General features: G+C 36.2%; 68 protein-coding genes. 41 read left to right on the top strand and 27 right to left on the bottom strand.

The features are described from left to right. Positions 1-39: 39 nt before the first annotated feature. From BAU23_RS12860 to BAU23_RS12850, 3 genes are all read left to right on the top strand, one after another. Complete coding sequence (locus tag BAU23_RS12860; protein WP_071734585.1) at positions 40-672, top strand: helix-turn-helix transcriptional regulator; 633 nt, start codon at positions 40-42, stop codon at positions 670-672. Between the two features lie 107 nt (positions 673-779). Next, positions 780-1544 (top strand): TIGR01457 family HAD-type hydrolase, encoded by a 765-nt coding sequence (locus BAU23_RS12855; protein WP_000276470.1) that lies wholly within the window; start codon positions 780-782, stop codon positions 1542-1544. Between the two features lie 112 nt (positions 1545-1656). Then, a complete protein-coding gene (locus BAU23_RS12850; RefSeq protein ID WP_071734584.1) occupies positions 1657-2187 on the top strand; it encodes an iron ABC transporter substrate-binding protein in 531 nt (176 codons plus the stop codon). Between the two features lie 34 nt (positions 2188-2221). Here the strand turns inward: BAU23_RS12850 and BAU23_RS12845 are convergent, their stop codons facing one another. Then, positions 2222-2803, bottom strand: a complete 582-nt coding sequence (locus BAU23_RS12845) for an NAD(P)H-dependent oxidoreductase (RefSeq protein WP_000683456.1) — start codon at positions 2801-2803, stop codon at positions 2222-2224. A gap of 231 nt (positions 2804-3034) precedes the next feature. Here BAU23_RS12845 and BAU23_RS12840 point away from each other — a divergent pair, with 231 nt between their 5' ends. From BAU23_RS12840 to BAU23_RS12830, 3 genes are all read left to right on the top strand, one after another. Further along, on the top strand, positions 3035-3823 hold the full coding sequence (locus BAU23_RS12840; RefSeq protein WP_001021175.1) for an ABC transporter ATP-binding protein: 789 nt from the start codon (positions 3035-3037) through the stop codon (positions 3821-3823). Next, a complete protein-coding gene (locus tag BAU23_RS12835) occupies positions 3807-6380 on the top strand; it encodes an FtsX-like permease family protein (protein WP_071734583.1) in 2574 nt (857 codons plus the stop codon). Before BAU23_RS12840 ends, BAU23_RS12835 begins: the two co-directional genes overlap by 17 nt. Before the next feature lie 484 nt (positions 6381-6864). Then, positions 6865-7344, top strand: a complete 480-nt coding sequence (locus BAU23_RS12830; RefSeq protein ID WP_000402431.1) for a GNAT family N-acetyltransferase — start codon at positions 6865-6867, stop codon at positions 7342-7344. A 19-nt stretch (positions 7345-7363) separates the two neighbouring features. Here the strand turns inward: BAU23_RS12830 and BAU23_RS12825 are convergent, their stop codons facing one another. After that, positions 7364-7855 (bottom strand): phosphatidylglycerophosphatase A family protein, encoded by a 492-nt coding sequence (locus tag BAU23_RS12825; RefSeq protein WP_000665100.1) that lies wholly within the window; start codon positions 7853-7855, stop codon positions 7364-7366. A 120-nt stretch (positions 7856-7975) separates the two neighbouring features. Here BAU23_RS12825 and yutH point away from each other — a divergent pair, with 120 nt between their 5' ends. Continuing rightward, a complete protein-coding gene (yutH, locus tag BAU23_RS12820) occupies positions 7976-8977 on the top strand; it encodes a spore coat putative kinase YutH (protein ID WP_000614213.1) in 1002 nt (333 codons plus the stop codon). A gap of 59 nt (positions 8978-9036) precedes the next feature. On the opposite strand, the gene BAU23_RS12815 is transcribed toward yutH, so the two are convergent. Continuing rightward, on the bottom strand, positions 9037-9252 hold the full coding sequence (locus BAU23_RS12815) for a hypothetical protein (RefSeq protein ID WP_001125506.1): 216 nt from the start codon (positions 9250-9252) through the stop codon (positions 9037-9039). Positions 9253-9669: 417 nt separating this feature from the next. Then, entirely contained in the window at positions 9670-9906 is a 237-nt protein-coding gene (locus tag BAU23_RS12810; RefSeq protein ID WP_000431159.1) for a NifU family protein, read from the bottom strand. A gap of 206 nt (positions 9907-10112) precedes the next feature. On the opposite strand from BAU23_RS12810, the gene BAU23_RS12805 reads away from it, so the two are divergent. From BAU23_RS12805 to BAU23_RS12790, 4 genes are all read left to right on the top strand, one after another. Beyond that, entirely contained in the window at positions 10113-10421 is a 309-nt protein-coding gene (locus BAU23_RS12805; protein WP_000248596.1) for a YuzD family protein, read from the top strand. A 46-nt stretch (positions 10422-10467) separates the two neighbouring features. Next, positions 10468-11268 (top strand): nucleotidyltransferase domain-containing protein, encoded by an 801-nt coding sequence (locus BAU23_RS12800; protein ID WP_244159712.1) that lies wholly within the window; start codon positions 10468-10470, stop codon positions 11266-11268. Between the two features lie 123 nt (positions 11269-11391). Further along, complete coding sequence (locus tag BAU23_RS12795) at positions 11392-12060, top strand: hypothetical protein (protein WP_071734581.1); 669 nt, start codon at positions 11392-11394, stop codon at positions 12058-12060. Positions 12061-12070: 10 nt separating this feature from the next. Next, a complete protein-coding gene (locus BAU23_RS12790) occupies positions 12071-12874 on the top strand; it encodes a leucine-rich repeat domain-containing protein (protein ID WP_071734580.1) in 804 nt (267 codons plus the stop codon). Between the two features lie 2 nt (positions 12875-12876). Here BAU23_RS12790 and BAU23_RS12785 read toward each other — a convergent pair whose 3' ends face one another. Then, on the bottom strand, positions 12877-13515 hold the full coding sequence (locus tag BAU23_RS12785) for a DUF4304 domain-containing protein (protein ID WP_000978118.1): 639 nt from the start codon (positions 13513-13515) through the stop codon (positions 12877-12879). Continuing rightward, positions 13502-13972: an SMI1/KNR4 family protein gene (locus BAU23_RS12780; RefSeq protein ID WP_000858999.1), complete on the bottom strand. Its 471-nt coding sequence runs from the start codon at positions 13970-13972 to the stop codon at positions 13502-13504. The genes BAU23_RS12785 and BAU23_RS12780 overlap by 14 nt, the downstream gene beginning before the upstream one ends. Positions 13973-14061: 89 nt before the next feature. Here BAU23_RS12780 and BAU23_RS12775 point away from each other — a divergent pair, with 89 nt between their 5' ends. The 5 genes from BAU23_RS12775 to phnA all read left to right on the top strand — a co-directional run bounded on the left by BAU23_RS12775 (position 14062) and on the right by phnA (position 17248). Next, entirely contained in the window at positions 14062-14316 is a 255-nt protein-coding gene (locus tag BAU23_RS12775) for a DUF7660 family protein (protein ID WP_016130784.1), read from the top strand. 36 nt (positions 14317-14352) lie between these two features. Beyond that, the gene (locus BAU23_RS12770; protein WP_016130783.1) at positions 14353-14730 is read left to right on the top strand and encodes a hypothetical protein; all 378 of its coding nucleotides are present in this window, start codon (positions 14353-14355) and stop codon (positions 14728-14730) included. A gap of 426 nt (positions 14731-15156) precedes the next feature. Next, complete coding sequence (locus tag BAU23_RS12765) at positions 15157-15951, top strand: DUF2628 domain-containing protein (protein ID WP_000289356.1); 795 nt, start codon at positions 15157-15159, stop codon at positions 15949-15951. Between the two features lie 74 nt (positions 15952-16025). Further along, entirely contained in the window at positions 16026-16703 is a 678-nt protein-coding gene (locus tag BAU23_RS12760; RefSeq protein ID WP_016130781.1) for a hypothetical protein, read from the top strand. Between the two features lie 203 nt (positions 16704-16906). Next, the gene (gene phnA, locus BAU23_RS12755) at positions 16907-17248 is read left to right on the top strand and encodes an alkylphosphonate utilization operon protein PhnA (RefSeq protein WP_000212734.1); all 342 of its coding nucleotides are present in this window, start codon (positions 16907-16909) and stop codon (positions 17246-17248) included. Between the two features lie 50 nt (positions 17249-17298). Here phnA and BAU23_RS12750 read toward each other — a convergent pair whose 3' ends face one another. The 4 genes from BAU23_RS12750 to BAU23_RS12735 form a co-directional block, all read right to left on the bottom strand. Continuing rightward, positions 17299-18093 (bottom strand): ABC transporter permease, encoded by a 795-nt coding sequence (locus tag BAU23_RS12750; protein ID WP_071734579.1) that lies wholly within the window; start codon positions 18091-18093, stop codon positions 17299-17301. Then, on the bottom strand, positions 18077-18736 hold the full coding sequence (locus BAU23_RS12745) for an ABC transporter ATP-binding protein (protein ID WP_000470259.1): 660 nt from the start codon (positions 18734-18736) through the stop codon (positions 18077-18079). The genes BAU23_RS12750 and BAU23_RS12745 overlap by 17 nt, the downstream gene beginning before the upstream one ends. Positions 18737-18808: 72 nt before the next feature. After that, entirely contained in the window at positions 18809-19009 is a 201-nt protein-coding gene (locus BAU23_RS12740) for an aspartyl-phosphate phosphatase Spo0E family protein (RefSeq protein ID WP_071734578.1), read from the bottom strand. Between the two features lie 227 nt (positions 19010-19236). Next, positions 19237-20307 (bottom strand): NAD(P)/FAD-dependent oxidoreductase, encoded by a 1071-nt coding sequence (locus tag BAU23_RS12735; protein WP_000682082.1) that lies wholly within the window; start codon positions 20305-20307, stop codon positions 19237-19239. Positions 20308-20658: 351 nt separating this feature from the next. Here BAU23_RS12735 and BAU23_RS12730 point away from each other — a divergent pair, with 351 nt between their 5' ends. The 7 genes from BAU23_RS12730 (at position 20659) to BAU23_RS12700 (ending at position 24313) form a co-directional block, all read left to right on the top strand. Continuing rightward, positions 20659-20898: a YuzB family protein gene (locus tag BAU23_RS12730; RefSeq protein ID WP_000595027.1), complete on the top strand. Its 240-nt coding sequence runs from the start codon at positions 20659-20661 to the stop codon at positions 20896-20898. Between the two features lie 240 nt (positions 20899-21138). Beyond that, the gene (gene dapF / locus BAU23_RS12725) at positions 21139-22005 is read left to right on the top strand and encodes a diaminopimelate epimerase (RefSeq protein WP_044740532.1); all 867 of its coding nucleotides are present in this window, start codon (positions 21139-21141) and stop codon (positions 22003-22005) included. A 41-nt stretch (positions 22006-22046) separates the two neighbouring features. Continuing rightward, entirely contained in the window at positions 22047-22400 is a 354-nt protein-coding gene (locus BAU23_RS12720) for a HesB/IscA family protein (protein WP_000573823.1), read from the top strand. Between the two features lie 126 nt (positions 22401-22526). Next, positions 22527-22715, top strand: a complete 189-nt coding sequence (locus tag BAU23_RS30600) for a hypothetical protein (RefSeq protein ID WP_000888620.1) — start codon at positions 22527-22529, stop codon at positions 22713-22715. Positions 22716-22887: 172 nt separating this feature from the next. Next, positions 22888-23229 (top strand): hypothetical protein, encoded by a 342-nt coding sequence (locus tag BAU23_RS12710; RefSeq protein ID WP_071734577.1) that lies wholly within the window; start codon positions 22888-22890, stop codon positions 23227-23229. Continuing rightward, complete coding sequence (locus tag BAU23_RS12705; protein ID WP_071734576.1) at positions 23216-23854, top strand: O-methyltransferase; 639 nt, start codon at positions 23216-23218, stop codon at positions 23852-23854. The genes BAU23_RS12710 and BAU23_RS12705 overlap by 14 nt, the downstream gene beginning before the upstream one ends. 105 nt (positions 23855-23959) lie before the next feature. Then, positions 23960-24313 carry a YxeA family protein gene (locus BAU23_RS12700; protein WP_000833119.1) on the top strand — a complete coding sequence of 118 codons (354 nt, stop codon included), beginning with the start codon at positions 23960-23962 and terminating at the stop codon, positions 24311-24313. A 28-nt stretch (positions 24314-24341) separates the two neighbouring features. On the opposite strand, the gene BAU23_RS12695 is transcribed toward BAU23_RS12700, so the two are convergent. The 4 genes from BAU23_RS12695 to BAU23_RS12680 form a co-directional block, all read right to left on the bottom strand. Further along, a complete protein-coding gene (locus BAU23_RS12695; protein WP_000635506.1) occupies positions 24342-24803 on the bottom strand; it encodes a 2-thiouracil desulfurase family protein in 462 nt (153 codons plus the stop codon). Positions 24804-24973: 170 nt separating this feature from the next. Beyond that, a complete protein-coding gene (locus BAU23_RS12690) occupies positions 24974-26221 on the bottom strand; it encodes an MFS transporter (RefSeq protein WP_000391923.1) in 1248 nt (415 codons plus the stop codon). Between the two features lie 163 nt (positions 26222-26384). After that, on the bottom strand, positions 26385-26861 hold the full coding sequence (locus BAU23_RS12685; protein ID WP_000662577.1) for a GyrI-like domain-containing protein: 477 nt from the start codon (positions 26859-26861) through the stop codon (positions 26385-26387). Between the two features lie 198 nt (positions 26862-27059). Next, positions 27060-28049, bottom strand: coding sequence for an NAD(P)/FAD-dependent oxidoreductase (locus BAU23_RS12680; RefSeq protein WP_000829781.1), 990 nt, complete (start codon positions 28047-28049; stop codon positions 27060-27062). 461 nt (positions 28050-28510) lie between these two features. On the opposite strand from BAU23_RS12680, the gene BAU23_RS12675 reads away from it, so the two are divergent. From BAU23_RS12675 to pepA, 5 genes are all read left to right on the top strand, one after another. Next, positions 28511-29719: an NAD(P)/FAD-dependent oxidoreductase gene (locus BAU23_RS12675; protein ID WP_000856617.1), complete on the top strand. Its 1209-nt coding sequence runs from the start codon at positions 28511-28513 to the stop codon at positions 29717-29719. A gap of 123 nt (positions 29720-29842) precedes the next feature. Beyond that, a complete protein-coding gene (locus tag BAU23_RS12670) occupies positions 29843-30349 on the top strand; it encodes an NUDIX hydrolase (protein ID WP_000415329.1) in 507 nt (168 codons plus the stop codon). Then, a complete protein-coding gene (locus tag BAU23_RS12665) occupies positions 30346-30663 on the top strand; it encodes a YuiB family protein (protein WP_000027018.1) in 318 nt (105 codons plus the stop codon). Before BAU23_RS12670 ends, BAU23_RS12665 begins: the two co-directional genes overlap by 4 nt. Before the next feature lie 86 nt (positions 30664-30749). After that, a complete protein-coding gene (locus BAU23_RS12660; RefSeq protein WP_002094369.1) occupies positions 30750-31376 on the top strand; it encodes a 3D domain-containing protein in 627 nt (208 codons plus the stop codon). A 126-nt stretch (positions 31377-31502) separates the two neighbouring features. Continuing rightward, a complete protein-coding gene (pepA, locus tag BAU23_RS12655) occupies positions 31503-32987 on the top strand; it encodes a cytosol aminopeptidase (protein ID WP_071734575.1) in 1485 nt (494 codons plus the stop codon). Positions 32988-33133: 146 nt separating this feature from the next. On the opposite strand, the gene cdaS is transcribed toward pepA, so the two are convergent. After that, a complete protein-coding gene (gene cdaS / locus BAU23_RS12650; RefSeq protein ID WP_001158736.1) occupies positions 33134-33739 on the bottom strand; it encodes a sporulation-specific diadenylate cyclase CdaS in 606 nt (201 codons plus the stop codon). A gap of 143 nt (positions 33740-33882) precedes the next feature. On the opposite strand from cdaS, the gene BAU23_RS12645 reads away from it, so the two are divergent. Both BAU23_RS12645 and galU read left to right on the top strand, forming a co-directional pair. Next, positions 33883-35607: a phospho-sugar mutase gene (locus BAU23_RS12645; RefSeq protein ID WP_016130775.1), complete on the top strand. Its 1725-nt coding sequence runs from the start codon at positions 33883-33885 to the stop codon at positions 35605-35607. Between the two features lie 152 nt (positions 35608-35759). Next, complete coding sequence (galU, locus tag BAU23_RS12640; protein ID WP_000757821.1) at positions 35760-36647, top strand: UTP--glucose-1-phosphate uridylyltransferase GalU; 888 nt, start codon at positions 35760-35762, stop codon at positions 36645-36647. 41 nt (positions 36648-36688) lie between these two features. Here galU and BAU23_RS12635 read toward each other — a convergent pair whose 3' ends face one another. Continuing rightward, the gene (locus BAU23_RS12635; protein WP_001252155.1) at positions 36689-37282 is read right to left on the bottom strand and encodes a biotin transporter BioY; all 594 of its coding nucleotides are present in this window, start codon (positions 37280-37282) and stop codon (positions 36689-36691) included. 50 nt (positions 37283-37332) lie between these two features. Further along, positions 37333-38076 carry a DUF3298 and DUF4163 domain-containing protein gene (locus tag BAU23_RS12630; RefSeq protein ID WP_016130774.1) on the bottom strand — a complete coding sequence of 248 codons (744 nt, stop codon included), beginning with the start codon at positions 38074-38076 and terminating at the stop codon, positions 37333-37335. A gap of 97 nt (positions 38077-38173) precedes the next feature. Between BAU23_RS12630 and BAU23_RS12625 the strand changes: the two genes are divergently transcribed. Further along, positions 38174-38557 (top strand): hotdog fold thioesterase, encoded by a 384-nt coding sequence (locus BAU23_RS12625; protein ID WP_000047694.1) that lies wholly within the window; start codon positions 38174-38176, stop codon positions 38555-38557. A gap of 36 nt (positions 38558-38593) precedes the next feature. Here BAU23_RS12625 and BAU23_RS12620 read toward each other — a convergent pair whose 3' ends face one another. Continuing rightward, positions 38594-39970, bottom strand: a complete 1377-nt coding sequence (locus BAU23_RS12620) for a glycine--tRNA ligase (RefSeq protein WP_000287156.1) — start codon at positions 39968-39970, stop codon at positions 38594-38596. A 345-nt stretch (positions 39971-40315) separates the two neighbouring features. Further along, positions 40316-41029, bottom strand: a complete 714-nt coding sequence (locus BAU23_RS12610) for a DNA alkylation repair protein (RefSeq protein WP_071734573.1) — start codon at positions 41027-41029, stop codon at positions 40316-40318. 118 nt (positions 41030-41147) lie between these two features. On the opposite strand from BAU23_RS12610, the gene BAU23_RS12605 reads away from it, so the two are divergent. Then, the gene (locus tag BAU23_RS12605) at positions 41148-41615 is read left to right on the top strand and encodes a hypothetical protein (protein ID WP_000390113.1); all 468 of its coding nucleotides are present in this window, start codon (positions 41148-41150) and stop codon (positions 41613-41615) included. Between the two features lie 177 nt (positions 41616-41792). Here the strand turns inward: BAU23_RS12605 and BAU23_RS12600 are convergent, their stop codons facing one another. Beyond that, entirely contained in the window at positions 41793-43118 is a 1326-nt protein-coding gene (locus BAU23_RS12600) for an ArsB/NhaD family transporter (RefSeq protein WP_000545206.1), read from the bottom strand. A 290-nt stretch (positions 43119-43408) separates the two neighbouring features. Between BAU23_RS12600 and kapD the strand changes: the two genes are divergently transcribed. Beyond that, positions 43409-44032, top strand: coding sequence for a 3'-5' exonuclease KapD (kapD, locus tag BAU23_RS12595; RefSeq protein ID WP_000344315.1), 624 nt, complete (start codon positions 43409-43411; stop codon positions 44030-44032). A gap of 41 nt (positions 44033-44073) precedes the next feature. Here the strand turns inward: kapD and kapB are convergent, their stop codons facing one another. After that, positions 44074-44457 carry a kinase-associated lipoprotein KapB gene (kapB, locus tag BAU23_RS12590; RefSeq protein WP_016130772.1) on the bottom strand — a complete coding sequence of 128 codons (384 nt, stop codon included), beginning with the start codon at positions 44455-44457 and terminating at the stop codon, positions 44074-44076. A gap of 171 nt (positions 44458-44628) precedes the next feature. Here kapB and BAU23_RS30195 point away from each other — a divergent pair, with 171 nt between their 5' ends. Next, entirely contained in the window at positions 44629-44805 is a 177-nt protein-coding gene (locus BAU23_RS30195) for a hypothetical protein (RefSeq protein WP_000982767.1), read from the top strand. A gap of 68 nt (positions 44806-44873) precedes the next feature. Further along, entirely contained in the window at positions 44874-45413 is a 540-nt protein-coding gene (sodC, locus tag BAU23_RS12580; RefSeq protein ID WP_000746500.1) for a superoxide dismutase [Cu-Zn], read from the top strand. A 28-nt stretch (positions 45414-45441) separates the two neighbouring features. Here the strand turns inward: sodC and BAU23_RS12575 are convergent, their stop codons facing one another. After that, the gene (locus BAU23_RS12575; RefSeq protein ID WP_001175867.1) at positions 45442-46593 is read right to left on the bottom strand and encodes a MalY/PatB family protein; all 1152 of its coding nucleotides are present in this window, start codon (positions 46591-46593) and stop codon (positions 45442-45444) included. Positions 46594-46711: 118 nt separating this feature from the next. On the opposite strand from BAU23_RS12575, the gene BAU23_RS12570 reads away from it, so the two are divergent. Beyond that, positions 46712-46963: a YugE family protein gene (locus BAU23_RS12570; RefSeq protein WP_000537628.1), complete on the top strand. Its 252-nt coding sequence runs from the start codon at positions 46712-46714 to the stop codon at positions 46961-46963. Positions 46964-47028: 65 nt separating this feature from the next. Here BAU23_RS12570 and BAU23_RS12565 read toward each other — a convergent pair whose 3' ends face one another. Both BAU23_RS12565 and BAU23_RS12560 read right to left on the bottom strand, forming a co-directional pair. After that, a complete protein-coding gene (locus BAU23_RS12565) occupies positions 47029-47868 on the bottom strand; it encodes an alpha/beta fold hydrolase (protein ID WP_001015152.1) in 840 nt (279 codons plus the stop codon). Between the two features lie 109 nt (positions 47869-47977). After that, complete coding sequence (locus tag BAU23_RS12560; protein ID WP_002077723.1) at positions 47978-48970, bottom strand: 2-hydroxyacid dehydrogenase; 993 nt, start codon at positions 48968-48970, stop codon at positions 47978-47980. A 118-nt stretch (positions 48971-49088) separates the two neighbouring features. Between BAU23_RS12560 and BAU23_RS12555 the strand changes: the two genes are divergently transcribed. The 3 genes from BAU23_RS12555 (at position 49089) to yugI (ending at position 51371) form a co-directional block, all read left to right on the top strand. Beyond that, complete coding sequence (locus BAU23_RS12555) at positions 49089-49586, top strand: Lrp/AsnC family transcriptional regulator (RefSeq protein ID WP_000255689.1); 498 nt, start codon at positions 49089-49091, stop codon at positions 49584-49586. Continuing rightward, complete coding sequence (locus BAU23_RS12550; protein ID WP_016130770.1) at positions 49583-50773, top strand: aminotransferase; 1191 nt, start codon at positions 49583-49585, stop codon at positions 50771-50773. The genes BAU23_RS12555 and BAU23_RS12550 overlap by 4 nt, the downstream gene beginning before the upstream one ends. Positions 50774-51026: 253 nt before the next feature. Next, positions 51027-51371, top strand: coding sequence for a S1 domain-containing post-transcriptional regulator GSP13 (gene yugI / locus BAU23_RS12545; protein ID WP_000003767.1), 345 nt, complete (start codon positions 51027-51029; stop codon positions 51369-51371). 110 nt (positions 51372-51481) lie between these two features. On the opposite strand, the gene BAU23_RS12540 is transcribed toward yugI, so the two are convergent. Then, the gene (locus BAU23_RS12540; RefSeq protein WP_000105788.1) at positions 51482-51715 is read right to left on the bottom strand and encodes a DUF378 domain-containing protein; all 234 of its coding nucleotides are present in this window, start codon (positions 51713-51715) and stop codon (positions 51482-51484) included. A gap of 282 nt (positions 51716-51997) precedes the next feature. Here BAU23_RS12540 and BAU23_RS12530 point away from each other — a divergent pair, with 282 nt between their 5' ends. Beyond that, entirely contained in the window at positions 51998-53350 is a 1353-nt protein-coding gene (locus tag BAU23_RS12530) for a glucose-6-phosphate isomerase (RefSeq protein WP_000103668.1), read from the top strand. Positions 53351-53458: 108 nt separating this feature from the next. Continuing rightward, positions 53459-53872, top strand: coding sequence for a YugN-like family protein (locus BAU23_RS12525; protein WP_000612337.1), 414 nt, complete (start codon positions 53459-53461; stop codon positions 53870-53872). On the opposite strand, the gene BAU23_RS12520 is transcribed toward BAU23_RS12525, so the two are convergent. Beyond that, a complete protein-coding gene (locus BAU23_RS12520) occupies positions 53859-54854 on the bottom strand; it encodes an ion channel (protein ID WP_000842159.1) in 996 nt (331 codons plus the stop codon). The genes BAU23_RS12525 and BAU23_RS12520 overlap by 14 nt on opposite strands. 93 nt (positions 54855-54947) lie before the next feature. Continuing rightward, on the bottom strand, positions 54948-55628 hold the full coding sequence (locus BAU23_RS12515; RefSeq protein ID WP_000386680.1) for an MgtC/SapB family protein: 681 nt from the start codon (positions 55626-55628) through the stop codon (positions 54948-54950). Between the last annotated feature and the right edge of the window lie 391 nt (positions 55629-56019).

The following is a 56019-nucleotide window of genomic DNA, read 5'->3' as shown; positions in this document are numbered from 1 at the left end:
TATATTGTATATGAGAGAGAAAAGGGAGAAGGGTGAGCTATGGGGGAAGCACGTACTACGAAAGAAGAAATTATACAATTATTGAAGGTGAAGGGCGAGCATACTGTAGCAGAATTAGCCGAAGCTTTAGAAATTACAGAGATGGCGATTCGTCGACATTTAAGTAAACTAGAAAATGATGAGCTAATTTATTCAAAGATGGTAAGGCAGCATATTGGACGCCCAACATATTTGTATGGAATAAGTCAAAAGGGAGAAGATACATTCCCGAAAGAATATAAGCAGTTTGCTATTGATATGCTAGAAGATTTAGCTCGAATGGGTGATGAAAAAATACTTCGTTACGTTTTAAAAGAGAGAACGAAACGAATGGAAGAACAGCTGCAAAAGCGAGTGAGTAATCAAAAGAATTTAGCATATAAAGTGCAAGAGATAGCAGCTATGCAAGAGAAAAATGGTTATATGGTTCAAATAAAGAGAGATGGAGAGAACTCTTTCGTAATTGAAAAACAAAACTGTCCGTTAAAGGAAATTGCAGAGAGATTCCCGCAAGTATGTGAAGATGAGAAAGAGATGTATAATCGTTTATTTGCAGGTGCAGATGTAAAGACGTTAGCAAACATGTGTGAGGGCGATTGTAGTTGTTCTTACCAAGTAAAAGAGAAAAAATGAACGTTATGGGACGCTTTAAGGTAAAGCGTTTTTTTCTTTGGAAAAAGCGGGTAATATAAGAGTGGTATGATAGGTGAGAACGTTAGCATAGAAGGAGAGACATAATGATGTATAAAGGTTACTTAATTGACTTAGACGGTACGATGTATCGCGGAGAAGAACAAATTGAAGAAGCGAGCGACTTCGTAAAAGCGTTAGGAGAGCGCGGCATTCCTTATTTATTCGTTACGAACAATTCAACGCGTAAACCAGAACAAGTGGCAGAAAAACTTGTTCGTTTCGATATTCCAGCGAAAGCAGAGCAAGTATTCACAACGAGTATGGCGACAGCGAATTTCATTTATGAACGTAAACAAGATGCAACTGTATACATGATTGGTGAAGAAGGCTTACATGATGCTCTTGTGGAAAAAGGGTTTGAACTTGTGGATGAAAATCCTGATTTCGTTGTTGTTGGTTTAGATCGTGATATCACATATGAAAAATTAGCAAAAGCTTGCCTTGCTGTACGTAACGGCGCAACATTTATTTCTACAAATGGAGACATTGCTATTCCAACTGAGCGCGGATTATTACCAGGTAACGGTTCATTAACATCAGTTGTTGCAGTATCAACAGGTGTGGACCCAATCTTTATTGGTAAACCAGAATCAATCATTATGGAACAAGCGTTAAAAGTGCTTGGCATAGGAAAAGATGAGGCATTAATGGTTGGGGATAACTATGATACAGACATTTTAGCTGGAGTAAATGCTGGTATGCATACCCTTCTTGTCCACACTGGAGTCACAACTGTGGAGAAGTTAACAGAATATGAAGTACAACCGACGCAAGTTGTGCATAACTTGACGGAGTGGATTGAGAAGATGTAATGAAATGCAGGTAACCGGAAGAGGTTGCCTGTTTTTTATGCATAATTGCATATTCGCTGTTGTTATATAAAATGTAAAATTTATATGTATTGATGCAAAGGGAGGAATAAGAGTGTACTGGATGTCATGTATTATGTTTGTTTTTACATTATGTGTTTTATTTTTGGTTCTATGGAAGATATATAAAATAAATGAAGTGAAAAAAAGTGTGGGAAAACTTATTGCAACATATCCACGAGTGAAGAGACGTTGGATTGCATTACTTGGACCAGCATATTTCATTGGACAATGTATGTATATATATGCTCAGTACGTAAGTGGCGATATTGATACAGATGAACAGTTTCTTATTCAGTCGGGTAGTTATGTTGTAGCAAGTTGTTTTATGACTTTAATAGCTATCCATCTTATTAAAAGTGTACAAATATATGAAAAAGGTGTAATAGATGGATTGAACTTTTATTCATATGAAGAATTAAAAGGCTATAAAACATCAACATGGGAAAATCCAAAAGAAAATATATTTTTATATCGCGGGCGAGAAAAAATGAATGACAATGTGAATTTACTTATTAGACAAGAAGATATGAATGAATTAGAAAGCATTCTTCAAAGGTATATTCCGAAATTGATGATGAAATAAAAAAACTCCGGTTGTTAAAACCGGAGTTTTTTTATTAAAACGCACGATTCACAACATCTTTAACCTCTTCAAGATATTGTTTACGCACACTGTCATCCACAGAAGGAACACTTGTATAGAATGTATGCTCAATTGTTTCAATGCCTGTAAATTCAAAAATACCAACATCTGCTGTTTTCTTCATTGCTTCAAACATACCGCCTGCTGTATATGCTTCTTTCGTATTTCCCATCGTAGATAATAATAAGCCTTTTTTACCGCTTAATAACTTTTCAATACCATTTTCACCGTAAGCATAAGCGAAGCCGTGGCTAAATACACGGTCAACGTATCCTTTTAAAATAGCAGGAAGTCCCGCCCACCAAACTGGATAAATGAACGTAATGCTATCAGCCCAAGAGATATGCTCTTGCTCTTCTTTAATATCTTCTGGTGTGTTTCCTTGAGAAAACGAGATGAAATCGGAAGCGCCTAATACTGGATTGAAGTTTAATTCGTATAGATCGCGAACGCGTACTTCATGACCTTTTTCTTCTAATTCACTTTTTACCGTTTCTAAAACCGCATGGTTGAAGCTTTCTGTATTTGGGTGTGCATAAACGATTACATGTTTCATTGTTCTTCCTCCTATTTGTGGATATGTGAATAGTTTTTATGTATTCGTGTAACTAGTATGGTTACTTTTATTGTGAGAGTCAACTTTTCTAACGTGAGAAATAAAGTTGAAATGTAATCAGCTAATAAGGGATACATGTTAGTATGTGACAAAAAAATACAAAAAAGTAGGGATTTTGCATTCTGAATAGAATATATAGATTGATAAATAGAGAGAGAAGGGGATATAGGGATGAATATTATTGAAATTGAAAGGTTAGAAAAATCGTTTGATATTGGGGATAGTAAAGTAAAGATATTAAAAGGTATTAATCTTCAAATTCAAAAAGGAGATTTCGTTTGTATTATGGGGGCAAGTGGATCGGGTAAAACGACTTTACTTCAGTTGTTAGGTGGATTAGATATTCCAACAGTAGGCAGTATACGAGTAGATGGTACAGAGATTTCAACATTAAAAGAAAAAGAGCTTGCTTTGTTTAGAAGGCATAAAATCGGTTTTATTTTTCAGCAGTTTAATTTGATTCCAGTGTTTAGTGCGGAGGAAAATGTAGGATTGCCTTTACTGTTAGATAATGTCTCGCAAAAGAAGGCGACGGTGACAGCAAATCGCTTATTAGATCTTGTTGGATTGAAGGGAAAAGAAAAGCATTTACCAGCACAGTTATCAGGTGGACAACAACAAAGGGTTGCGATAGCGAGAGCTTTTGCAAATGAGCCAGCTATTATATTAGCGGATGAACCAACAGGGGCATTAGATTCAGAAAATAGCAAAAATATAATCGCGGCCCTTCGCAATGCCTGTGATGAGTTAGGACAAACAGCTGTCATTGTAACGCATGATCCATTCGTAGCGGCCCATGCGGATAAAGTTGTTTTCTTATTAGATGGTGAAGTGATCTATGAACATGCTGAAAGTAAGGGATGGAAATTTCGAAATATCCCGCAGCAAGTTACTCAAATTCAAGAGATTATGAATCGTCACTTTAAAGTAGGAGGTAAAGGTGATGCGATGGGTAATTAAGTATGCGGTAAAATCGATGAAACAAAATTGGTTGCGAAATATGTTGATTGCCCTCGGTGCAGCTTTAGGTGTTATGTTAGCGACGATGTTATTGCTAGGCAATCAATCAGTAGAGCAAAGTGTGAAGGAACAAGTAGTAAGTCGTTATGGAGATTATAATTTACAATTTGGATATATAAAAAATGATATGTATTTAAATAATGAAAGTTTAAAAGGGATAGTTGGCTTAGAAAACGCTGAAAAAATATCAAAAGTACTTATACCGTATCCTTTACCAAATTATAAAGAGCTATCAGGAAAGCCGTCTTATTGGGGTGTTGAGCAAGATTCTCCAGAAATGCGTTCTTATAAGATTGCAGAAGGTCGATATCCGAAAGAAGGTGCTGAAGTAGCACTGACAAAAGGTTATACAGACCGTGAAAGTATACGTGTAGGAGATATGATCAAGCTGCCGTTTCCGCCGCATGGAGAAAAGACTGTTAAAGTTGTTGGGATTTTGAATCCACCGTTAATGGCGGCAATGGGGCATGGTTCTTATTTTCCAATTAGTTGGCTTCAAAAAGAACTAAATCTACAAAATCAATTCAACCTCGTTCAAGTGAAAGCACAGGATGTAAATGTGAAAAGGGCAATTGCTCTTGATGTAAATAAGAAGATAGAAAATATAAAGGTGGACCAACGTACTTATGTCGATAAGGCATTTGAACGACTAAATGTAATGAAACCGTTAATTTTTAGTTTAGGTGGTATTGCCTTATTTGTTGTAGCCCTTTTAATAATGGGAAGTTTCTTCTTATCTGTCAGAAGTCGATTTAAGCAATGGGCACTATTACGTGCACTTGGTAGTAACCCAAATCAAATTATATTAGTCGTTTTATTAGAGGCTTTATGCATCGGAGCGATTGGATCGCTAGCAGGGATTATTCTTGGAGCAGGTACGCAAACAATTGCTGCATCATTCATTAATAAATGGGTGAATATTGAGGGGGCAGGGAAAGCATCATTATCGATCTCAGGTGAGATTTTACTCATTACTTTTTTACTAGGAATTATTATGTCTATCATAGGGGCTATTATACCGGCTTTCATGGTTAGAAAGATTCCACCAGTTCAAGCACTTCGGCCTGGTCTTCCTAGCGATGAGAAAAAAGAAAAAAGATGGAGTGCTTTTAGCCTTAGCATTTTAATTATTGGTACTGTTATTGGACTAGCGGGTAACGTATTAGAACAGTATGTCGGTTTTAATCCAAGTGCGATTGGAGCATTGTTATTTGCAGTTGGTTTGTTATTTACGATTCCGCTACTTATTCGTATAATAGCGCCAGTTATTGCGAAACCTTTGCAAATGATATTTCGAATTGAAACGACGATTAGTAGTCGAAATGTAATTCGTTATCGTAATAAGGCAGCTGTGTCGGTTGCTATATTAGCATTTGGTTTTATGTTAGCACTTGTTGGAACGATGTATGTAAATTCTATGTATGAAGGTACGAAGAAAGGATTACAAAAGCATTTACCAGCTGATTTAGTAGTGCGTGTACCGATGGATTCGCAAGGAATTGAGGTTTTACCGTTTAGTTGGATGGGGAAGATTAAAAAAGTTGACGGTGTAGATGCAAGTGTAGGGAATGCTACTGATTTCACAGCAAAACTTATAAATTATGACTTTAAAAAGGCAAATCAAGAATGGTATGAACATGCGAGAAAAAATAATTTTAATTATGATTCAATAGAGGTTGTGGGTAATGATATTGTAGCGTATCAGAAAGTAACGAAGGCGAAAGTGATTTCAGGACAAAATTTAAATAAGCCATTACAAGATGGTGAGGGAGTCGTTACGAAAGAAACGGCTAAAAATTTAGGGATCCAGTTGCATGATACGATTGAAGTACAAGGGAAAGGGAAAGAAAAACAAACGATTAAAGTCGTTTCGATAATTGAGCAAGGATTAAGGTTAAGAGGATCAGATATTTTTGTGAGTGAACAATGGGCACGGGATAAGTTTCATGTACAAGGATATGAAGCGATTCAAATTATGACAAATTCTAATCAATCATTTGAAGTAATTAAGAAACAAGTAAAACAAATTACAAATAATAAAGAGAACGTAGAGGTTATTAATAGTTATGATTTATTGAAAGAACAGGAGCAGTTATTATCGCAAATGATGATGTTAATTCGCTTGTTAGTTGTAATTGTTTTCATTATTTCTGGTATAGGATTAATGAATGCGATTGTTGCTAGTTTACATGAAAGACGTGCTGAAATTAGTATGATTCGTGCAGTAGGAGCTATTCCGAAGCAAATGAGACGGATTGTTTTATTAGAAGGGACTTTACTTGGAGCGATAGCTGGCTGTATTGGCATTTTTGGAGGAATTTTGTTTAGTTATATTGTGTTATCGAGCTTAGAGTTAACGGTTATTATCATTCCGTATAATCAGGTTGTCATATTGGCTCTAGCTAGTGTGATGCTTGGGGCAGGGGCAGCAATGATTGCTTCATTACAATTAAGAAGGTTCAAATTAAGTGATACTTTAAAAGAGTTATCAGCATAAAAGATTGCTATACTCCGCTCATACAAAGAACAAAGAAGACGAATAAAATGATAACAATACCAATGCCAAAGTTAAATACAAGAGTACTATCCATATATGTAACCTCCTTGTTTGAAAGTAAAAAGCACTCTGGCTGGAGTGCTTTTTATTATCCGAATCTGTCGCAACGAACACCGCAACGTATAGAAAGGGAATAATGCGTTTAAAGAGTTATAGTAATTTATGCATTTATAGAAAAAAAGACACTCTTTTGAGTGTCTTTGATGATGACAAAATGTGCCAATTGCTTGAATTTGATAAGACGTTAATTTTCCGGTTAACGGTCTTTCTTAATCAAGAAGTGTAACAACAGCGATTCAAATAAATTTTAGCATTTTTTTAATGGGTGTGCGTATGTAATTATGCATATTGTAATTAGAGGGAAATTGAGTGCTGAAAATGAATGAGTAAATATATATAGAATATTTGATGAGGAGCGAGAGGAATGGAAATACATAAGTTAACAGAAGAAGAAGCGAATGAGATAAATATGTGGACGTATGAGGAACCGTACAATTTATATAGTTTTTCAGGAGAGGCTGAAGTAATAGAAGAGCTATTAGATGGGACGTATTACGGTTGTTGCGGGGAGAAGGGAGAATTCATCGGCTATTTTTGTTTTGGAGAAAATGCGCAAGTTCCGGGTGGAAGAGATGCTAATTTATATAGGGGAGAAGATGTAATAGATATCGGACTTGGAATGAAGCCGGATTTAACAGGGAAAGGGATGGGGGAAATATTTTTTCAAGCGGGAATTGCATTTGCTACTGAGGAATTGAATTCAAAAATGTTTCGACTAAGTGTAGCGACATTTAATAAAAGAGCAATTAGGTTATATAAAAACATTGGATTTCAAGTAGGACCTGTTTTTTTGAGCCGTGGAAGAGAGTTTATGCTTATGGAATACGAAAGGCCATCAGTATGAAACTGACGGCCTAGACACCTTATTCCGAATGCTCAGCACGGTGCGCTAAACGACTTGAAGCAGCGGCAGCAATTCCGCCAACGATATCATCAAGGAATGTATGCACCTTTCCAGATGATTTATCATTTAAGAATTCTAAAATACCAGGTTTTAATTTATCGATATATCCAAAGTTCGTGAAACCGATAGAGCCGTACACATTAACGATAGAAAGTGCGATCACTTCATCAATTCCGTATAAGCCTTCATCACGTTTTACGATATCTTGTAACGGCTCACTTAACATTCCTTTTTCAGCAAGGACATCGAGTTCGATACCAGTAATCAGTGCGTTTTGTACTTCACGTTTTGATAATACACGCTCAACATTATAACGGCATTCTGACATCTCTAAATTTGGATGATATTTTTTTTGAAGAAAATGAACAAGCTCAGCAATATCGTCAATTGTTACACCGCGCTCTTGTAATAGTTGTAATGCTCTTTCTTGTAGTTGATTTGATTCTTTCATGTTTATCACCTTTTTTTCTTTTTAGTATTTGTATACGTTTCGTTGCTTTATCATGTGCATAGGAATGAAAGGCGAGCACAAGCTCATATATATAAAGAAAAACCATAGGTGGCGACTGCGATGATTCAGCATATTTATGAGCATTATCACATGCATGTTAAAGAATTAATCCCCCTTGGCCCCTATAAAAGCTTTTGGATTCGCAACAAAATTTATGTACTTGTTCCAATTGGAGAAATGGAGGAAGAAGTACTTGTAGAGATGAAAAAGCTCAGTGATTATATGAACCAGCAAGGGGATATAACTGTAGCGACTTTCGTTCCGACTATACACGGCTACTATGTAAGTGAGATAGAAGAACAAAATTACTGCTTATTAAAAGGTATGCGTGCGTTAGAACGACATGCTACATCATTAGGAAGTGAGCTTTCTATATTCCATAAACGAGGTGCATTCTTTCCAGAAGAAATCGAGAAATTAAGCCGCATCGGCGAATGGAAAGCATTATGGGAAAAAAGGCTCGATCAATTAGAAAAGTTTTGGCAATCACAAGTGATGAACCACCCTACAGACGTATTCGATCAATTGTTTATTGAATCCTTCCCGTATTACTTAGGAGTTGCAGAAAATGCAATTCAGTATGTTGTCGATACAGAGATGGATGATACGCCGCAAATGACTGATGCAGCAACAATTTGCCAAGAACGATTCACACCTTTATTATGGCATCAAACGAAGCGCCTCAAACTTCCTTTCAATTGGGTGTATGATCACCCAACTCGAGATATGGCAGAATTAATTCGCTATATGATGATAGAAAAAAAGAAAGATTGGGAGCAAACAATCGTCCAATTTGTTACAGATTATGAACGGAATTATTCGCTATCCTCATTTGGTTGGCGCCTATTATTTGCAAGGCTCCTGTTCCCACTCCAATACTTTGAAACGGTTGAACGATATTATCAAACAGGAAACGAAGAACAAAAAGGCATATATAGAGATCGCTTAGAAGCCATTTTACACGATGTGAACCGCTCCGAGCAATTTATGAAGCATTTTTACGGGTCACTTCGTTTACCAATTGATAAGTTAGGTATTAGGAAATTAGATTGGCTGTCTTAAAAGTATAAAAAAGAGACCGATTGAGGTCTCTTTTTTATATCACAATTGTATGTAATACATTATGCCCCTACCTGTTGATCTGCACATATATGTAAAATGAGTTGATGTTTTTCGATTTTCTCATTTACTTTACTCAATAATTCTTGCTGAATTTCTTTAAATAAAAATTGATAGCTTGTATTCCATGTTGGTATAACGGATGAAAGGTCTAATAAATATTCTTTTTTCTTTTCTAGTTCTTGAATTGTTACAAAAGTGTTCCCCATTTTTGGCATGTGTCGTCCCCCTATGTTTTTTGTATGTGTGAACGATTTACTATCTAGTAGTAATTATCGCATTTTTTGAGAAGGATTTCCAATTTTGTTTTATGATGTTAAAGGGGAAGTGTTATTTGAATAAAAAAAGAGACCCAAATGGGTCTCTTTTTAGAAAACGATTCTGAACGAGCCGCTTCTGCTTTTAATTAATATCTAGCTCCAGCGGCTAAAATGTTCGGTGGCTTCGCTTCTTCCGCCGAGGCAAAAAGCGCCTCTATGTCAGAAGCTCCATCCCCCTCACATTTTGAACGAGCCGCTTCTGCTTTTAGATGATATCCAGCTCCAGCGGCTAGAACAGTCGGCCAGGCAAAAAGCGCCTCTTCGTCAGGAGCTCCAATGACCTCCTGTTCTGAACGAGCCGCTTCCGCTTTTAAATTAAAATACTTGTTCTACTTCAATAACGCCTGGTACTTCTTCAAGTAATGCGCGTTCGATACCAGCTTTTAGTGTGATTGTAGAACTTGGGCAGCTTCCGCATGCACCCATAAGGCGTAATTTTACGATACCTTCTTCAATGTCTACTAATTCAACGTCTCCGCCATCGCGAAGTAAGAATGGACGTAATTTATCTAATACTTCTAATACTTGTTCTTGCATATGTGGGTTTTCCATTTTTATCGACTCCTTTCATCAGTTTTATTATAATCAAGATAGAGGGGAAAATCTATTTTTTCTCTTCTTGTTTTATTGTCGAAATATTGTATCATGTGTACAACGTGTTTTTTCAGTATAGGGGTATGGAATAAGTTTGTAAAATGATGTGCTTATGTAATAAGACATCTGAATATACTGTTTGAACAAGAATTGGGGGAGAAGAAATGGTTAATGTGCAAGTGTATGGGACGAAAGTAATTTGTGCGAGCTGCGTTGGAATGCCATCTTCAACAGAAACGTTTGAGTGGTTACAAGCGGCAATTGGTCGTAAATATGAGGGACAAGAAAATAAATTTAATTTCGAGTATATTGATTTTCAAGAAGAACAAGAGAATGAAGATAAAAAAGCATTCGCAGAGCGAGTAGTGGAGGAAGATCTATTTTATCCGGTCGTTCTTGTAAATGGTGAAATCGTTGGAGAAGGAAATCCACGTTTGAAGGATGTTTATGAAGAAATCGAGAAATATTTATAAAGCATGAAGCCTTTGCGAATTTGCAAAGGCTTTTTTATATGGAGGGATAGATGTGGAGAATGGAATAAAACATGCTTTACCAGAAGAAGTAAAACAGTTAATGGAGCAGTACACAGTAGAATTAAAAGAAATTTTTTTGGACGAAAAAATAGTCGGGGTATACATTTACGGATCGATTGCGCTAGGAGCATTTCATATAGAAACGAGCGATGTTGATTTTGTTACGGTAATAAGTGATTCCGTGAATGAAGCTGAAAAAAAGCAAATTGTAGAACTGCATAAAAAAATTAGTAAAAGTACGTTAGGTAAAAGAATGGATGGTATGTATATTCCGCTTGCTGACTTAGGGAAATATAATGATGAAATGAATGAGTACGTGTATTGTGCAGATGGTAAGGCGAATATTGGTCATTGGGACATTAATGCGGTCACGTGGTGGACATTGAAAAATCAAGGCATTACAGTTATCGGGAAAGAAGCGGAAGATCTTTCGTTTCAAATAAGGTGGGATGATGTAGTCAATACGATGAAATACAACGTAGAACAGTACTGGAGTGAAAAAGCGAAGCAGCCATATTTATTTTTCATAGAAGAGTGGGTAGAATCAGCTGTCGTTACGATGGGACGTATTTTATATACGTTAGATCATAAAACAATCGTTTCAAAAGATAGGGGATTAGAATACTTATTAGAACGTTCAGCGAAAGAATGGGATCCTTTATTAAAAGAAGTAGAGCGAATGCGGCATAATCTAGAAGAAAAGAAAAAGTTCTCTCGTTGGAGACGGGCTGATGTGACGAAGCGGTATTTGTTGTGTTTGATTGAAGAGTGCAGGGAGAAGTGGTAGGTGAATAGTAAAGCATCCTTTAGATAAAGGGTGCTTTTACTATTTTTATATAATGAAAAAACGCTTTACAAAGAATGAGAAGTCGAAAGATAATATTAAAAAACATATATGCGGGGGAAGAGAATGAGTAAATATAACTTTCATATAAGTAAAGAACAACTATGGAAAGGATGTATTTTAAAGTCGATTGCAGATGCAATTTTTGTAGCACACGCTCCTGATTTTTCACATGAAAGTTCATGGGATGGATTCAACTATAGTATGCAAGATAGTCAAGGTGGACAAGGGACAATTACTTTCCATCCGAATTACACGATCGTATGTATTCAAGATGTGAATAGTGAGAGAATTGATGAGTGGATTGATGCAGCAAATTATTTCGAAGGGGCACCTTCGGAAGTAGTAGACATTGCGAAAGAGGAAGCACTTCAATACGTATTAGAAGAGGTAGAGGGGGAAACAGTTCCTTTCATTACGACGGCATTTTGGATTGAGGATAGCGGTGCATATTCAATTGATTCATTTGAAGAGATGGAAGAGCACGGTGGATTCTTATTAGAAATCCCATTACTTGATACGGAATCTGCAATAGAAAGATTGGAAGAAGAGTATGAACTGACAGAGGAGCAAATGGATCTTTTACAACTCGTGTATGAGAGAAAAATCCAAAATCTAAACGAGGGAATTACGTTGTCTAAAGAAGAGGTGGCGATGATTGGAACGGATGATGATGAAGGGTTGGAAGTGAGTAAGAAGTCATTTGAAGAAATGAATATTACTTGGGCGTTGTAGGAGGGATAAAATGTTTCCGATTGGTGAGCAGCCGAGGATTATAAAGGACTTGGAAAATGTTACTGCTAGTTTAGAAGAATTAGCGATTGAGGGGAAAACAAAAAATATAGAACGATTAGCATCTTTACAAGTTAAGAAGTTATGGGTTTTCGCAGTAAATCAAAAGCAATTTGAGCATATTCTTACGTACGCTCGTCCAAATATATTGTACGTTTACGAAATGAGGGTCGAGGATTTAAGTAGCCTTCAAAAATTATCTGATTTACAACAGTTGTATATGTGCTGGAATACAAAAGCGAAGACGTTATGGGATATTGCGTATAATAAAAAACTCAAATCCTTACTAATTGATGATTTTTCTAAGCTAGAAGATTTAAGTGCTTTAAGTAAGTGTCCGCAACTCAATACCTTTTACATGGGTGGTGGGATAAATACAGCGATGAAAGTACAAACTTTACAACCACTCGCTGCATTACAACATTTGAAAAAGCTTACCCTTATGAACTTAAAGGTTAAAGATGATTCGTTAGGACCTTTAATACAATTAAAAAATTTGCGAGAGTTAAGTCTATCTAATCAATTTAAAGTGGAAGAGTATGCAAAATTATCTGTAGCATTGCTATATACGGAATGTAAGTTTTTTAAACCTTACGTATATATGAATGATGCAATAGAAGGGAAAAATATAATGGTGATTGGGAGAAGAAGACCATTCCTTAATTCGAAAACGGATACGGTAAAGATGCAAAAGTATGAAGAACAATTTAAAAAGTTACAAGAGGAATATAAAGCACTAGTAGAAAGCACAATGTGAAGTTACATTGCGTTTTCTACTAGTTTTTTCATATACATATCAACTTCATGAAAGAATACTAGCTCTTTCTCCTCGGTATTAAGATACACAGCACAATGCAAGTATTGCTGTAAGTAAAGATTAGCTTGTTCGTACTGTTTTAAGTTGTAGAAAGAAAAACAAGTAAGAAGCAGAAACGCTTTTTCTTGTAATATTGGAACGACAGCTAGTACCGGAGTAATGGAATGTATATTTGTTTTTGCTAAATTTTCATAAGACGCCCACACTTGAAACCAGTTGAAAATAGTAGAAAGGTAATTCGGAATGTCGATAGTTTCATGTGAAACATTATGTAATAACTGGTTCTGTTTCATATGTATAGGCTCTATTCTTGTTCGTAGAATGCAATCGAATATTGAGATGTTTTCTTTTACTTGTAATTGGTCTGTAATAAGTTGCGGGAGACCAATTGGATGAACACCTATATTTATATAGAAGTCATCTCCAAACTGGCTTTTTTGTATATGAATGATCTTATAAAATCCGTTATCAGCTTTGCGAAATGTATGTCTTTTTTTCTTAAACCGAAGTGACTTTAAAGCAGCGTGTAAGTTTGTAATGAAATCTTGCGCTCCTTTAGAGAGAGGTTTACTCTTCATCATAATCGTAAGTAGTTAAGTTTTGTAAGAAACTTTCAAAGTTAGGTGCTAATTCGATAATTTCCTCAAGCTCATTATCGATAAATATAACTGGAGGATTTTCAGCTACATTTCGATAGTCTAATGCAATCCACGTATGGCCGTCCCCAGATAAAAGTACGAGATTCTCAGGCATTTCCCATTCCTGAATTAAATAACGGCTCTCTAAAATACTAGATTCATTTTCATCAAAAGAAATACCATATAAGCCAGAAACATTAACATGATCATCCGCCCAAGAATTTGGCTCTGAAGTAGGGTGAGTATCAAGGCGCAGCGTTCCTCCGTTTTGTTCTTTTAGAAGATTTATGTACGATTCCGGAAGCTTTACGTTTAGTACTTCTTCAGCTTTTTTTATTAGTTCGTCGTTAATCGGTGCTAATTTTAAATAGTCGTCTTCTGTCCAAAGTGTAGTCTTCATATTTGGTCACCTCAAATAATAGTTTTAAGAATCTTATTTCATATATTATAGTTAGTTTAAATGACGAGCAATAGAAAGGGGGGGAAAATATGGATGTATTTGGATATCTTGATCATGTAAATTCTAAAGAAGACTTGTTGAAGTTTCTTGTATATCTTCAAAAGGATTTTAAAGTGAATCAAGATGAGTGGGAGAATGTAGAGGTAGAGACTTATTTAGAGGCATTACATGGTTGGTTAGGTGCTTATGAAGGTGTTTATATAAATCAAGGGGAGAAGCTTCCAGAAAATATTCCATGGAAGTTTATTGCCCAGATGTTACTGGCGGCAGCTCATTATGAATAAAATTAAATTTTAAAAAGATAGAATGGAGAAAATCTTATGATTAACCACAATAAAATTAAACAACTTTTAGCATATGTAGATCGTGCTGAGGATAATGAAATTGAGTTAGAGTATGAATTTGAACCAATGACAATAGAACTATTTAATAGTGAAGAGATAGAAGAAGGACAACTTGGTTATAGCGTTGATGATGAAGGTCAAATTTTAATCGGGAATGAAGAAGGAGATTGGAAAGAAGGATGGATTGTAATTGGAATAGATTCATATCTTGGAGATCCGATCTTTGTAGATAGTAATGATGAAAATTGTCCGGTTTATACAGCTATGCATGGTGAGGGAGATTGGGAGCCAGAATGTATAGCGGAACGTATAGAAGATGTTATTGAGAAAGTGAAGAAGAATGTGGCGAAGTAAAAGATATAATGAAACTGCCTAAAAATGTAGTCGAAGTAGATTTTATTGTATCAATTGAGGAAGTTAATGATAGATTATTCATTAGTTGTGTAAGTGGAAATATGTTTGAAATAGTAGAAAGCTAATTTGTGAAGTCTCTTAAGTCGAGATTTTAGATTTGGCGATATTCCAATAGTATTTTATATATTCACTAAAGGTGATGTTAATAAATCACCTTTAGTGAATATATAAAATAATTAACTTAGTGTATTAAAGGTATGATACATGATTATTTTAATATATTTAAAAGTAAAATGAAATAAGAATCAGGTAATTGTCGGAATATATTCGATTTCCGTTCAATTTTATGAAATATAACTACTTTTTGTTAGATTCCTTTGTTTTATTTCTTTACAATAAAAATTATATAGAAATAAGAGAAGGATGATGTACGTGAAGGACACTGTTTTACAAGAAACAATTTCTCCGCAAGAATTACATAAAGTTGTTCAAAAGAATACAGCTTATTATGACTTTAAATGGGGCAAAGTAGAAAATCCAGCGCAAGGGAATACATGGAATTGGGTAGCCTTTTTCTTCCCGTCTTTTTGGTTAGCTTATCGTAAAATGTATAAGTTATTTATTATACTTACATTATTATCGGTACCTAGTGTACTTGTAGCCCCTTTTATAGACATTCCAGATGGGATTTTTTTATCAATTAGTTTAGCTTTTCAATTAGTAATGATGATATTTACTGGATGGCAAGGAAACCGTTTATATTATAAGCACGCTGTTCGTATTTTACATAAAGCAGAAGATACGCTTGATCATGAGAAGGCGTATTACTTACAATCAAAGGGTGGCGCTAGTTTTGCTGGTATGATTGGTTTACAAGTTATAGTAGGGATAGTATTTGGTGTAGCCACGTTCGGACTCTCCTTGTTACCAACTGAGCCGAATATAAAAAATGTTGTTCGTTCAAGTGATGAAGGATTTACTTTAGAGGTTATGAATGATAATCCAACTTGGAAGTTTGTAAAGAAAGAAAAGGATTATGACGTAGTAGAGTTTACTGGTTATGATTATGAAGAGAAGAAAAATATAAAAATTAAATTTGCTGTTTATTTCAGTGAAGACTATTTTGAATGGCAAGAGGTATATGAAAATAATAAGAAGTTAAGTGAAGAAGAATTAGAAGAGTATCAATTTTACATTGAAGAAAATAGTTGGAGTTTCTAGAGGGAACTCGTTCATTTTGAAAAGAAGAATCTTGTGAAGGTTCTTCTTTTTATATGTTAGGAGGAAAAGGTAATATGATAGATGTACATTTTTATGATTGGGCTAAGAAACGTCCAAAAAAACATTATAATCGATTGCATGAAATGAGAATTTTTGAATTGATTTTTTCAAAGGAATTAAGTAGGTTCAATCTTGGATTAGAAACTGTAGAAAATATTGATATATATTGCCTAGCAAACCCTAATAAAGATGTTTCTTATGAACTACATGAGGCCCTGGGGAAGATTCGTATATCCGTGCCTTATGATTATATGCAATTTTTAAATTTGGAATCAGTTGAGGAGAAATATAAGCATTTTGTCGAGTTGGTTCACCTCTATGTTGTACCAGCTATTGAAAAATATTCAAAAATATCATTAGAAATGATTAAAGAGTATGTGAATGAAGCGCTTCAGGAAATAGAGAAAGAGAATTACGAGATTGTATTTTTAGTAGATAAAACACCGAAGAAGAGCCCAAGCCGAAAGAAAACGGCTATATTAAAAGGAATTCATCGTTCGGAAGGATTTCAGCTAATGTGTGAAGTGTATAACGATAAAGGGCTAAGAGTGGTAAATAAACTACTCGTAGAAGAAGTAGGGAATGAAGTAGTCTACTCCAGATTTTTAGGCAAACTAAAATGGGAAAATGAGCACTTAATAGTAGTGAAATCTAAGACAAGTAGTTGGATGGAAGAAGTACATGTCGAATAAGTTAATTAACGAAAAATGTGAATACCAAACGGCATACTAATTGAAATTTTGTAAAATACAATAAAAAATGAGAATTTGAGGTAGGCTTGTCAATAATGCGAGACTATGGCAGTATAAAGAAATGCTATACAAATTTTATTTATCGAGATGTAAACGTCAATTTTGATTTTTACGTATAAATAATGAACGGAGGAAATGAATTTATGGCTACTTTACCAAATTGTCCAAAATGTAATTCAGAATACACGTATGAGGATGGCGTTCTTTTCGTATGCCCAGAATGTGCACATGAGTGGGGCAAAGAAGCAGAAGCTGAAAGTAATGAAGGTGCAAAAGTTGTAAAAGATGCGAACGGAAACGTTCTTCAAGACGGTGATGCTGTTACTGTAATTAAAGATTTAAAAGTAAAAGGAACTTCTTCAGTTGTTAAGATTGGTACGAAAGTAAAGAGTATTCGTCTAGTTGAAGGAGATCACGATATTGATTGCAAAATCGACGGTTTCGGAGCTATGAAGTTAAAATCACAGTTCGTTAAGAAGGCGTAAGATTAGCAAAGAAAAAAGACGCTCTGTAAGTAACTTGCAGAGCGTCTTTTTTATGATTGTACGTCAACTTCTTTCAACTGACACCGCTTATTAAAGAACGTTTTATACCCAAGTTGTAAGAAGATAATAACAGAGAAAGCTGTACTTCCAGAAATACCAAGTATAATTGCGATTTGATATTGGATAGCTGTAAATGGTGATACACCGGATAAAATTTGTCCTGTCATCATGCCTGGAAGACTTATAATTCCCATTCCGACCATAGAATTGATTGTTGGTAAAATAGCAGAATCGAAAGCGTCCCGTATGAGCGGGGCAGCTGCTTGTTTTGGAGTTGCTCCAAGCATAAGTGCACCTTCAATATGGTCTCTTTGTGATTTCATGCTGCTTAAAAAGGTATTTGCCCCGAGGCAAATGCCTGTCATAGCGTTACCAATTAGCATACCGGCAATAGGAACGATATACTGCGGAGCATACCAAGGATCGTGTCCGATAATGACAAAGATAAATAGTAGAAGAGGGCCAATTGATCCAGCAATCATGGAGAGGGCGACTACTCGTTTTAATTCTTTTGACATTGGAATATTAACTCGTTTATAAATATTGAAAATCGCAAATGTAGTAATAGAAGTAATGAGAGCTATTGTATAAAACGGATTACTATTTTCAAATATGTATGTAAGGACATATGCGACTAGTACGAGCTGAATTGTCATACGTAATGTAGCAATTGTAATTTGTTTCTCACGCGGTATTCCTTTTAATTTCACAAGCCCGATTAAAATAAGGATGAAAATATATGCAGCTGCAAGTTGCCAAATTTGTAGTTCAATAACGCCCTTCAATTGAGAGCACTTCCTTTCTAGTTGCACCGTTTGTTTTACTAATTTCAATAATATCGTCTGCGATTTCTTCTGGAAGTTGTTGCGAGTGCGTGATGAAGATAACTGTTTTTTTCTTTTCTCTTGCCAGTAGAGTGAATTGTTTCATAACGCGTCGTTCTGTATCACTATCTAGTGCCGAAGTTGGTTCATCTAATAAATAGACGGGTGGATCCATTAGTACAATACGAGCAAAAGCAAGTCTTTGTTTTTCACCTCCTGATAAAGAAGAGGGGCTATCTTCTAATTTTTTATCTAGGCTAACAGTTGTTAATGCGTCCCGCAGGGCATCGTCATTTGGAAATGGCTTTTCAGAAAGGTGCAGTCCCATTAATAAATTATCTTTAATTGTTCCATCAAAAATAGGCGGAGTTTGTCCGAGCATGACAACTTCACGTCGTAATTGAATGGGAGGATAATCTAAAATGGATTTTCCGTTATATTCAATTGTGCCAGATGTTGGTGATTGTAAATCATTTAACATACGAAGTAATGTACTTTTTCCACTACCACTTTCACCGATAATACAAGTTATTTTTTCTTGTTGAATCTGTAAATAAGGAATGTGTAGAATGTTTTTATATTTGATGTCTTTTAATATAAACATAAATTGCTCCTTTCTGATTCTAGTTATATCGTATCAAAAAGAGAGAAAAATAGAAAAATAAAAAAAGTCTATTTAGAGGGAACATCTTTTTTCTTTGTTTGTAGGATTAGATCGTCTTGAGACGGAAGTTAGCTTCGTTAATAAGTTTAGCAAGCGATCTAAGTCTTGACTGAGAGAAATGACTTTATCGTGAGTAAATCCATACTTTTCAACGAGGTGGATTAATTCCCTCTTTTTCACTTCTATTCGATTATTTAGTTTTGTTAAGTTCATAAGTGAAATGAAATGCCTCCTATTATGTGTAGTACTTATAGCATAAAAAATAAGCCCGAACGTATTCGGCCCTAAAGAAAATAATAACTATTACGTATAGTATACACTTTTCATTTGTATTTTTTAATATTAAAATAAATAAACTTTTATGAACCTATATTGAGAAAGTTATTTTTAAAAAAATGAATAGCAAAAGGCTGTCTACATAGTAGACAGCCTTTAAAGTATTAACCGTTATGATATTTGTACATCCAAAGAAGACCGGATTTTAATAATCTCGGTACACGCCCCATTAATGGTTGGTTTGCTAGTAAACCAAATCCGTGTTTTTTGCCGAGAGAACCGAGAACACCTTTTAATTTTATAACAGGCAGTTCATCAGGAAGCGGTTCATTATTCCAACGTTTTAATAATATTTGGACAATTTGTTCTCCCTGACCTTCAGCAAGTTGAGCAGATGGTGCATGTGGAAGTGCTGCACAATCCCCGACAACATAAACATGCTCATTATTCGGAATATTGTGATATTTCGTTAAAACAACCCGTCCGCTACCATCTTGTTCAACTGGAAGGTTTCGAACAACTTCATTTGCTTGAATACCAGCTGTCCACACGATTGCATCACACTCAAGTGGTTCATCATGGTTGTATACAATGTTTGGTTCCACTTTTGTAATGTTAGAGTTTCGTATAATGGTAACTTTATGTTTTACAAACCATTCTTCTACGTATCTACTTAATTTTTCTGGATACGGGAATAAAATTCTATCTTTTCGATCAAATAAATAGATTTTTAAATCTGAACGGCTTTCGCGAAGTTCACTTGCCACTTCAACGCCGCTTAAACCAGCCCCAACGACAGCTACTGTTGCATTTGGTTCTAAGCTATTTAATTGTTCATATGTCTTACGTGTTTGTTCAATTGACTGTAGGCTATGTGTATATTCCTTCGCCCCAGGAACGTTATGATATTTATCTTCACAGCCAAGCCCAATAATTAAATCATCATATTGAATCGTTTCACCGCCATCGAGATGAACGGCTTTCGTTTCGAGGTCAATATTTGTTACTGTGCCGTATTGAATATTGAGACGTGGGTGCTCAGGAAACGGTATGCGAATATGCGTTTCTGAAATTGTACCCGCAACTAATGCATAATATTCAGTTTTGAAGCAATGATATGGTACTTTGTCGATTAATGTCACTTGTACATCATCTGGAAGTTGGTTGTTTGGAAGTAGCCGCTGCAGAATTCTCATTCCACCGTAGCCGCCACCTAGTAGTACGAGGTGTTTCATGATGGATTACCCCTTTTCTGTTGAAATATCCCCTAATCATACAATTTTATATTAATAAAATATTTTGACTTTACTCAATCAAATTATATCGAATTTGTGAACAAATAACAATGCATGAATGAATACTCTGTTGTACAATAAGAAGAAAAGTAAAGTAAACTGTTTTCATTTGCTAGTTACTATTTCATTATGAATAGTAGGTTATATAGAAACAGTCATCTACTTTGAAGTGAAGTAATGAAGTAACTAAATAGTTTAGAATATGTAACGAAAACAACAAGAAACAGCTTAGTTTTCTTTTTATAGATGAAGTCAGAAGGTAATTTGTTTTGTAGTACAGGGGGGAGAATTTTGATTAAACCATTAATTGAATTTTGTGTAGGTAACCTTGCGAGTGGTTCACAAGCAGCTTTAGAGAAATTAGAAAAAGATCCGAATTTAGATGTAATGGAGTATGGTTGTTTAGGATATTGTGGTATTTGTTTTGAAGGACCATTTGCCCTTGTGAATGGTGAAGTAGTACAAGGGTCGACAGTAGAAGAACTTGTTAATAATGTATATGAGTATTTGGATGAAAATCCAATGTTCTAAGGTGTTGCAAATTGGCGACACCTTTTTCATTAGATAAAACGCTATTTCACAGGGTAGGATAATACGGAATATAAATAAAAAAAAGGCCCTTTTAGAAGGGCTTTTTTCTTACACGATTTGTGTAAGAATGACTAATCGCCAAAACGTTGTCAAATATGAGAAACGGGGGACATTCATATTGTGTTCTAAAAGCATGCATTTTATACTTGAAATAATAAATTATTTTTGGAGTGAATAAAAATGAGCCAATTTTCTTTTACAAAAATGCATGGTCTTGGCAATAGTTATATATATGTAAATATGTTTGAGGAACAAATTAGGGAAGAAGATTTAGCTCTTGTCGCAGAAAAGGTTTCAAATATTAATACTGGTATTGGTGCAGATGGAATGATTTTAATTTGTCCTTCTGACGTGGCACCAGTAAAAATGCGCATGTTTAATAACGATGGTTCAGAAGGGAAGAGCTGTGGAAATGGTTTACGCTGCGTAGCGAAATATGCGTATGAGCATAAACTAGTAGAAGATACAGTTTTCACAATTGAAACGTTAGCTGGTATCGTTACGGCAGAAGTAACGGTAGAAGATGACAAAGTAACATTAGCGAAAATCGACATGGGAGCACCTCGTTTAACACGCGAAGAGATACCGATGCTTGGTGAAGGAGACACACCATTTATTCGTGAAAACTTCTTATACAATAATCACCGTTATGCATTTACAGCTGTTTCAATGGGGAATCCACATGCGGTTATCTTTGTTGATGATGTAGAAAAAGCGCCTCTTATAACGTTAGGACCAGTTCTTGAGACGCATGAAATGTTCCCGGAACGAGTGAATGTTGAGTTCATCGAGATTTTGAATGATGAAGAAATGAATTTCCGCGTTTGGGAACGTGGATCTGGTGTAACGCAAGCTTGCGGGACAGGAGCATGCGCAGCTGTAGTTGCGGCAATTCTCAATGGGAAAATGGAACGTGGTAAAGAAATCACAGTTCACTTAGCAGGTGGCGATTTAATGATTGCATGGACAGAAGAAGGAAATGTGTTAATGAAAGGACCTGCGGAAGTAATTTGCCACGGAGTGTATGAGTACAAGATAGAAGCGTAAAGATGTATAATAGAACGAGAACAGAAAGGATGGTGTATTTCATGATTGAAGTAACAGAGCAAGCAGCTTTTCAAATTAAAGATATGTTAAAAGATGCTGAAGATGGAGAGAAGTACGTGCGCCTTGCTGTACATGGCGGCGGATGTAGTGGTCTTTCTTACGGCTTAGGATTTGAAGTAGAACCAAAAGAAGACGACACAGTTCTTGAATTTTTCGGTGTTGAATTTGTTATTGATAAAGAAAGTGCTCCGATTGTTAAAGGAGTGAAAGTTGATTATAAGCAATCGATGCTTGGCGGCGGATTCACAATCGATAATCCAAACGCAATTGCATCATGTGGATGCGGATCATCTTTCCGTACAGCGTCGAATGCTGGTAAGCCAGAAGAGTGCTAAATTTTTGGCCGAAATAGAAAAAGACCTTTTTAGCGATGGAATAAAATCGTTAAGGAGGTCTTTTATTTTGCTTTAATCGTTCTCTTTCTTACAAGTATAATTGAAGGATAGAAAGAGGAGGGATATATGTTGGAAGATATTTTTGAATTTGTAGTGAGGTACGTGATAGGTCCTATTTTTAGATTTATAAGATACATTGTGATAGATATTATAATAGAGTGCATAATAGAAGGTGTAATAAACGGTATAAGGAAATTACGTGATAAAATCTGTGGTAAGTGGCGAAACAGGCGTGAAAGACGTTATTGGCGGTAATAGATGCATAGAAAAATTGGTGGTAAAGAGATAGAGAATAAGAAGCCTTAAGAGAGATGAATTATAAAATTCATTTCCCTTAAGGTTTTTTATTTTGACATTTTGTATACAAATGTATACGATTGTAAATATAAAAACGTGTATACATTTGTATACAAAAGGGGGATTTAAAATGAGAAAAGATAAGTTCATGAAAGAAGGACAACACCGTGGTGAGCGTCATAAAGGGAGAGATGAATCACATCATCGTGGGCCGAAAACATTTCGCCGCGGGAGAGCGATTGCCTTTTTAGAAATGATGAATTTAAAGCGTGCTACGATTAAGCAACAGTTAAGTGAGCCAGAATTCCAGTCCATTCAGCAAATTTTAATCGGGGAATTAAAGGCAATTGATCTGGTTATTAATGAATTTACACAACTATTTGAAATACATGAGAGTGAAACAGAAGACGCGCCTATGTTAGATGAGAAGGAAAATCTAGAGCAAGGGACTGCATCTGATGAAACAAATTAATCGTTATATCGATTCAGTATTTTGTGGTCAAGATGCTATTTTGGATGAAGTGATTGCTTCCATAAAAGAAAACGAAATGCCTCCGATATCGGTATCGCCTTCTTCGGGGAAACTTTTAACGATGATAGTTTCTATTTCTGGAGCGAAAGATATTTTAGAAATAGGTGCATTAGGTGGTTATAGCGGAATTTGTCTTGCGAAAGGTTTTGGGGAAGAGGGTACGTTAACTTCTCTTGAACTAGAAGAGAAATATGCAGAGGTAGCACATAGCAATCTACATAAAGCGGGATTTGGAAAACAAGTGTCGTATATGACTGGTGCCGCTTTACAAAGTCTTGAAATATTAGCTAGTGATAATAAGCGATTTGATTTCTTCTTTATCGACGCTGATAAAGAGAATTATGCAAACTATTTAACATACTGTATTAAACTTGCTAAGCCAGGAGCTGTAATTGTTACAGATAATGTTCTAGCTGGTGGTAGTGTAGCAGATGAAAGTGTGAAATCAAAACGTTATACAGAAATTATGAAGAAGTTTAATGAAGTGGTAGCAACTCATTCAAATTTAGAATCTGTACTCATTCCAATTGGTGACGGGATGACGATTTCTAAAGTGAAGAAATAATTGTTATCTTACAAAAGTGTAATGTTCATGTCATGTTTTTGAATTTCTTCTTTAAGCCCCAGGCTTTAAGATAACAATATAAGAAAAACACATGAGGTGAAGGAAATGAAAAGATATATTGCACTTTTTAGTATTTTAGTTGTATTTGCAAGCCTTTTAGCTGGTTGTGATATTAACCGTATGGGGAAAGATCAGTATTATGTTCAAATTACAGCTGATGGAATTGAAAAAAACGGGAAGTCTGATAACGGAGAGCCATACAAATATTTTGAGTATAAATTAAAAGGCTTCGATAAAGACGGAACAGAAAAAGAATTAGAATTCACAGCTGAAAAAAACTTACGTAAAGATGCATTCTTACGCGTATACCATTCAGATAAAAAAGGTGTATCAGCTTGGGAAGAAGTGAAGAAAGACGAGCTTCCTGCGAAAGTGAAAGAAAAACTAGGTGCGAAATAAGACAGAAAAAAGGAATTGACGAACAGGGTCAATTCCTTTTTGTATCTTCAAAATCCTCTTCTGAAACGACTTTAAATCCATGTCTTTTGAATAAAGCAGTTGTCACCCCGTAACCAGTTTGTTTATTGCCGTTAAATTCCCCTGTGTAAATAGTAGAACTACCACAAGATGGACTGCGTTCTTTTAAAATTATATATTCTGGGTTTAAATCTTTTATTTGTTCTAATGCTTTATAAGCACCACGCACGAAAGCCTCCGTGACATCTTGTCCTTCTTTCGTCATTACTTTTGCTTTTCCATCTAAAACATCATCGCCATTACCGCCGATAATTTCAGCAGAAGGGCGTGGTGTTGGTAAACCGCCTAATACTTCGGGACAAACGAGGATGGTGTCTTCCCTTTGTAATAACTCTTCTATTTTTGAAACGAGATTATCGTTACCGTCATAACGACAAGCGATACCACCTAAACAAGCGCTAATTACAATCATATTTTCATCTCCAATAAAAAAATATTAAATATCACGCCAATTTCTCTTCCTATTTCTTCCCTATAAGTGAGGTGATAAAAATGGGAAGCAGCTGTGAGAAGAAGTAAGGGGATACCGTTATTTGATCCGTTTAAAAAGGAGCCATGCGTATAACACATGACTCCGAGTAGCTAATCAAACTTTCTTACAACTGGAACACGAATCGCTACAAATAGTACGAAGACGATAACGGCGATTGCACCGCTTTTCATAACGGTTACGATTGGAATTCCTATTGCAAGCGCGATTGATGTGAATGCATAAGAAAGCGGGATAAAGCCCATTGATGATAGCATAAGTAAACTCATTACGCGTCCCATCATTTCTTCTTTTACTGTCGATTGAATCATTGCCATAAGTGGAACGATAGCCATCGCAATTGTAATACCGTAAAACATGCCGGCTAATAATGCTTGCCAAAGTACGGTACTAAAGTTGATGGATAGGAAGAATACACCAGACAGTAGCATCATGATAATGCAAAATAGACCGCGTCTACGATTAATATTTTTTAAACCGACGATGACAGCGCCTATTGCCATTCCGCCGCCTACAGATGCTTCTAAGTAACTGAACTGGAGTGAGTCACCGTGCAAAACATTTTTAACGAAAAGCGGGAAGCCGACTTGCATCGGACCGATTAAAAATAAGTTTAAAAAGGCGCTACAAATAAGGAAAGTTGAAAGAAATGGTGATTCCTTTACATATAAGATGCCTTCTTTAATAGAAGTGAACATGCCTTTGTCTGTCTCATTTTTTTCGGGTACTGTAAATTGTATTTTTTGAACGAGTATCGCAGCGATAATGAGTAGCAGAATTGTAATCGAAAAAATTGTTTCATAGTTCGTAAATTTAATGAGAATACCGCCAAGTACAGGTCCTAAAATGACAGATGCTTGGTTTGTCATTTGAGTAAGTGAATTTGCTTGTGTTAAGCGGCTTTTTTCTACAAGTTCAGGCAGAATAGAGCCGTCTGCTGACCAGAAGAAAGCGTCAGCAAGTCCGAAGAACAAAGCGAACAAAGCAAATGTATATAGTGTTACATCACCGACGATGAACCAAGTGAGAATTGTTGCGACAAGAATAGCGCGAATAATATTTGAGTAAAACATAATGTTTTTTTTCGGGAATTTATCAGCTAATGCTCCGCCAATGATCATAAAAATGAGCCTTGGAACACTAAGAGCCACGAAAACAATACCGAGTGAAGCCTCAAGGTTTAATGTTTTTGCTATGTACCATGTTTGTGAAAAAGTAAAAAAGGCTAAAGCAAAGCTTGAAAAGAGAGTAGCTGCCCAAAGAAAAAGGAAGTTTGTATTTTTTAATAACGGTTTTGCATTTTCTTTTAAAGCAGATTTATTTTGTTGTAGTTCCTCCATATTGCTTCCTTTCTATGTACCAAATTTAGACTAAAAAACCTATTAACAATCGTTTTATACAGTTTCTAATATTTCTATACTGCACTTTCTCATTGTAGACAATAATGTTGGATTTGCACAGTGGCTATTTAGCTTAAAAAAAGATGCCAAAGGGCATCTTTTTTTAAGCTAAAGCAATGTAAATATCCAATTGTACGTTATTTGGATCTGTTGCTTTTTCATCATACAGTTCGAAATCTGTTGTAAAAGCGCGTTTGTTTTCTTTCGACCATTGCCAAATATATTCCCAAGCCTCGCACACGACTTCAGACACAGGGCCTTTTCTCGTTGTAAATACCGCATACGTAGCGGCAGGTATTGTTAAAGTTGTCATATTTTCAGGAGCGTCTTCTAATGAAGAAACAGGCATGCCAATAGTAAATTGATATGTACCGGTTTCATCCGATTCGTAGTTTGAATAGAAGGCGAATGTTTCTTTTGTTTGTTGATCTGGAATTTGATGCATGATTTGTTCTTGGAAGTAGCGATTCCAAAGCTTTGGAATTTCTCCTTCAGGAGATGCCTCTTTTTCGTTTGTCGTCGTAATAGAGACACCGATTGCTTGGAAAGCTTCTTTTGTTACGATAATCGGTTCTTTCATTAATAAAACCTCCCTTTATTAGATAAAACATACGTTCTGTTTTTATTGTAACATATTTTGGAAGGGAGCAGTGTTTTTTAGTAAGTTGAAATGTATTTTATTTAGGAAAAGGAGAGTATGAAAAGGAGGAATTTCGATTAGGAATCTCGAAATGAAAAGAACTCCTTTCATGTAAAAGGAGTTCTTTTCATTTCTATATTAAAACATACTTGAGCTATGCATTGGTTGGAGTTTTGCGTTTGGATCGAAGTAAGCTTTTGCATTATTTACTGCTGTCGGTGCTTCACCAAAGCCGCAAGCAATGAGTTTTACTTTTCCTTCATATGTACAAATGTCACCGGCAGCATAAATGCCAGGAATATTTGTTTCCATTTTTGAATTCACGAGGATGCTGTTCTTTTGAATGTCTAAGCCCCAGTTTTTAATTGGACCAAGAGAAGAAACGAAGCCGTAGTTTACGATTACGTCATCAACATCGATGATAAGTTTTTCTTCCGTTTTTACGTGCTGAAGAACGACTTGTTCAATCTTGTCATCACCAATGAGTTCTACTGGAACATACGGTGTGCTTACTTCTGCACGAGAATTCATTAAGCTTTCTACGCTATGTTCATGCGCACGGAATTTATCACGTCGATGAACGATTGTAACTTTGTCAGCGATCGGCTCTAACATCATTGTCCAATCAACCGCTGAGTCGCCGCCGCCAAATACTACGACGCGCTTACCAGCAAATTTATTCATATCATCAACGAAATAATGTAAGTTTTTCTTTTCATATTTTGCTGTACCTTCTAATTCTAAGCGGCGTGGTTGGAAAGCACCATTGCCAGCGGTAATAATAACTGATTTAGAATAGTGAGTTTGCTTATTCGTAACAAGTTTAAATATACCGTCAGCTTGTTTCTCAAGCGTATCAACAGCTTCTTCTAAACAAACGGTTGGATCAAATTTCTTCATTTGCTCTTTTAAGTTATCAACTAATTCTTGTGCGCGCACTTTTGGAAATCCAGCTACATCATAAATGTATTTTTCAGGGTAGAGTGCGGATAATTGTCCTCCAAGTTGAGGTAAGCTTTCAATGATTTTTACACTTGCTTGTCTCATACCGCCATAAAATGCTGTGAACAGTCCTGTTGGGCCACCACCAATAATTGTTATGTCGTAAACTTTTTGATTTTCTGCCACTTTCATTCCCCCTATAGATGGAATTTTAATATTGATTTCATATATTGTTCATATGTACACGAAAATCCTGCAAATGATGACACTTTCAAATAAATGATAGCATATTTGAGTTCATAATACTTCTGAAAACGACTGAATTGTGTGTAAGTTTTCGCATGGATGTTTTTTAATTGTATAAAATATAAGGAAAGGAAAATACATGAAAAAAAGGCTAAAAAACCCTTGAAAACGCTATGTTATTTTAAAATATTGATAATTCGCTAGGTGCTTGAATTCTGGAATAAAACCGACTAATATAGGGAAGTATTATGTTAAATTTCTATGACAAATTTCGTACGATTTTTTGACTGCGTTTTGTTACGATATAGAATGTGATAAATTCCACATTCTTGACAAATAGAGTTTTTAGTACTTGGTACTATTTTTTATTACTATTATATAAAGAAAAGGGTTGTGATTTGGTGAAGACTCCAAAAATCGTAGTTTTAGGTGCAGGTTATGGCGGGATGATTACGACTGTTCGTCTGCAAAAAGCATTATCTGTAAATGAAGCTGAAATTACGTTAGTAAACAACAACAGCTATCACTACCAAGCGACTTGGTTACACGAGAGCGCAGCTGGTACATTACAAGATGAAAAAATCTGTCTAGATATTCAAGACGTTATCGATACAAATAAAGTGAACTTTGTACAAGATACAGTAGTAGAAATTAAAGCTGCTGAAAAACGCATTATCTTAAAAGACGGCGAATTAGAGTATGATTACTTAGTAATCGGTCTTGGTTTCGAATCAGAAACATTCGGAATTACAGGATTAAAAGAGCATGCATTCTCAATTGCTAACATTAATGCAACTCGTCAAATTCGTGAGCATATGGAAGCTAGTTTCGCTAAATATGCAACTGAACAACGCGATGAGTTAGTTACAATCGTTGTTGGTGGTGCTGGATTTACTGGTATCGAGTACGTAGGTGAGCTTGCAAACCGTGTTCCAGAACTTTGCAAAGAGTACAATGTACCACGTGAAAAAGCTCGTATTATCTGTGTAGAAGCTGCTCCAACAGCACTTCCTGGTTTCGATCCAGCATTAGTAGAATACGCTGTGAAACAACTTGAGAAAAAAGGCGTAGAATTCCGCATTGGTACAGCAATTAAAGAAGCAACTGAAGAAGGTATTATCGTAGCAAACGGTGAAGATACTGAATTACTTAAGTCTGAAACAGTAGTTTGGGCTGCAGGTGTTCGTGGTAACGGTATTGTGGAAGAGTCTGGCTTTGAAGCAATGCGCGGACGTGTAAAAGTTGATGAGTACATGCACGCTCCAGGATACGAAGAAGTATTCATGGTTGGTGACGCTGCGTTAATCATTAACGAAGAAATTAACCGTCCATATCCACCAACAGCACAAATTGCAATTCAACAAGGTTACAACATTGCACACAACTTAACTGTATTAGTACGTGGCAAAGGCGAAATGAAAAAATTCGCATTCGACAATAAAGGATCTGTATGTTCATTAGGTCATGACGATGCAATGGGCGTTGTTATGGGTAAAAAGTTAACAGGTTGGAAAGCTTCCTTCATGAAGAAAGTAATCGATAACCGTTACCTATTCTTATTAGGTGGACCTTTATTAGTTCTTAAAAAAGGTAAATTAAAGTTCTTTTAATATATAATAGAAAAAGCAGAAACGGCTAAGAGCTGTTTCTGCTTTTTTCATATTAAAAATATAGTATAATATATAAAAAAGAAAGAATATTCTGTCCGTTCTAGTGGAGGAGGTTATTACATCATGGAGAAACGAGGGAAAGTGTGGTTAGCTGTTAGTGGTTTAGTAGCAACAAAAGATGGCAGGTGGCTATTTGTTAAGAAGAAATACAGTGGATTAAAGGGGAAATGGTCTTTACCGGCTGGTTTTGTAAATGAAGGTGAGACAGTTGATGAAGCTGTGAAACGTGAAGTGTTAGAAGAGACAGGTATTGTCGCTCAGGTGAAGGGGATTATTGGTATTCGATCGGGCGTTATTCGTAATGAGATTAGTGATAATATGATTATTTTCCTTTTGGAGCCTGAAGGAGAAAACATTATTGTACAGGAGAAGGAATTGTCTGAAGTGGCGTTCTTACATCCAGATAAGATTGCGGACGATCCGAATACGTCTGTACTTATTAAATATTTGCTAGAAGGAAGATCAGAATTGCATCTTGAAATGGACAAAACATTAAATCCAGGAGAGCAATTTGGTTATACAGCCTATCACGTATTTACGGCGCATGCGAAGGAGAGGGAGAAGAAGTGAGTATACCGGTACTACTTATTTCAATGATGTTATTCTTTATTTTGTTTTTTGGAATTGGATTTTTACTCAACATGATTTTGCGGGCTACGTGGGTAATGGTTATTGTGTATCCAATTGTTTGTATGCTTATTATTAATAAAGCGAGTGTGTGGGATTATTTTTCAAAGCCAAAAGAAACATTTTCTTCATTTGGGACAAGTGTATCGCATTTAGGACAAGCAGATATGTTTATTCTATCTACTGGATTAGTAGGTGCTGCTTTAGCGGGAATCGTAATTAAGAAACTTCGGAAAAGTGGATATCAAATGTTTTAATCTCCAATCAATTTGGAGATTATTTTTTTGCATATTCCTTCATCGTATAGGGAATGATTAACGATGAAGGAGTGTGGAATATAAAAATGTTAAAACGATATTGTATTCGCATTATGATGACTTGTTTACTTGCATTCGCATTATGCGTAACATGGAAGGCTTTCACAGGAGTTTCTTTATTAGAGATTATAAAACCATATGAAGAAACAAGTGCAAAAGAAGTACATGCAGCAGAAATTGGGAAAAAAGTTGCTCCGAGTAAAGAAGTGATAAATGCTTTAGAACAGGCAAATGACTGGTCTAAATATCGTGTTATAGAAATGACTGCAACTGGTTATACATCAGGAATAGAGTCAACTGGTAAGAGCCCGGGACATCCGGAGTATGGTATTACATATTCAGGTGTTAAAGCGAAACGGGATTTATATTCCACAATCGCTGCGGATTTACGCGTATTCCCGATCGGAACGATTCTATTCGTGCCAGATTACGGATACGGTGTTGTTGCTGATAAGGGTGGCGCTATAAAAGGAAACCGTCTTGATCTATATTATGATACGGTGAAAGATGTTTATAGCCAATGGGGTAAGAAAAAGGTAAATGTATACGTAGTGAAAATAGGAAATGGTAAGTTTACAGAAGAAGAGTTAACGATGTTAAATGAAGACGAAACGATGCAAGTGTTTCGAGGTCAATATTTAAAACAAAGATAGTCTAGTGGTAATAACGCTAGACTTTTTTCTTGTCTTATTTCATTGTATTAGAAGTTAGAATTGTCGCATTTTATCGAAAATAAAGTTATAATAGGCGTAGAGTAAAGAAATTTAGGGGGTTTGAACATGTTTCAAGTACAAAAAGAATTAGCAAGCCATGAAGCGGTAATTGTTGCCTTATTTGAAGAAGAGAAAACGAGTAGTTTTGTACAAGAACTGGACAAAGCGTTTGAAGGACAATTACAATTTTTATTAGAAGAAAAAGAACTTTCAACTAAGAAAAAAGCCATTTCAAAAGTACATAGTTTAGGAAAAACAAATGTGAAACGTTATTATTTCGTTGGCTTAGGTAAGAAAGAATCATATACAACGGAAACGTTACGTGCGGCTCTTGGTAAGGCGTTCAAAGCGTTACAAGCAGCAAAAGTACAAGATGCAGCTATCTTACTTGATTCTTTCGTGACAGATAAATTAGATGCGATTGATGTAGCTCATATTGCGGCGGAAGTACAAGGTCTTGGTACATATGAATTACAAACGTATAAAACAGATAAAAAGGATCGTGTAGAGTTAGAGAAGTTTACGGCTATTACAGCGGAAGATGCACAAGAAGTTGAAGCTGCATTAACAGTAGGATACGTACATGGACGTGCAACGAATTCAGCTCGTACACTTGTAAATATGCCGCCAAACGTATTAACAGCAACAAAGCTTGCTGAGTATGCGGTTGAATTAGCGGAAAAGTATGATATGGATTATAAAGTTCTTGAGAAAGAAGGGATGGAAGATCTTGGTATGGGTGCGTTACTTGCAGTAAACCAAGGTAGTACAGAGCCACCGAAAATGATCGCTCTTATTTATAAAGGAAAAGAAGAGTGGACAGATGTAATTGGATTCGTTGGAAAAGGGATTACATACGATACAGGCGGCTACTCTTTAAAACCACGTGAAGGCATGGTTGGTATGAAAGGTGATATGGGCGGTGCAGCAGCTGTTCTTGGTGCGATGGAAATTATCGGTGAACTTCGCCCAGAGCAAAATGTTATCGCTGTAATTCCATCAACGGATAACGTTGTAAGTGGTACTGCATTCAAGCCAGATGATGTGATTACATCTATGAGCGGAAAAACAATCGAAGTATTAAATACAGATGCAGAAGGTCGTCTAGCGTTAGCTGACGGTATTACGTATGCGAAGAAGCTTGGTGCAAATTACTTAGTTGATGTTGCAACATTAACAGGTGGTGTAATTGTTGCACTTGGAAATCATACAACAGGCGCGATGACAAATAATGAAGAGTTGTTTGAACAAGTATTAGAAGCATCAATGGAAACGGATGAGCCAATTTGGCAATTACCGATTTTCGAGCGCGATAAAGAACGTGTCAAAAACAGTAAATTTGCTGATTTAAATAACTCACCAGGTCGTGAAGGACATGCGGTTATGGCTGGGACATTCCTAGGTGAATTCGCTGAAGACACACCATGGGTACACTTAGATATCGCTGGAACATCTGAAACAACAGGAGCGCATGATTTAGGGCCATCTGGAGCAACAGGTGCAATGGTTCGTACACTTGCAACACTTGTTGAACGTTTCGGAGAAGAATAATTTTTGAAAAAAGGCTGTCTCAAATTTTTTTGAGACAGCCTTTTATTATTAACATGGTACGATTATTGTCAATTTTTTCGGTAAATCGATCTCATTCATTTATTATTGTACTGTTCAAAAAAGTGTTACATAGTGAAGGATTCGCCCTATAAAGAAATCGTATATAACGTACCATTTAAAGCAAATGAAGTGCGACCTGTTTCTTCAGAGACAACTAATATAAGTGCGTCACTTTTTTCTGATAAGCCAATTGCTGCCCTGTGACGTGTTCCTAGCTCAGGATCAATATCTGTACTTTTCGTTAACGGAAGAATATTAGCAGCTGAGACAATATGATTATTTTTCACAAGAATGGCTCCATCATGGAGAGGGTTACCTGGGTAAAAAATTGATTCAAGTAACGGTGCGGTTAAATGAGCATTTAATGTTGTTCCAGTTTGAATGAAAGATTCAAGTGTCTCGTTTCGCTCTACAACGATTAGAGCACCGTGCTTTCGGGCGCTTAAATGTTGGACAGCTCTTGTGATAAACTGTGAGCTTTCCGTATAAGGTGATAAATAAGCCTGAATATAGTATGTAGCTGCCAATGTTTGTACATTTGCTAACATGTGATGAATATCTTCCATTTTGCATAAAATACATTCATCTTCTTTATCAATTGCCTGTCTCATAATTGATAATTCTTTTTCAGCAATTTCAATCATTTGTTTTGTTTGTATTTTGAGTTCTTCTGACAAGCCCCATTCTTGCATAATCCTCATTCCCTTTGGTGGAGTATTTAATCATAGTGTATACAAATATTCCTAGTAAAATCCTGCTAGATTTTATAAAATATTGAGATACAGGTTGTTTTTTTCATATAATAAAGGTATGACAAGTGGGAGGAGATAGAAGCATGGATTGGAAACAAGAATTTAGTCGCTGGCTTTCATATGCAGAATTAGATGCAGAATTAAAAGAACAGCTAGAAAACATGAAGCAAGATGAGAAGAAAATTGAGGATAGCTTTTATAAAAATCTAGAGTTCGGTACAGGTGGTATGCGTGGTGAACTTGGTGCTGGTACGAACCGATTAAATGTATATACAGTTCGTAAAGCGACACAAGGATTAGCTAGGTTTATTGAAAAATTAGGTGAAGAAGCGAAGAAACGTGGTGTTGTTGTAGCGTATGATTCTCGTCATAAATCACCTGAATTTGCAATGGAAGTAGCCGCTACACTAGGTGCACACGGTATCACAACATATGTGTTTGAAAGCTTACGTCCAACGCCAGTGCTTTCTTTCGCAGTTCGTCATTTACATACAGTAAGTGGAATCGTTCTTACGGCAAGCCATAATCCGCCTGAATATAATGGTTATAAAGTATATGGTGACGATGGTGGACAATTGCCTCCAAAAGAAGCTGATGAGTTAATTAGTTACGTAAATGCAGTAGAAGATGAATTAACAGTTGAAGTTGCTGATGTGGAGCAATTAAAAGCTGACGGTTTATTACATATTATTGGACAAGAAGTAGACGATGCATATGCTGCAGAATTGAACAATGTCATTATTAATAAAGAAATGGTACAAAAGGTTGGTAAAGACTTAAAAATCGTCTTTACGCCATTACATGGAACATCAAATATTTCGGTACGCCGTGGTTTAGAAGAAGTTGGATTTACAGATGTAACAGTTGTAAAAGAGCAAGAGTTACCAGATCCAAACTTCTCTACAGTAAAATCACCAAATCCAGAAGAGCATGCAGCGTTTGAGTATGCAATTCGCGACGGTGAAAAAGTAGGCGCAGACGTGTTAATCGCAACAGATCCTGATGCAGACCGTCTAGGTGTAGCAGTTCGCAATCACGATGGTGAGTTCCAAGTGTTAACTGGTAACCAAACAGGTGCGTTAATGCTTGATTACTTATTATCACAAAAGAAAGAAAATGGAACACTTCCAGAAAATGGTGTTGTTTTAAAAACAATCGTAACGTCTGAAATTGGCCGTACAATCGCAAAAGCATACGGTTTAGATACAGTTGATACGTTAACTGGATTTAAATTTATCGGTGAAAAAATTAAACAGTATGAAGAAAGCGGACAATATGAATTCCAATTCGGTTATGAGGAAAGCTACGGTTATTTAATCCGTCCATTCTGTCGTGATAAAGATGCCGTGCAATCTGTTCTATTCGCATGTGAAGTAGCTGCGTACTATAAATCACAAGGTAAAACGTTATATGATGGTCTGCTAGAAGTATTTAAGAAGTACGGTTTCTTCCGTGAAGATCTTGTATCGTTAACGTTAAAAGGAAAAGACGGTGCTGAACAGATTCAAAAGATGATGGCAACATTCCGCGGGAATCCTCCGAAAGAAGTGGCTGGTTTAACAGTCGTTGCAGTTGAGGATTATAAGGAAAGCATCATTACAACGTTACAAGATGGAAATAAGGAAGAGATTCACTTACCGAAATCAAATGTGTTAAAATATCAATTAGAAGATGGTTCTTGGTTCTGCTTACGTCCATCTGGCACAGAGCCGAAGATTAAATTCTACTTTGGTGTACAAGATGATTCCTTACAAAATAGTGAACAAAAGTTACTTACTATTAAAGAAGATATTATGAATCGTTTATAATAGAATAGAGTGCTACTGATAGGAAAAGGGGAGAACGGAGAACGGCCTCCTCTTTTCTTATAGTTTTGTATGATGTAGAGGATTATTAAGAGATAATGTTATAAATTTGCACCTTACTAAGAGAACTAAAAGGAAAAGCGAGGGTATTTGTCATGAAAAAAGTGAGAAAAGCAATTATCCCGGCAGCGGGATTAGGAACACGCTTTTTACCAGCAACGAAAGCAATGCCAAAAGAAATGCTTCCAATTGTAGATAAGCCAACAATTCAATACATCGTAGAAGAAGCAGTAAAATCAGGCATCGAAGATATTATTATCGTTACTGGTAAAGGAAAGCGCTCTATCGAAGATCATTTCGATAATGCATTTGAACTAGAGCAAAACTTATTAGAGAAGAAAAAGTATGAGTTACTTGAAAAAGTACAAGCTTCTTCTAAAATGGTAGATATCCATTACATTCGTCAAAAAGAACCAAAAGGATTAGGACATGCTGTTTGGTGTGCACGTAAATTCATTGGTGATGAGCCGTTTGCAGTATTATTAGGCGATGATATCGTTCAAGCTGAAAAACCATGTTTACGTCAACTAATGGACGAGTATGACAAAACACTTTCTTCTGTTATTGGTGTGCAAACTGTTCCTGAAGCAGAAACACATCGCTACGGAATTATCGATCCATTAGAGCAAGAGGGTCGTCGTTATCAAGTTCGTAATTTCGTTGAGAAGCCAGCGCAAGGTACTGCGCCTTCAAACTTAGCGATTATGGGACGTTACATTTTAACTCCTGAAATCTTTATGTTCTTGGAACAGCAACAAGTTGGAGCGGGTGGCGAAATTCAGTTAACGGATGCAATTCAAAGCTTAAATGAAATTCAACGTGTATTTGCTTACGACTTCGAAGGAAAACGTTACGACGTAGGTGAAAAGTTAGGGTTCGTTCAAACGACAATTGAAATGGCTCTGCAACACCCAGAATTACGCGATGACATGGTCACAATGATGAAGAAAATTTTAGAAGAGCAAACGAATCAAGAGTCTTAATAAGAAAAAGGAGTTGTTCCTACTGGAACAACTCCTTTTTCTTATGAAATCGTCGAATGAGAATGCTGATAAGCCGAGCGACGTACAGCATAGTATATGCGAGGTGCGATAATAGCGCCGATAATTGTAAATACAATATCTTTTACTGCGAACCACATCATAATCATCCATGCAGCTTTATAACTCATATTACCACCCATGAAAATATTGACCGCTCCGTACATGTAAGTAGTACCGATAATATACGTTAAAATAATTCCTGTGAACGAAGCAAGTGCAAAGGTGCTGAATGTTGGTCGTTCTTTTTGTTCTACTATTTTTCCTGATACGTAAGCAACGATAATAAATGCAATAATAAAACCACCAGTAGGATCTAAAAGTGCTCCAAATCCAGCTTTGAAGTTAGCGAAGATTGGTGCACCTGCTACTCCAACAAGCATGTAAACAGTCATTGATAATGCGCCAAGTCTACTTCCAAGAAGAAGCCCTGCTAAAATTGCGAAAAATGGTTGCATAGATAATGGGATGCCCGCCACTTGCAGGAATGGTGCCCAAGATACAATATTTGCACCAATAGCCATAAGAGCGACGAACATGGCAGCTAATGCTAAATCTAAAACATGAAATCTTCTCATAATGTTAACCTCCTGTTGTTTTTAGGTTAACATTATCGTAGCGAAAATATTTACTTGTTGTCAATCAAAATATTTTGATAAGAAGGCTTTAAGTAGTCTCTTAGCAACGTATATGGAATATGAAATTGCGGGATTCCGCTTGAATAAGGAGCAATCTCATATAAGGGGAAATAAATCACAAGATTATCTGGTTCTAAAAAATAATGAAACCTTTTTGTGCTCGTTACTTTTTCGACTGCATCAGGAAAATAAATGCCTTCATTTTGTTTAATTTGTCTTACAATCTCAGCACGGATTACTTCTTTATATTTGTCTTCTTGTTGAAATAAATCGTCTAAGTGTAATAATTTTTTTTCGTTTAAATCAAATGTATGTGCTTTCCACGTATAAAGCCCATGCGCTCCGCCTGTATATTGATAGTAATTCACATATAGACTTAGAAAAGGTCGTTTATTTAAAGCTACTTTATAGTCAACATTTGCAACGTATGGATGGAAAGGTGTACTAGATCCTTCTGTTTCTTTATAATATTTCTTCGCTTCTTTTTCTAATTTACTTTTAAATTTGGCAGTAGAGTTTTTGTAATAGGAATTCAGCTTATTTTGAAATTTTGAGTCAGAAAAGTTGTGAAAGGAAGGCCTATTAATTTGATATTCTATATAAGGTTTCTTACCTTTTTGCGTTACAGTCTGAACGTCGATTGTCAGGTTAGATGCTTTGGCTGCTAGTGCGCAATTTGGTACAATAGTCAGCAAGGAGAACATAAGCAATAGTATATAAAATTTCTGTTTCATTTAGGTGAAACCTCCTTATATAAGTGTTATAGGTAGTTTGAAAGTAAATAGGTAAAAATATACATTTAATTAAAAGTGAGGAAAAGGGGGAAACGATATGTCAAAAACTTTAATGGATTCGCTTGGAATTGAGTTGTTAGAGATGACAGAAGATAAGGTGGTTGCTACGATGCCTGTTGATGAGCGCACGCACCAGCCATTTGGATTTTTACACGGTGGTGCATCTCTTGCATTAGCAGAAACGGTAGCAAGCGTTGGTTCATACAATTTAATTGATCAAGAGAAATGTATTTGTTTTGGTTTAGAAATTAATGCAAATCATATTCGTTCAAAGAAAGACGGAATTGTAACAGCGATTGGTACACCGATACATAGAGGGCATTCAACGATGGTTTGGGATATTCGTATCATTGATGAAAACGACGATTTATTATGTATTTCAAGATGTACAGTAGCAATTAAAGAAAAACGTGAAAAGTAAAAAGAGGCGGCTCAATAGAGCGCCTCTTTTTTATAATTAGAACTGGATTTTTTTCTCTAAGAAACCTTTTAGCTCGCTAATTGGCATACGAACTTGTTCCATTGTGTCACGGTCACGTACTGTAACAGCTTTGTCTTCAACAGAGTCGAAGTCATAAGTGATACAGAATGGTGTACCGATTTCGTCTTGACGACGGTAACGTTTACCGATAGAACCAGTTTCGTCAAAGTCTACCATGAAGTCTTTAGCTAGTTCTGCGAATACTTCAGTAGCACCTTCAGATAGCTTTTTAGATAATGGTAAGATAGCTGCTTTGTATGGTGCTAAAGCAGGGTGGAAACGAAGAACTGTACGAGAATCGTTTTCTAATTGCTCTTCTTCATATGCATCACATAAGAATGCTAATGTTACGCGGTCAGCACCTAAAGATGGCTCGATGCAGTACGGTACGTAACGCTCATTCGTTTGTGGATCGATATAGTTAAAGTCTTCGTTAGAGTGTTCCATGTGACGTTTTAAATCGAAGTCTGTACGAGATGCAACGCCCCATAGTTCGCCCCAACCGAATGGGAATCTGAATTCAATATCAGTTGTTGCGTTACTGTAGTGAGATAATTCCTCTTCACCGTGGTCACGAAGACGCATGCTTTCTTCAGTCATACCAAGTGAAAGTAACCAGTTCTTACAAGTTTCACGCCAGAATGCGAACCACTCTAAATCTTCACCAGGCTTACAGAAGAATTCAAGTTCCATTTGTTCGAATTCACGTGTACGGAATGTGAAGTTACCAGGTGTGATTTCGTTACGGAAACTTTTACCGATTTGGCCGATACCAAATGGAAGTTTTTTACGCATAGAGCGTTGTACGTTTTTAAAGTTTACGAAAATACCTTGTGCTGTTTCAGGACGAAGGAAGATTTCGTTCGTGCTAGACTCTGTAACACCTTGGAATGTTTTGAACATTAAGTTGAACTGACGGATTTCAGTGAATTCTTGGCTACCACAATCAGGACATTTTACTTCATGTTCTTTCATTAAATCAGCCATTTGGTCGAAAGTAAGACCATCAACAACCATTTCGATGCCTTTTGCATCTAATGCATCTTCAATTAATTTGTCAGCACGGTGACGCGCTTTACATTTTTTACAGTCGATCATTGGATCGTTGAAGTTACCAACGTGACCAGAAGCGATCCAAGTTTTTGGGTTCATTAAAATAGCTGCGTCTAAACCAACGTTGTATGGAGATTCTTGAATGAATTTTTTCCACCAAGCTTTTTTAACGTTATTTTTTAATTCGATTCCAAGTGGACCGTAATCCCAAGTGTTTGCAAGACCACCGTAAATTTCAGAACCAGGGAAAACGAAACCGCGATGTTTCGCTAAGTTTACAACTTGTTCCATTGAATACATAATAAAATCCTCCTTTTGAAAGTTAACGTATTTGCGATGACGTACTCTGGTACTTGTGAAACGAGCAGTATATGCTTTAAAGAACATAAAAAAACGCTCATCCCAAGGCTTAATTGCCTAGGGACGAGCGTTTGCCCGCGGTTCCACCCTAGTTGATGCACAAAATGCGCATCCACTTTATAATGTATTGCTCGAGACTGCCGTTTCCTTGCGGCTTCAGGCTTTCACTATCCCCAAATCGCTTTTGTGCAAGTACTTATAAGTCCGTCATCGCTACTTATATTAATAATAATGAACATATTCTAACACGTTCTTTTTTAAATCTCAATAGAGGAACGCGTCTATCTATGATAGAGTCTCGCCTATTTTTTCGTTATTTATTCCGTAATTTTGTTTAATGTGCTTAATTGCTTCGCGCTTACTAAGTGAGGCAAGCTCGTTATTTTGTACGTATTCCCAAACGACATCGGGCTTTGTTTTTGCATATCCGCGAAGGACCCAGCCAATCGCTTTTTGAATGAAAAATTCTTTTGAAGAATGTAGTTGTCCGATAATCCAGAAAAGAAGTTCTTCATCCATCTTTTGTTTATATTTTAGCTGGAATAAAATTGCGGCACGTTGTAACCATATGTTATCTGATGCAATCCACTTTGGAATATAGGCAGAAATTAATTCTGGGTGTTTTAAAAAGATAGTCCCTAAAAATGTAGGAACGATGCTATCAACAGAGTCCCACCAAGATTTTGTGACAATAAGTTCTTCTAGAAATGGGATATGAGTTTCGTTTATATGCTTTTTATATTTTTGCATAATATCAAGTGCAGCTGCCTGAAATTCACGTTCTGGTAAATCCCAAAGCTCACGTACGATAATTTGGAAGTCTTTTTTATCTGGGAGAGTATGTATTTGAATAACGTCTTTTAATAATTGTCTTCTTTCAGGTGTTTGAATACCGAGAAACGGGAAGTGATTTTTCATATAACGTGCCATTGGTTCTGCTTTTTCTGGGTTTTGATTTGCTGTGAAGTGCTCTTGTAATGCTTTTACAAATGGATGCATAAGTACGTTCTCCTCTCTTATTATCTTTCTTATTTTATTATACAGAGAGTTTGGGTGAATTTTAAAACATAACTTGCAATGTAATGAAATATGTTGAGAGTAGAGAGGAGAGGATAAGATGGAAGATCAAAGCGTACTAGCAGGTTTCTTTGCTCTTAGTTTTGCGTTTATTGTTGTTATATTAATTTGGGCAATTATTTCGTATTTGTTAACGGCTTTTGCACTTTATACGATGGCGAAAAATGATGGGGCGACGGATGGTGTTCTTGCTTTTATTCCTTTTTTAAATAGTAAGACGTGGGGTGACTTGGCAAAAGACAAATTACCAGATTTCTTAAAAGAAGAAGCAGGGTGGAAAGTATTCGGCATATATGTCGCATGTTTCATTTTTAATTTCGTACCAATTATAAGTTTACTAGCAACAGCTGTATCGATTGTGTTGTCCATTTATCTCATCTACGCTATTTTAGACAGATACGGAACGAACTCTATATTATTTACAATTATTCATACAATCACGTTTTCGGTTTTCTTGCCGATTCATTTGTTCATTATTCGGAATGAGCCGGTGAGATATAACGAGTAGATATATGTAGGGAGCTGTTCCAAAGATGTTTTGGAATGGCTCTTTTTCGATAAATCGATATTTTGTGTAAAATCGTTGATATATTGTGATTTGTGATAGATATATTCGACAAATCATTAATATAATCCCATTTACCAAGAGAAAAAGGGCTGCCACATAGGACAGCCCCTTTTTCTACTACATAAGGTAGCGTAAATAAATGTAAATGTGAGAAATGATTAATGAAACGATCATAATTGGGAAGCCGACTTTAAGGAATTCCATGTAGCTGAATTTATGTCCTTCACGACTTGCGATTCCGGCTACGATTACGTTAGCAGAAGCCCCAATTAATGTTCCGTTTCCACCTAGGCAAGCACCTAATGCTAATGCCCACCATAGTACGTCGATTTGTGCGTCAGAAGGTGATAAACCTAGCCCAACTGCCATATCGTTAATAAGTGGGATCATTGTTGCAACGAATGGAATGTTATCGATTGTTGCAGAGGCGATACCAGATACCCATAGAATAAGGATAGATGCTTGAGAAATATCCCCGCCTGTTATTCCGATTACTTTTTGAGCTAACATTTTGATAAGACCGATATCGATAAGTCCTCCAACGAGTACGAATAGTCCCGCGAAGAAGAAGATTGTTACCCATTCTACGCTAGCGAATACTTCTTCAATTTCATGTTCTTTCACACCGATTAACATAAGGACAGTAGCACCAGTTAAGGCGATGATGGCTGCATCAATATGGAAAATAGAATGAGTCATGAAACCTACAATCGTAAGTCCAAGTACTGTTAAAGATTTTTTCATTAATACTGGATCTTTAATGTATTGTTTTTCATCTAAGCTCATTAATTTCTTAATTTGTACAGGGTCAGCAATTAATTGCTTACGGTACATGAAGTAAAGCATTGTTGCTGTTACTGCAATGATAATAATTACGATTGGTGCTAAGTTTAGTAAGAAAGCATTGAAATCTAAATGCTTATTTGCAGAACCAATCATAATATTTGGTGGATCACCAATTAATGTTGCTGTTCCTCCGATATTTGAAAAAATAATTTCAGAAAGTAAATATGGAACAGGATTTACTTGCAAGATGCGCGTAATAGATAAAGTAACTGGAACAACAAGAAGTACTGTTGTAACGTTATCTAAAAATGCGGAGCCAAGCGCGGTAAGTAAGGAAAGTGAAATTAAAATTTTAATTGGATTTCCTTGAGCTCCTTTTGCGGCTTTAATGGCAACGTATTGGAAGACACCTGACTTACTTGTAATGTTTACCAGTATCATCATACCGATGAGTAACGTAATAGTTCCCCATTCAATATGTTTCGTAAAGGCATTGTGTAAGTCAACGACCCCTGCAATCACCATGAATGCTGCACCAAGAAGTGCGATGACAGCACGGTTAATTTTTTCAGAAATAATAATGGCATATGTAATTAAAAAGACTGCGATAGCGAAATAATACTGCCAGTTTGCGAGCTCTTGCGTTGTTTCGTGCAAAACTCTCATCTCCTTTCATTCACTTTTCTTAGTGTGTCAAAAAATTAACTAGATGAAACACATATAACGTCATTATAAAGTAGAAAAATGGCGGATGTAAATGAAAGGGTTTATTTTGTCATATTTTCTGCATAGGTCATTTTTTCTTATTTTTAAAAATATTTGTGGGCATTTGACATATATATAAGATACATCCAATCTGAATATTTCAAATGGAATCAGCATTCGAGCTTGTTCGTGTAGGAGTGTCAAATAGAAAGGAATGACAAAGATGATAAGGAAGGGATCGTATGGATGAACAACAATTTTTATTTTTAGACTTTGAGTTTACGATGCCCCAGCATAGAAAAAAGCCAAAAGGTTTTTTCCCAGAAATTATCGAGGTAGGACTCGTTTCAGTTGTTGGTTGTAAGGTGGAAGATACGTATGCAGCACATGTCAGGCCAAAAACATTTCCGTCCTTAACGGATCGATGTAAAAAATTTTTAGGAATTAAACAGGAAGTAGTGGATAAAGGAATTTCTTTTCATGAACTTGTTGAGAAACTTGCAGAATATGAAAAGAGGTGTAAACCGACAATTGTAACGTGGGGAAATATGGATATGAAAGTCTTAAAGCATAACTGCGAAATGGCGGGCTTAGAATTTCCATTCTTTGGACAGTGTCGTGATTTATCGCTTGAGTATAAGAAGTTTTTTGGAGAGAGAAATCAAACAGGACTATGGAAAGCAATTGAGGCGTATGGAAAAGCAGGAACAGGAAAGCATCATTGTGCGCTTGATGATGCGATGACGACATATAATATTTTTAAGTTAGTAGAAAAAGATAAAGAGTATTTAGTCAAACCAGCACCTCCGACATTAGGGGAACTTGTTGATTTTTCGAAAGTGTTAAAGAACGTGAGTACACAGTAACGACCAAATTGCACAGTATGTAATTTGGTCGTTTTGTTTTTTTAAAGTTTGTAGTCTTTTTTTAACTGCTGAAGTGTTTCTAGACTACGCCCCGCAAAAGGTGAATCATCTTCAGAAAATGAATTCATTTGCGTTTCTAATGCTAATTTTAGTGACTCTGTATAATCTGGAATTTCCCCTTCATATTTCTTCACCATTTGCTCTGGAATGTTCGTCTGTTCACGAAAAGCTAAAGCGCGTCTTTCATGGAAAAATGGTACGTCAGCTTGTTTTACATTATGTAAATCCCCTTGCACCGGATGTTTTAAAACAGCTAATACTTTTACGACGTAACTGCCAGGACGGCTATTTGTAATTTCGCCTATGTATTTTCCTGTTTTATAAATACCCGTAACGATTTCACCAATTTCAAATGTTTCTCTCATATTTTTCACCTCAAGTTTATAGTAAGGAAAGTATAAGAAGGAGTCAAAGAAATCAGTTGATTTTTGAATATCCTTGAGAATATGACAGGCTTCAACTATAATTTAAAATGATATGACAGAAAATTCTGATGTTGATTCTTTTCATAAATTCCCTAATAAGGAGTGTTGTATATGATGCCTTTATATTTTCCTGAAGATAAAACGGAGTATATTATTCCAGGTATTGTTTGCGTTCTATTTATCGTCGGTGCGGTTGCTACGTGGCGTATGTTTATTCGTATATCAAAACGAGAAGCAGAGCGATTGCAGAAAGTAGAAGAAAAGCTTTTAGCTGAAAAGAAACAGTAATTCATTTTTGTATGTTTCCCTCTATGCTCGGACAATCTAAGGGCAGAAAGTATTTTGGAGGGAATAGAATGAAAAAACGGCTTTTTTTCAGTTGTTGTTTATTATTTCTAATGGCGGGTTGTGACCAAGGGAAGCCGAAAGAAATTGATGTGAAATTACATAATGCTTCAGGTGATGAAGTTGGGACTGCAAAAGTAGCTCAGCAAACAAGTGGAGTGAAAATTACGATCAAAGCGGAAGGGTTTACACCAGGGCCGCACGGGCTACATGTACACGAAATCGGAGAGTGTAAAGCGCCTAGTTTCGAATCATCTGGGAATCATTTTAATCCAGATAATAAAAAACATGGGCTCCTCAACCCAAAAGGTGCGGAAAATGGTGATTTACCGAATGTAGTGGCGGATGGTTCTGGAAAGATTAAAGCAGAAATCGATGCGCCGCATATAACGCTTGAAGAAGGAAAAACGACGATTCATAGGAAAGATGGCGCGTCTATTATTATTACAGAAAACGCTGATGATGGCATGACACAACCAGTAGGAAAATCTGGTGACCGAATTGCTTGTGGGGTTATTGTTAAAAAAGCGTCGGATATGAAGAAAAAGTAGAAGCTACCGTGAAAGGTAGCTTTTGTTGTTATGAGAATGTATGGTGTAGTCTGTTTAAAATTTCTTCTAAAACAGATCGTGGGCAGCCTATGTTAATTCGGATATGGGTTTCCCCGCCTGTCCCGTATTTCTCACCAGGTTCAACGATGATTTTACCTTTCTCTTCAAGTAATGCTGTTCGTTCATCTTGAGAAAGGTTCAAGCGGGAACAATCAATCCACAGTAAAAAACTACCTTCTGGTTTAATTACAGAAAGAGCTGGTATGTGATTTTGAATATACTCACAAGCAAATTGAGCATTATCTTCAACGTACAATCGAATTTCATTTAGCCAATCATTACATTCTGTATACGCGCTTTGCATTGCTGTATAAGCAAATGTATTTAATCCGTGAAATCCTTGTCTATGTTGGATAGACATAAAGGCATTACGGAGATTTTCATTCGGAATAATAATGATTGATGCTTGTAATCCAGCGATATTAAATGTTTTGCTCGGAGCCATACAAGTAATAGTGCATGCTGCTAATTCTTCAGATAAAGAAGCAAACGGTGTATGAGTATGGCCTTTATAAATAATATCGGCGTGAATTTCATCGGCGACAACGGTTACATTATATTGCGTACATAAAGAACCGAGCTTTGTTAGTTCATTTTTCGTCCAAACACGTCCAATAGGATTGTGAGGGCTACAAAGAAGCATTAGTTTTACACCTTGTTTAAATTGAGTTTCTAGATGCTCGAAGTCTATCTTATATGTGCCATTTTGTTTAAACAAGGGACTCTCACATAATTGTCTATTATTTGTTTTGACCATTTCAAAAAATGGTGGGTAAATAGGAGGTTGTATAAGTACAGATTCTCCTTCTTGCGTTAATGCTTGTATGCTCGTACTAAGAGCTGGAACGATGCCTGCACTAAATACAATCCACTCTTTTTTTATATCCCAATCGTATTGGCTTTTTGTCCAATCGCAAATAATATCCCCAATATTTTCTGGAGGAATTGTATAGCCGAAAATAGGATGTTCTATACGCTGTTGTAATGCAGTTTGAATTGGTTTTGGTACTTCAAAATCCATATCTGCAATCCAGGCATGGAGAAGTTCTTCGTTTTTATATGTATCCCATTTTGTACTGTGTGTACCACGCCGATTTACCGTTTTATGAAATAGTTGCATATGTTTGCCCCCTTCTTCTGTAAAACCGTTAAAGTTATGAAAGTTCTCTCTCTTCTTATAGAATAGCTGATGTGATAGGATAAAGAAAAGTATTAAAAAGTGAAAAGGCGGGAAGCGAATGGGTACATATGAAAAGATGATAGAGTTTGTGAAGAATTGGGATCCGTTTCAAATGGGGCCGGAGTTTTATGAAACAGAAGCGAGCGATGTTGTGAACGTCGTAAGTGTGTTTGACGATCCAAAATACATCGCCAAAAAGATTCAACATATATACTTTATGTCTTTTGAGGAAGTACCAGCGCTTGAAAAATGTGAGAAGTTAGCTGTGGAATTACTTGTAATAAAAGAAGGCGGAAGTTGTTCATTGTAGGCTGTCGGAATTTACGACAGCCTTTTTGTTTATTTTAGTTCGTTCGGATTGATTAAAGTTGCGCTTCACAGTGCGGAAAACGTCATGATTTCTTCATAAACATGCTCGGGCTTTTCTTCTGGTAGTAAGTGCCCTGTATTTTCGTAAGAGATAAATGTTGAATTAGGTAAATCTTTATGGAGACGGTGTCCTACATGTACAGGGACGACGCGATCTTTTTCACCCCAAATGAGTAATACTGGTGTTTCGATTTTTTGTAATTCAGTTGAAGATAGGTCACCTTCACGGTCCCTTATCATTCGAGTTAGGGCAGGGAATATACGATCATCATAAAAAGGGGCGGAGTAACCTTCTTTCATTTCATCGTCAATTAATGAGTGATCATGAACGACATTCATTAAGTTGTGAACGATACCGCGCCGTATAATCCAGTTCTTTACGTATAAATGAAAGAACGGTAAATAAGAAGAATACATTAAAGGTAAGTTTGCGCGTGCTAAATAGCTAGAGCTACATAGTAAAATCGTCTTTGAGATTAGTTCAGGACGTATACGGTTTACATAGAGAGAAATTTGCCCACCCATAGAATGACCAACTAATACAATATTTGAGAGAGATAAATGTTCAATTAAATCGATAATAATCGTTGCTAAATTGTGATAAGAATACTTAAAGAGATGAGATTTATCACTTTTTCCGAATGGTGGTAAATCAAGGGCGATTACTGTGCCTTCCTTTGTTAGTAAAGGAATGAGTCGTCGATAGCTAAATGAGGAAGATAGGAAGCCGTGAACGAGTACGAAAGTAGGTCGCTCTTTTTTATTATTATGTTCATACAATTCGTAATGAATAGTAGTGCCGCGAGTGGAAAAAGTGAAGTAAGGGCATTTGCATTCATGGTTCATTTTTTGTCACTCCATTGATTTTTGTTCATATCATCTCCAGGTAAGAAAAAAATATGTTAACAAAAAAAGGCAAGATGACGATGTCATCTTGCCTTTCGTTTATTCATTATTACCCGCGCACAATATTAGGTGGTGTTTTTCCTTGTAATCCTGCAACTAAATTTTCAGCGGCTGTCATAGCCATTTGCTGTCTAGTTTTTAATGTTGCAGATCCAATGTGCGGTAAAGTCACAACATTTTGTAATGATAAGAGCGGATTATCTTTTTGAATAGGCTCTTGTGTAAATGTGTCGATGCCAGCTGCAAAGATTTTCTTTTCTGTTAATGCATGAATTAATGCAGTTTCATCTACTGTTTTCCCGCGAGAAGCATTAATGAAAATTGCTGTTTCTTTCATCAATGAAAATTCCTTTTCACCAATAAGGTGATACGTTTCATCTGTTAATGGAGTAAGAAGAATAATAAAATCAGATTGTTTGATTAGAGTTTGTAAATCACAATATGTAGCATCAAATTTTTGTTCAGCTTCTTCTTTACGGCGACGGTTATAATAAAGAACGTTCATATCAAATCCGAATTTCGCTCGTTTTGCAACGGCTTCACCAATTCGGCCCATACCGATAATACCGATTGTACTATGGTGTACATCCAGTCCGAAGTGCTCTTTTCTAATTTCGGCATTCCATTCACCATTTTTCACGTAGGAGTCGAGTTCGCAAACACGGCGACTAGCAGATAGCATAAGGGCGAAAACGAGGTCAGCTACTGTATCATCTAGTACATACGGTGTATTCGTTCCGATGACATTTCGCTTTTCCATCGCTGTTAAATCAAAATTATCGTAACCGACAGAAATGTTACTCACTACTTTTAAGTTAGGAGCTACATCTAACAATTCTTCATTAATAGCAGATCCGAAATTTAATAACCCATCTTTATCTTGTATTTTCTCCAATAGAACATCACGAGGTACTTTCTCGTTTTGATCCCATTTTTCAAAATCACAGTGTTCTGATAAATAGTTTTCTACACATGTTGGAACTGGTGCGGCAATATATACTTTTGGTTTCACGGTTCCATCCCCTTTCGCTTTATCACACATTTTCCCGCTGATTCAAGTTTCACTTCATTTTGACATAATTCTCTAAAAAAATCTTCTTTTCAAACTGGAAAGGGTATTTGTATAATTTAGACACAAACGAAAAGGAAGGATGATTTATATGGTGACAGAAAAAGAATTAGAATTATTAGCTTGTCTTGAAAAAAGTAGTCGATTATCTGTAGATACATTAGCGAAGCTGTTAAATATAGAAGTAGAAGAAGTGAAGAAGATTGTTGCGAAATTAGAAAGTGAAAAGATTATTGTGGACTATGTAACACATATCGATTGGACAAAAGTGAAAGAACATACTGGTTTAACAGCGATGATTGATGTGAAAGTTACGCCAAAGCACGGTGTGGGGTTTGATGCGGTTGCTGAACAAATTTATCGTTATTCAGAAGTGAAATCCGTGTATTTAATGTCAGGGACATATGATCTTTCTATTACATTAGAAGGGAAGACAATGGGAGAAGTAGCGATGTTTGTTTCTGAGAAATTAGCAACGATTGAATCTGTCGTTTCTACGACAACACATTTCATTTTGAAGAAGTATAAACATGAGGGCATTATTTATGAAAAAAACGATGATGATAAGCGAATTGTGGTGACACCATGAAGCAATTTGAACTATCTAGAGCGGCAGAATCTTTACAACCATCTGGTATTCGAAAGTTTTTCGATTTAGCAGCAAATATGAAAGGTGTTATTTCCCTTGGGGTAGGAGAGCCAGACTTTGTTACACCTTGGAATGTAAGGCAAGCATGTATTCGTTCTTTAGAACAAGGATATACGTCATATACAGCAAATGCAGGATTATTGGAGCTCCGTCAAGAAATAGCAAAGTATCTAAAAAAACAATTTGCAGTATCTTATGATCCAAACGATGAAATCATTGTTACGGTTGGAGCAAGCCAGGCGTTAGATGTAGCGATGCGCGCCATTATAAATCCTGATGATGAAGTGATCATTATTGAACCGAGCTTCGTTTCTTATGCACCGCTTGTATCATTAGCTGGAGGAGTTCCAGTTCCTGTAGCGACTACTTTAGAAAACGAGTTTAAAGCACAACCAGAACAAATTGAAGCCGCTATTACAGCGAAAACAAAGGCAATATTACTTTGCTCCCCCAATAATCCAACAGGTGCAATGTTAAACAAATCTGAATTAGAAAAGCTAGCAGTTATTGTTGAGAAGTATAATTTAATCGTGTTATCTGATGAAATTTATGCAGAGCTTGTATATGACGAAGTGTATACAAGTTTCGCGAGCATTCAAAACATGCGTGAACATACGATTTTAATTTCAGGATTTTCAAAAGGATTTGCGATGACAGGATGGCGTCTTGGGATGATTGCAGCCCCTGTTCAATTTTCAGAATTAATGCTCAAAATCCATCAATATTCAATGATGTGTGCACCAACGATGTCTCAATTTGCAGCACTTGAAGCATTACGCGGGGGAAATGATGAAGTAATTCGAATGAGAGATAGCTATAAGAAACGCCGCAACTTTATGGCGGCATCTTTTAATGAAATGGGCTTAACATGTCATGTACCAGGCGGGGCATTTTATGTTTTCCCTTCTATAGCTTCAACCGGACTATCTTCAGCAGAATTTGCAGAACAATTATTATTAGAAGAACAAGTGGCTGTTGTTCCTGGAAGTGTGTTTGGTGAGAGTGGTGAAGGATTCATTCGTTGTTCATATGCAACATCGCTTGAGCAACTTATGGAAGCGATGAAGAGAATGGAACGGTTCATAGAGAATAAAAAAAGGACAAAACATAATACGTTTTGTCCATAAAAGGGGGGGAATACTAGAAAGCCATGTGTTAGTATTCTATCCCAATATTGGAGAATTATACGTATTGCAGGAAATTTTTTCGTGAATTTTGAATGAGTTCTATCATAGTGGTATAATTTACTAATATAAGGTGTGAGTATCCTCGGTATTTTACTTAAGGTACTTATTCACCAATCGGATATTTAATAATAAGTACATCTGTTTTGCAATCTACATTTGTAGAGAAAATGGTAAACGTATGGGAGTGTTTCATATGTCAGAACAATATACAACAGGAGTGGTTGTAACAGGGAAAGTGACTGGAATTCAAGATTACGGTGCATTTGTAGCGTTAGATGCAGAAACACAAGGACTTGTGCATATATCTGAAATTACAAATGGATATGTAAAGGATATTCATGACTTTTTGAAAGTCGGCGATACAGTAGAAGTAAAAGTACTTTCAATTGATGAAGAGCACAGAAAAATGAGTTTATCGTTAAAAGCGGCGAAAAGAAAACAAGGAAGGATTCTTATACCGAATCCATCTAAGGACGGGTTTAATACGTTGCGAGAAAAGCTGACAGAATGGATTGAAGAGTCCGAGTTAACAAAGTAAAAGAGGAGCGCATATGAGCGTTCCTCTTTTACTTTATCTTATGATATATATTTGCAAATATGATTGCATGCAATCATATTCGTATGTCGGAGGTGAAGAGGACATACTGGTTATCGAATTTCGTTTGTTTCTGGGTGTGTACCAAGATTTTCAGATGGTTTAAAGAGTAAACCAAGATTGATAAGCCCAGATATACCAACGATGCCGTAAATAATACGTGCGAGAGCTGAGTTTTGTCCGCCGAAAATGGCTGCTACTAAGTCAAACTGGAAGAACCCGATTAGTCCCCAGTTTACAGCGCCAATTACAGTAAAGACTAATGCGATACGTTGCAATGTACTCATGAAAAAGCCCCCCTTAATTGTGAAGCATGAGAAGCGGTGAGTTAATAAGAAAATTTAACTCCTTTATAGAATGGTGTAGTTTGGGTGTTTTTATACATAAAAAATGTACAAAAAAGGATGTATATACATCTATACCGAAAAATGCGAATTTTTATGCAAAAAATGAACTTTTTCTAAAAAATAAATAATGGTTACGTTTACAATTGTTGAATCGCTTGATTTACAACTTTAGTTTCGCTAAAGTGAATACAGAAATACATATACATAATTGGAGGGAAAAAGATGAGTACACATGTAACGTTCGACTATTCTAAAGCGTTATCCTTCATCGGTGAAAATGAACTAACTTATTTACGTGATGCAGTAAAAGTAACACACCATGCAATCCACGAAAAAACTGGAGCTGGGAACGATTTCCTTGGGTGGGTAGAGCTTCCGCTTCAATATGACAAAGAAGAATTTGCCCGCATTCAAAAATGCGCAGAAAAAATTAAAAATGACTCTGACATTTTACTTGTTGTAGGTATCGGTGGTTCTTACCTAGGAGCACGTGCAGCAATTGAAATGTTAAACCATTCTTTCTACAACACGCTTTCTAAAGAACAACGTAAAACTCCACAAGTGCTATTTGTTGGACAAAACATTAGCTCCACTTACATGAAAGATTTAATGGACGTACTAGAAGGTAAAGACTTCTCTATTAACGTTATTTCCAAATCAGGTACAACAACAGAGCCTGCAATCGCATTCCGTATTTTCCGTAAATTATTAGAAGAGAAGTATGGAAAAGAAGAAGCTCGCAAACGTATTTATGCAACTACAGATAAAGCGCGTGGTGCCTTAAAAACATTAGCTGATAACGAAGGTTACGAAACATTCGTAATTCCAGATGATGTTGGCGGCCGTTTCTCTGTATTAACGCCAGTTGGTTTATTACCAATCGCGGCAAGTGGCTTAAATATTGAAGAGATGATGAAAGGTGCAGCTGCTGGTCATGATGACTTCGCGACATCAGAACTGGAAGAAAACCCAGCTTACCAATATGCAGTAGTTCGTAATGCCCTATATAATAAAGGGAAAACAATTGAAATGCTTGTTAACTATGAGCCAGCACTTCACTACTTCTCTGAGTGGTGGAAACAGTTATTTGGTGAAAGTGAAGGAAAAGATCAAAAAGGTATTTTCCCATCTTCAGCAAACTTCTCAACTGACTTACACTCATTAGGTCAATACATTCAAGAAGGTCGCCGTGATCTATTCGAAACAGTTCTTAAAGTAGGTAAATCTACACACGAACTAAAAATCGAATTAGATGACAACGATTTAGATGGATTAAACTATCTTGCTGGTGAAACGATAGACTTCGTAAACACAAAAGCATACGAAGGTACATTACTTGCACATAGCGATGGCGGAGTACCAAACTTAATCGTAAACATCCCTGAATTAAATGAGTACACATTCGGTTACCTTGTATACTTCTTCGAAAAAGCATGTGCGATGAGCGGCTATCTATTAGGCGTAAATCCATTTGACCAACCGGGAGTAGAAGCATACAAGAAAAACATGTTTGCTTTACTTGGTAAACCAGGATTTGAAGAATTAAAAGCAGAATTAGAAGAGCGTTTAAAATAATTAAAAGCGATCGGGTCTCCGATCGCTTTTTGTTATTTTACGGAAAGGTACATCGGTATATTCAAACTAGAATGGGTATGCTAAAGGAAAAGTCTAGGAGGGATGGGCTTGATTCCGATTCAATCAAATTTAGAAGGACGTACATATGCGTTATATAAGTTAGAAGAGATTATGAAACCACTTGGATATAGTATTGGCGGCAATTGGGATTATGATAAAGGATGCTTTGATTATAAAATTGACGAAGAAGAAGGGTATCAATTTTTGCGCGTACCATTTACAGCAGTGGATGGAGAACTAGATGTGCCTGGTGTAATAGTCCGTCTTGAAACACCGTATATTCTTTCGCACGTATATCAAGACGAACTAGATGATAATGTTAATGCTTTAACAGCTGGAACGAGTGGATTGGATCAATTTGCGGAGCCGCAAGATCCAGATGGAGATGTGAAAAGAAAGTATGTCAATATTGGTAAAGTATTGGTACAAGAACTAGAAAATCATTTTTTTAATGGTGAATAACAATGAGTATGTCGCTTTCGATGAGAATGGAAGAATGAACTGGATTGATCATATATTGCTCGTCGCGCTTTACACCTAGTAAGAGAATGTTTTGCTTTAAAAGAGTATAGCTACAATTCGCAAAGGATTGTCCGGTGCAGGACGGGGGAATTTCCATCAGTTGTAATTTGTTATCAGAGATTTCATCGTAAAGTGAGAATAGTACACCTGAAATAGAAGGGAATAAAAGAGAAGCAGTAAATACATAGCTCGTTAATTTATTTCCTTCTATAATTTCTGATACGCCAGCTCGCGTTGCATTTTGAATTTGATCAGAAGTAAGAAGTTCAGCGATGCAGTGAATGTTTGGATTAAGTCCTTTTGCAGTTAAAATATTCAAAATGGATTCTGTATCTGCTAAGCTTTCGTTCTTCTCTTTGTCCGCTGTTATTAATATAGTGTGAGCTGTTGTGATGTTAGCTTTTAATAAAGTTTGGTCGTGATGTGGACAACCTTTTATAAATTCTAAATGATGAAATGGCTTTGGAAGTAAAGAAAGTGTTTCATCAATTAAAACGATATCAAGGTTCGGTTGCAATATGTGCATTTGTTTTACAACATGTTTTGCTCGCTCATTCCAGCCGACGATAATCATATGACCATTAGAGGTAGCAGCGTCTTCTCCTTTAATTTTCATATATTGTTTATTAATCATGTCGGTGGCGAATAGAACCATATAATAAGAACAAAATCCAGTTCCTAATAGAATAATACCTATACCAATAAGTTTTCCTATCGTTGTATGGGGGGCAAAATCGCCGTATCCAACGGTGAAGATGGTGACGATTGACCACCAAACCCCGTCGAACCATGTGGTGAAGTGAGCTGGCTCGAGTGTATGTATAAGAAAGCCAGAAAAAGCAGTAAGTACAATAATAAAACAAATTAAACGAAAAATAATGGAATCACGAAATGTATCTACTAAATTCGCGCGGGATTTCAAATTCTTATTCCTCCTTACTTTGCAGGACTACATTCATTGTTACCATTATAGAAAAAAGAAAAACTCTCTAATTAAAAAGAGAGTTTTTTCATATTACATACTTTCTACTTCAGTTTGTTGAACACTTTCAAGGTGCTGAAGAGCATAATAAACATCAGCAGTATGTCTTTTTTGATCGATAGACAATTTCAAATGTAAATAGTGCGAACCATTTTCCAATGTTTTGAGCTTCATGTTCTTAACTTTTATATCCATTTCTTTTATTTCTTCAATTACGGTCGGGATATTGTCCATATTTCGTACAACAAGTTTCACTGCGATATCACGTTGACGAAATGATCTAGGACCGACGAATTTCATCGTTAATGGTATAAGTTCTACACTAATCATAAGGAAACACATCCCGAAAATCGCTTCGATATAGAATCCGGCTCCAACGGCAATACCAATACCGGAAGCACCCCAAATCATAGCAGCAGTCGTTAGCCCTGCAATACTATCATTTCCTCTTCTTAAAATAACACCAGCACCTAAAAAACCGATTCCTGATACGATTTGTGCAGCAAGTCGAAGTGGATCCATATTCATATGATCGGTATGCGGTAAGTTGTAAGCGGCTTTAATAGAAACAATCGTCAGGAGGCAACTAATTATAGAAATAACTAAACACGTTTTTAAACCAAGTGGTTTACGTTTTAATTCGCGCTCTAAACCGATGGCGAATCCTAAAATAGCTGAAAGACCTAGTTTGATTAATAAATCGGTGTAGTCCATATATATTCCTCCTTGTATGATATGGTATATGAATAAAACATTTATATAGAAAGAAATGTTTTTGGGTAGAGTGACTTTATATAGAATATATGTAGGAATTACTTATACATGAAAGAGATATTTCGTTTAAGTATATGATATTAAAAAAGAAATGTAGTTACTTTAAAAAAAGTTTTCAAAAGGTGTTGCATTTCATTTTTCTGCATGATATATTAATAACCGTCGCTGATGCGGAAACGCAGAAAACGTCAAAAAAGAAATTGAAAAACTTAGTTGACATCGAAAAACGAAGATGTTAACATAAGGAAGTCGCAAATGAGCGGCCAAGTAGTTCTTTGAAAACTGAACGAAACAAACAACGTGAACGTCAATTTTTATTTTTAGATGCTAG

The sequence above is a fragment of the Bacillus nitratireducens genome (genome assembly GCF_001884135.1).
GTDB classification, from domain to species: Bacteria; Bacillota; Bacilli; order Bacillales; family Bacillaceae_G; genus Bacillus_A; species Bacillus_A nitratireducens.
The sequence above is the reverse complement of the archived record's forward strand: the minus strand, read 5'-3'. Positions and strand labels throughout refer to the sequence as shown.

Coding starts and splice junctions, on each gene's coding strand:
- BAU23_RS12860 (WP_071734585.1), top strand. CDS start 40: ATGGGGGAAGCACGTACTACGAAAGAAGAAATTATACAATTATTGAAG.
- BAU23_RS12855 (WP_000276470.1), top strand. CDS start 780: ATGTATAAAGGTTACTTAATTGACTTAGACGGTACGATGTATCGCGGA.
- BAU23_RS12845 (WP_000683456.1), bottom strand. CDS start 2,803: ATGAAACATGTAATCGTTTATGCACACCCAAATACAGAAAGCTTCAAC.
- BAU23_RS12840 (WP_001021175.1), top strand. CDS start 3,035: ATGAATATTATTGAAATTGAAAGGTTAGAAAAATCGTTTGATATTGGG.
- BAU23_RS12835 (WP_071734583.1), top strand. CDS start 3,807: ATGCGATGGGTAATTAAGTATGCGGTAAAATCGATGAAACAAAATTGG.
- BAU23_RS12830 (WP_000402431.1), top strand. CDS start 6,865: ATGGAAATACATAAGTTAACAGAAGAAGAAGCGAATGAGATAAATATG.
- BAU23_RS12825 (WP_000665100.1), bottom strand. CDS start 7,855: ATGAAAGAATCAAATCAACTACAAGAAAGAGCATTACAACTATTACAA.
- yutH (WP_000614213.1), top strand. CDS start 7,976: ATGATTCAGCATATTTATGAGCATTATCACATGCATGTTAAAGAATTA.
- BAU23_RS12815 (WP_001125506.1), bottom strand. CDS start 9,252: ATGCCAAAAATGGGGAACACTTTTGTAACAATTCAAGAACTAGAAAAG.
- BAU23_RS12810 (WP_000431159.1), bottom strand. CDS start 9,906: ATGGAAAACCCACATATGCAAGAACAAGTATTAGAAGTATTAGATAAA.
- BAU23_RS12805 (WP_000248596.1), top strand. CDS start 10,113: ATGGTTAATGTGCAAGTGTATGGGACGAAAGTAATTTGTGCGAGCTGC.
- BAU23_RS12795 (WP_071734581.1), top strand. CDS start 11,392: ATGAGTAAATATAACTTTCATATAAGTAAAGAACAACTATGGAAAGGA.
- BAU23_RS12790 (WP_071734580.1), top strand. CDS start 12,071: ATGTTTCCGATTGGTGAGCAGCCGAGGATTATAAAGGACTTGGAAAAT.
- BAU23_RS12785 (WP_000978118.1), bottom strand. CDS start 13,515: ATGATGAAGAGTAAACCTCTCTCTAAAGGAGCGCAAGATTTCATTACA.
- BAU23_RS12780 (WP_000858999.1), bottom strand. CDS start 13,972: ATGAAGACTACACTTTGGACAGAAGACGACTATTTAAAATTAGCACCG.
- BAU23_RS12775 (WP_016130784.1), top strand. CDS start 14,062: ATGGATGTATTTGGATATCTTGATCATGTAAATTCTAAAGAAGACTTG.
- BAU23_RS12770 (WP_016130783.1), top strand. CDS start 14,353: ATGATTAACCACAATAAAATTAAACAACTTTTAGCATATGTAGATCGT.
- BAU23_RS12765 (WP_000289356.1), top strand. CDS start 15,157: ATGTACGTGAAGGACACTGTTTTACAAGAAACAATTTCTCCGCAAGAA.
- BAU23_RS12760 (WP_016130781.1), top strand. CDS start 16,026: ATGATAGATGTACATTTTTATGATTGGGCTAAGAAACGTCCAAAAAAA.
- phnA (WP_000212734.1), top strand. CDS start 16,907: ATGGCTACTTTACCAAATTGTCCAAAATGTAATTCAGAATACACGTAT.
- BAU23_RS12745 (WP_000470259.1), bottom strand. CDS start 18,736: ATGTTTATATTAAAAGACATCAAATATAAAAACATTCTACACATTCCT.
- BAU23_RS12740 (WP_071734578.1), bottom strand. CDS start 19,009: ATGAACTTAACAAAACTAAATAATCGAATAGAAGTGAAAAAGAGGGAA.
- BAU23_RS12735 (WP_000682082.1), bottom strand. CDS start 20,307: ATGAAACACCTCGTACTACTAGGTGGCGGCTACGGTGGAATGAGAATT.
- dapF (WP_044740532.1), top strand. CDS start 21,139: ATGAGCCAATTTTCTTTTACAAAAATGCATGGTCTTGGCAATAGTTAT.
- BAU23_RS12720 (WP_000573823.1), top strand. CDS start 22,047: ATGATTGAAGTAACAGAGCAAGCAGCTTTTCAAATTAAAGATATGTTA.
- BAU23_RS30600 (WP_000888620.1), top strand. CDS start 22,527: ATGTTGGAAGATATTTTTGAATTTGTAGTGAGGTACGTGATAGGTCCT.
- BAU23_RS12710 (WP_071734577.1), top strand. CDS start 22,888: ATGAGAAAAGATAAGTTCATGAAAGAAGGACAACACCGTGGTGAGCGT.
- BAU23_RS12705 (WP_071734576.1), top strand. CDS start 23,216: ATGAAACAAATTAATCGTTATATCGATTCAGTATTTTGTGGTCAAGAT.
- BAU23_RS12700 (WP_000833119.1), top strand. CDS start 23,960: ATGAAAAGATATATTGCACTTTTTAGTATTTTAGTTGTATTTGCAAGC.
- BAU23_RS12695 (WP_000635506.1), bottom strand. CDS start 24,803: ATGATTGTAATTAGCGCTTGTTTAGGTGGTATCGCTTGTCGTTATGAC.
- BAU23_RS12690 (WP_000391923.1), bottom strand. CDS start 26,221: ATGGAGGAACTACAACAAAATAAATCTGCTTTAAAAGAAAATGCAAAA.
- BAU23_RS12685 (WP_000662577.1), bottom strand. CDS start 26,861: ATGAAAGAACCGATTATCGTAACAAAAGAAGCTTTCCAAGCAATCGGT.
- BAU23_RS12670 (WP_000415329.1), top strand. CDS start 29,843: ATGGAGAAACGAGGGAAAGTGTGGTTAGCTGTTAGTGGTTTAGTAGCA.
- BAU23_RS12660 (WP_002094369.1), top strand. CDS start 30,750: ATGTTAAAACGATATTGTATTCGCATTATGATGACTTGTTTACTTGCA.
- pepA (WP_071734575.1), top strand. CDS start 31,503: ATGTTTCAAGTACAAAAAGAATTAGCAAGCCATGAAGCGGTAATTGTT.
- cdaS (WP_001158736.1), bottom strand. CDS start 33,739: ATGCAAGAATGGGGCTTGTCAGAAGAACTCAAAATACAAACAAAACAA.
- BAU23_RS12645 (WP_016130775.1), top strand. CDS start 33,883: ATGGATTGGAAACAAGAATTTAGTCGCTGGCTTTCATATGCAGAATTA.
- galU (WP_000757821.1), top strand. CDS start 35,760: ATGAAAAAAGTGAGAAAAGCAATTATCCCGGCAGCGGGATTAGGAACA.
- BAU23_RS12635 (WP_001252155.1), bottom strand. CDS start 37,282: ATGAGAAGATTTCATGTTTTAGATTTAGCATTAGCTGCCATGTTCGTC.
- BAU23_RS12630 (WP_016130774.1), bottom strand. CDS start 38,076: ATGAAACAGAAATTTTATATACTATTGCTTATGTTCTCCTTGCTGACT.
- BAU23_RS12625 (WP_000047694.1), top strand. CDS start 38,174: ATGTCAAAAACTTTAATGGATTCGCTTGGAATTGAGTTGTTAGAGATG.
- BAU23_RS12620 (WP_000287156.1), bottom strand. CDS start 39,970: ATGTATTCAATGGAACAAGTTGTAAACTTAGCGAAACATCGCGGTTTC.
- BAU23_RS12610 (WP_071734573.1), bottom strand. CDS start 41,029: ATGCATCCATTTGTAAAAGCATTACAAGAGCACTTCACAGCAAATCAA.
- BAU23_RS12605 (WP_000390113.1), top strand. CDS start 41,148: ATGGAAGATCAAAGCGTACTAGCAGGTTTCTTTGCTCTTAGTTTTGCG.
- kapD (WP_000344315.1), top strand. CDS start 43,409: ATGGATGAACAACAATTTTTATTTTTAGACTTTGAGTTTACGATGCCC.
- kapB (WP_016130772.1), bottom strand. CDS start 44,457: ATGAGAGAAACATTTGAAATTGGTGAAATCGTTACGGGTATTTATAAA.
- BAU23_RS30195 (WP_000982767.1), top strand. CDS start 44,629: ATGATGCCTTTATATTTTCCTGAAGATAAAACGGAGTATATTATTCCA.
- sodC (WP_000746500.1), top strand. CDS start 44,874: ATGAAAAAACGGCTTTTTTTCAGTTGTTGTTTATTATTTCTAATGGCG.
- BAU23_RS12575 (WP_001175867.1), bottom strand. CDS start 46,593: ATGCAACTATTTCATAAAACGGTAAATCGGCGTGGTACACACAGTACA.
- BAU23_RS12570 (WP_000537628.1), top strand. CDS start 46,712: ATGGGTACATATGAAAAGATGATAGAGTTTGTGAAGAATTGGGATCCG.
- BAU23_RS12565 (WP_001015152.1), bottom strand. CDS start 47,868: ATGAACCATGAATGCAAATGCCCTTACTTCACTTTTTCCACTCGCGGC.
- BAU23_RS12560 (WP_002077723.1), bottom strand. CDS start 48,970: ATGTGTGATAAAGCGAAAGGGGATGGAACCGTGAAACCAAAAGTATAT.
- BAU23_RS12555 (WP_000255689.1), top strand. CDS start 49,089: ATGGTGACAGAAAAAGAATTAGAATTATTAGCTTGTCTTGAAAAAAGT.
- BAU23_RS12550 (WP_016130770.1), top strand. CDS start 49,583: ATGAAGCAATTTGAACTATCTAGAGCGGCAGAATCTTTACAACCATCT.
- yugI (WP_000003767.1), top strand. CDS start 51,027: ATGTCAGAACAATATACAACAGGAGTGGTTGTAACAGGGAAAGTGACT.
- BAU23_RS12540 (WP_000105788.1), bottom strand. CDS start 51,715: ATGAGTACATTGCAACGTATCGCATTAGTCTTTACTGTAATTGGCGCT.
- BAU23_RS12530 (WP_000103668.1), top strand. CDS start 51,998: ATGAGTACACATGTAACGTTCGACTATTCTAAAGCGTTATCCTTCATC.
- BAU23_RS12515 (WP_000386680.1), bottom strand. CDS start 55,628: ATGGACTACACCGATTTATTAATCAAACTAGGTCTTTCAGCTATTTTA.